Source organism: Reichenbachiella carrageenanivorans (assembly GCF_025639805.1).
Classification (GTDB): Bacteria; Bacteroidota; Bacteroidia; order Cytophagales; family Cyclobacteriaceae; genus Reichenbachiella; species Reichenbachiella carrageenanivorans.
Map to the genome: position 1 here is coordinate 927,672 of NZ_CP106735.1, position 57,671 is coordinate 985,342.

Consider the following 57,671-nt stretch of genomic DNA (forward strand, 5'->3'; position numbering starts at 1 on the left):
TCTGTTTTGCTATCGTGTGGCAATTCGATTTTTCCCAAAAGGTAAAAACCCATGAGTGAGAAGATCACAATCCAAATGGCTAGATATATTTCTCTGTCGAGCAAATTCCAATGATAGGCCTGATCGGCAATGCTTAAAAACTTGAAAGCAAAGGCGAGTTCCAAGAATCCCAAAACTACTTTCACACTATTGAGCCAACCCCCAGACTTTGGCAGATTGTTCATCAAGCTTGGAAACAAGGCAAATACCGTAAAGGGTAAGGCGAATGCCAAAGAGAAAGCAAACATGCCCAAAACAGGCTTTAGAATCAGTCCGCCAGCACTCTCTACCAAAATAGTCCCCACCAATGGCCCCGTACAAGAGAAAGAAACAACTACTAAGGTGAAAGCCATAAAAAACACCCCAACCAATCCTCCTTTGTCGGCCTGCTTGTCAATATTGTTTACAAACTTGCTAGGCAGGGTGATTTCGAACAGACCTAAAAAAGATAAGGCGAAAATCACAAATACGGCAAAAAAGATCACGTTCGGAATCCAGTTGGTAGCCAATTCATTGGCTGTCTCTGGCCCCATAAACGGCGCCAGTATAGATCCGATCAAAGTATATATAATGATGATACACAAGCCATACACCACACCGAGTCCTTTCGAATTCTTACCAGTGAAAAAACTCACTGTCATAGGAATCATAGGAAATACACAGGGAGTAAAAATAGCAGCAATACCTGCCAAAAATGCAGCAAGCATAAACGCCCAAAGACTATAAGGATCACTTACGTCCCGTTGGTTTAGCACGCTCTCTTTTTCTGGGGATTGAGGGATTTCTTCGGTCGTGGATTCTGCAGGTTGTTCTTGTGGAGTAGCTGGTTCGGTGGTCGCGTCTACTGAACGAGTATCTCCTGAGAGCAATGGCTCAAAATCGAACGCATCACCAAACGGGATACATTTGCCATCCACATCTGTACACACCTGATAGTCGTAGGTGCCTTTGATCTCTGGGTTTTCAGTAAGAATTTTTACTTTCTGAATGAACTTGGCCGTATGCCGAAAGTAGGTATACTCACCCTCCCAGAGTTCATCATATTTTCGCTTAGCACCTATCGGAGCTATCGAGTCCACCAACTCATAACTCGCATGCGGGGTAAATTCGAACTCCGTGACCATAGGCCCCAAGTCAGGATCGAAATCTGTAGAATACAAATACCAATCGTCGTCGATCTTGACATTAAAAATCAAATCAACTTCTTCTCCGACTTGTGCTGAGGGGTTGGACACGGCGATCGACCAAGTAGCTGGCTTGAGGATCTGCGCCCAACCTTGAATGCTTGATAGTATAAATAGAATTGCAATTATTTTCTTCATTTCACTTCTGTGTTTTATCAAACCTAATAATCGCAATTTATACTAAAAAAGTTCAGATGATATTACAGTCCGAAAGACTGCTTTACCTGATCTACGTAATCCAATTTTTCCCAAGTGAAAGTTTCCACCTCTAAGCTGATGTCTGCCGCAGCGGGGCTAGAGAAAGTTACGGTTTTCACTTCTGGTGTACGTCCCATGTGACCATAGGCTGCGGTTTCAGAGTAAATCGGGTTCATCAATTTCAATCTTTTGATCAAAGCCGCAGGGCGCATATCGAAAATTTCAGTGATTTTCTTTGCTATTTCTCCATCGTTGAGTCCAACTTTAGCCGTGCCATAGGTGTTCACAAAAATACCCATTGGCTCTGCTACACCGATGGCGTAAGACACCTGTACGAGGATTTCGTCGGCCACACCTGCCGCTACTAAGTTCTTAGCGATATGACGTGTCGCATAAGCCGCCGATCTGTCTACTTTCGAAGGATCTTTGCCTGAGAAAGCCCCTCCTCCGTGAGCACCTTTACCACCATAAGTATCTACGATAATCTTTCTTCCTGTCAGCCCTGTGTCGCCGTGTGGACCACCGATTACAAATTTCCCAGTAGGGTTGATGTGATATTTGATGTCGTCGTTGAACAAAGCCTGAATCTCAGGTTTCAACTTAGCAACCACTCTAGGGATCAAAATTTTCACAATGTCAGATTTGATTTTATCCAACATCGAAGATTCTTCAGCGAAATCGTCGTGCTGAGTAGACACTACGATAGCATCTATCCTTACAGGTTTATTGTCATCGTTGTACTCGATAGTCACCTGAGATTTAGCATCAGGTCTCAAGTATTTGATCGCTATATTTTCTCTTCTCAAGGCTGCCAACTCGATCAGCAGCATATGCGATAGCTGCAATGCCAATGGCATATAGTTTTCGGTCTCATTGGTCGCGTAGCCAAACATCATCCCTTGGTCACCTGCGCCTTGCTCCTCTTCACTGGCTCTTTCTACGCCTTGGTTGATGTCTGGGGACTGCTCATGAATGGCAGAAATCACTCCACATGAGTTGCCATCAAACTGGTATTCTCCTTTGGTGTATCCAATTCTATTGATCACATCTCTGGCTACGGTCTGCACATCGATGTATGATTCTGTTTTTACCTCTCCGCTCAATACAGTAAGACCTGTAGTTACTAGTGTTTCACAAGCTACTTTCGACTGGTTGTCGAAGGCTAAGAAATGATCTAAAAGTGCGTCAGAGATTTGATCGGCTACTTTGTCTGGATGTCCTTCGGATACAGACTCTGAAGTAAATAAATATGGCATAGTATGATATGATTTCTAATTTGAAGTCGGCAAATTTATGATAAATGATTTGTATCTAAAAACCGTTCAGTCCCCTCACGCATAAAGTGAAAAGATGGTTGGGGTTTTATGCAAGTTAATTTTTTCTCGTTTCCATTCTCCAATGGTTTTGGTGGCTATATACTCCTCGTCTCCCGTGATACCCTTGGCCACAGATAGCAGCGTATTAGGATGACAAGCTTTGATTAAATGTTCAAACAATTTTTGATTCCGATAAGGCGTATCCATAAATAGCTGCGTCTGATTCAGACGAATGGCAGCATCTTCCATGTCTTTGAGTTTCTTTTCACGATCCTTGTTATCTATAGGCACGTATCCATGAAACACGAAAGATTGCCCATTGAAGCCGGATCCCATCAATGCCATAAATATGGACGATGGGCCACTAAGCGGCACCACTCTGCGCCCCTGGCGATGAGCCACTGCGGCAGCTACTGCCCCTGGATCTGCAATCCCTGGGCAGCCAGACTCGGACAGGATGCCTATATTTTTTCCTTTCGCATTGGCAAAATAAGCTTCCACCTCCTCTTGGCTCGTCTTTCTATCTAAGATTTCGAATGTGAGCTCCTCTATGGTCAAGCCCAATCTCAGCTTGCTGATGTATCTACGCGCGGTGCGCACATTTTCTACCAAGAAGTAATCCAACGATTGGATAACATGTTTTACCTGATCGCTAATCACCATTTGCTCGGTATCGTCAGCGATCACCATCGGGATCATGTATAGTTTTTGTTCGCTCATGCCAGAAAGTTAGTCACAAGCTCGTAAAATAAGTCAGGGTTTTCTGCATGTAGCCAATGACCTGCGTGGTCAATGGTCTTCAATTCAGCATTCGGGAAAATTTCTTCTATATCGTCCCAGTCCTCGTCTGGTATATAGTCTGAACTACCACCACGTATAAATAGCGTATCCGTATCGATAGGCAAATGATGAATCAAAGGCTTGCCTACTTCTCCTATTTTTTCACAAAGCACAGGCAGGTTCATTTTCCATTCAAAGCCATCTGAAGTTCTTTTGAGGTTTTTCAACAGAAAAACACGGGTGCCTTCATTGTCTACATAGCTAGACAATAGCTCGTCAGCCTCTTGTCGAGACTGTATTTTATCTACAGGGATGGCATTTAATCCAGAGAGGATTTGATCGTGGTGTACGGGGTAGGCTTTGGGGCCAATGTCTGCCACGATCAGTTTGTTTAGTTTTTGTGGATGAAAGGCCGCATACTGCATCACCGTCTTGCCGCCCATGGAGTGCCCCAAAATGATCGGGTCTTCAAGCTGTAGATGATCGATAAGGTGCTCTAAATCCGATACCATCTCATCATAGCCAAAATCATCTGAATGAAAGGACTTGCCGTGGTTACGCTGATCCACCAAGATTACCTCATAGTGCTCTGCAAATCTTTTTCCCAAGGTCAGCCAGTTGTCCAGCGAGCCTAGAAAGCCATGGAGGATCAGGAGTGGTTGGCCTTCGCCAAACCGTTTGTAATTCAATTGCTCCATTTATTTCAGTTCTCTTCTATACATTTCAATCGTATTTTCTAATCCATAATACAGCGCATCACAAACCAATGCATGACCTATAGATACTTCGTCCATAAATGGGATTTGCTCTTGCAAAAAACCTAAATTAATTAAGTCCAAATCGTGTCCTGCGTTCACACCCAGTCCTAGGTCTTTGGCCAATTTTGCTGTATTCGCATAGGCTTTTACGGCAGCCTCTTTGTCCTTGAGGTAGCCCGTAGCATAGGCTTCGGTATACAGTTCGATCCGATCGGATCGCAACTTGGCCGCTCCTTCGATCTGCTCAGCCAATGGATCTACAAAAATAGATACACGCACCCCTGCAGCTTTGATCCGGCCGATCGTTTCTTGTAGAAAAGACGCATGGGTCAGCGTATCCCAGCCCGCATTAGAAGTAATCGCTTCTGGAGGATCAGGTACCAGAGTGGCTTGTGTAGGTTTTACTTCTTCTATCAATTTGAGATAGCGCTCATCGGGGTAGCCTTCTATATTGTATTCGGTAGTTACTACTTCTTTGAGCTGATACACATCCTCAGTAGTAATATGCCTTTGATCTGGCCTAGGATGTATCGTGATGCCTTGTGCGCCGAATTTCTCGCAGTCCTTCACCACTTTTACAAGATCTGGATTGTTGCCACCTCGAGCATTTCTGATGGTAGCAAATTTGTTTACGTTTACACTCAGTTTTGTCATACGTGATATACGGACCTTTTGTATCTTGGGTCACGAATTGGGTTAGAATTCTTTCTGATTAAATTTGCCGCAAAAATAATCAATTCACCGATTAAAGAAACCAGAATTATGAGCTTGAAAGATCAAATAAACGCAGATATAAAAGCAGCCATGCTAGCCAAGGAGAAAGAAAAGTTGACTGCCCTACGAGCAATCAAATCTATGATCCTCTTAGCTGAAACAGAGAAAGGAGTCTCAGAAGAGATATCCGAAGACACCGAATTGAAACTCTTGATGAAAGCAGCTAAGCAGAGAAAAGATTCTGTGGATCTATTCAGAGAACAAGGCAGAGACGACTTGGCAGACAAAGAACAAGGCGAATTAGACATCATCAGCGAGTATTTACCCAAGCAGCTTTCTGAAGATGAATTAAAAGTAGCTCTTCAAAAAGTGATCGAGCAAGCAGGCGCCAATGGCCCTCAAGATATGGGCAAAGTGATGGGACTTGCAACAAAAACACTAGCAGGAAAAGCCGATGGAAAATCGATTTCGGCAATGGTAAAAAACCTACTGACTTAAGGTGAACACCATAGATATTGTCATTCTTATCTTTTTGCTAATCGGCGCCTACACTGGCTTCAGAAGAGGCATGCTAATGGAGATCGTATCTCTAGCTGCTTTTTTTGTAGCCATTCTCGCAGGCATCAAATTGTTGGATTGGGGCATTTCGATCTTAGCTGAGTATATCGAAGGTTATGATTCTCTCCTTCCTATCATTGCCTTTACCATTATTTTTATTGGTATCATCGTGATGCTCAATTTGCTAGGCAAGGTGGTCAAACGGATTTTGGACCTTACACTACTCGGTAGTTTGGACGACATTATTGGCAGTATGATGGGCATCATAAAATGGGCTCTATTCATCAGTATATTTTTTTGGATTTTCGAATCCTTTGGAGGAAAAATTAGCGACACTACAACTGAAGACAGTCTATTATATGGGCCAATCGCTGCATTTGCGCCTAAATTATTCAATCTAATTTCAGATTTATTTCCAACAATTTTGGACTTTTTCGAACACTCTAAGGAATTGGTAAATCAGCAAGAACTTAACGTTTGATTCATCAGAAATTAATATATTATACCTAATATTAGCCAAACTATTAGAGAGAGAATGCTACAAATGTCCAACATAAAAAAGGAAGGCAAATTCAAATACCTTGAAGAAGGTGAAGGAAAAGTCTTGCTGCTGCTTCATGGGCTTTTTGGTGCCTTGAGCAATTGGGAAGCTGTAGTCAATAGGTTTGCAGGAAAATATAAGGTAGTCATTCCCATGTTGCCCATTTATGATCTGCCCGTTCGCGAAACAGGTCTTACTAAACTGACCGAATTCTGTGAGGGTTTTATTGATCATAAAGGCTACGACCAATTCGATATCATGGGAAATTCTCTAGGCGGACACGTCGCACTGATGTATGCACTCAAACACCCAGAAAAAACAGACCGCATGATATTGACTGGAAGCTCTGGATTGTTTGAAAATGCAATGGGTGGCTCTTATCCAAAAAGAGGCAACTACTCCTATATAGAAGAAAAAGTGCGGTACACTTTCTACGACCCTAATACAGCCACCAGAGCCTATATCGACGAAATTTTTGAGACCACCAATGATATCCCAAAGTGCCTGAGAATCATCGCTATGGCCAAATCCGCTCAGCGAAACAATCTGGCAGAAGAGCTGCACAAAATAGAAAATGAAACCCTGCTCATCTGGGGACTCAACGATACCATAACCCCGCCAAGTGTGGGGCATGATTTTAACCGACTAATAAAAAACTCTACCTTACGTTTTATTGATGAATGCTGCCATGCCCCTATGATGGAACAGCCCGAAAAATATAATGAAATACTGGACGAATTTTTGAATCAAACGGTACCCGTATGAGAGCCAAAGACTTAATAAACTATACCATCCCACCACTAAAGCCATCTGACGATATAGAGAAGGCACAATCGTGGATGAGTGAGTTTCATGTACACGAACTACCCATTGTAGAAAAAGGCAAATTCTTAGGGCTTTTCAACGAGAATTTGCTTTTCGACCACTTTACTGGCGCTGAGAAAGTAGAAGACTATCAATTTATGGGCACTAGTCTATTTGTTGATCAAAATGAGCATTACTATGAAGTACTCAAAAAAGCCTATGAAGCTAGTTCCAATCTCGTAGCCGTGGTAGACGAAGAAAAAAACTACCTAGGGGCCGTTACTATACAAGATGTGGTAGAAGCTTTTTCTAAAATGTCTTCGATCAATAGTCCTGGAACTATCATCGTACTATCCATGGCTCAGACAGATTATTCCATGACAGAGTTGAGCCGAATCATAGAATCTGAAGGAGGGAAAATTCTCAGCAGCTTTATTGAAAATAACGACCAACAACCTGGCAAAATACGAGTAACCATTAAGCTCAATGTAGAAAACGGCTCAGCTATAATCTCCTCTTTGGAGAGATTTGGATACACAATAAGTTCTATCTTTGGCAAAGGAGACGAAGAACTCATCGAAAAAGAAAGGCTCGATACGCTCCTGAGATACCTCAAAGTCTAAATTCAATACCAACATGAGAATCGCGCTGCATGGAAGAAAGTTCTCCAAAGAGTCCTTTCCATATGTCAAAACCATCGCAAATAAATTACTCGAAAACGGACATGAAATATTCATAACCGATGTCTGTGCACGAGAAAATAAATCAGAAGCCAAAGCTTACTTAGCGTCCTATCGCCAAGTCAATATTCTAGCTAATCTCGACTCCATCGACTTCTTCTTTAGCTTGGGTGGAGACGGTACGCTCTTAGAAACAGTCTCTATCGTAGGTGCTCATGAAATTCCTATCTTAGGAATCAACCTAGGCACAATGGGATTCTTGGCAACCACTGCAAAGAGCGATATCAGCACAGCACTAGACCTACTTTTTGACGGGCAATACGAACTAGAAAACAGAACACTACTCCACCTCAATAGTAACAGTGAACTTTTTGACGCACAAAATTTTGCATTGAATGAAGTGGCTATACTTAAGCGAGATACTTCTTCTATGATCATAGTAAGGTGCTATATAGACGGCGCCTTTGTTAATACCTATTGGGCAGATGGACTCATGGTCTCCACCCCCACAGGGTCTACTGGATACTCACTGAGCTGTGGAGGGCCTTTGGTCCTCTCGCAGTCAGATAGTTTTATCATTACTCCAGTCAGCCCACATAATTTAAATGTGCGTCCACTAGTCGTCTCAGACAAAAGCGAAATCTCCTTCGAAATAGAAGGAAAAGGCCGTTCTTTCTTAGTCTCGCTCGATTCAAGATCACATACCGTCAATAGCACAGTGAAAATATCTTTAACAAAAGCCAATTTTACCGCCAAATTAGTAAACCTTTCAGGTTCAAATTTCTTTGATACCCTTAGGAATAAGCTAAATTGGGGGCAAGACGTTAGGAATTAGAAGTTAAAAACAATAATTTTATCGTTTAGAATAAATTGCGCCAGTTATATAAAAAGATTTTTGGTCGTTTGATTATTGAAAATGCGTAAAAGTTTAATAACCTCCCTTGTATTACTATTATTAGTCGTGTGCGCTTCTGACTCATTTGCTCAGAAAAGACGCTATGGCTATAACAAGTATAAAAATAAAAAATACTCAAACTATAGCGGTGGACGCACAAGTTATCGAGGAGTTGGTCAAACCAACTACTGGACAATGGGACTTAGCGTAAATGTGCTCAACTACTATGGAGATTTATCCCCTAGCGACAAGCGGCTGAGTACTAATTATGGCGAGTCTAAATTTGGCTTTGGCATCACTGGTTCCAGAATGGTATACCCAGGGATCTTTTTTAGAGCTGGTTACAATTACGGAGTCATTGAAGGGGATGATTCAGCGAATGGAGATCAGGGATCTGGAGACGCTAGTTTGCGTGGAAGATATCTAAGAAACCTACATTTCAAAAACAATATTCACGAACTTTCTGTAGGCTTTGAAGCAGACATGATTCCAAACAATGGGGGCGTACGTGGTAGATTTCCTATCAATCCCTACATATTTTTTGGTGCGGCTGTAATAGCACACTCCCCTAAAGCCATTGCCCCTGAAACCGATCAAGCTGGCAATGCGCTTGAAGAAGCGGGACAGTGGGTGAATCTTCGAGATTTAGGCACTGAAGGCCAGAATATTGACAGTCTAGGAATTGACCCTTACAGCAAATTTGCTTTTGTAATTCCAGTAGGCCTGGGACTCAAAGTGAAATTGCATCACAATTTTGACTTGAATTTTGAAATTGGCTTTAGAAAAACATTCACAGATTACCTCGATGATGTAAGTAATGCTTATGTTGACTTAGATGCTTTTGGTGACGATAATTTGGCAAGAGCGATGTCTGAAAGAGGAGCTGAAACCACCAGTGCCCTGACAGGTGCAGACAGAGGACTAAATCCAACCGTCGGAGGGGGCGATATAGCTATGACGGGGCCTTATACTCATGGATCTGGGTATGCTCCTGGTCAAGAAAACTCAAGAGGAGGATCAGATTATAAAGATTTTTATATCACTACTCAAATTCGCCTCGTTTATATCTTTGACAAGAAAGGAGCCTCTAGAGGCAAGTTTAGATAAACCGTGGATTGAGAATAAATATTAGTCATACCATTATAAAAAAATTGCCGATTCTGTCGGCATTTCTTTTGCTCCAAACTTTCTGTTTGGCTCAACGAACGGAATTTGGCGTTGGGATTGGAGGTGTCAGCTATGCGGGGGATTTATATAGAGGCTATGAAATTGCCAATCAAAGCATAGGCATACAAGGGCTATACAGAATCAACTTTGAGAAGGATGTAAGCTTCAAAATAGCCCTCTTGTATGGTCAAGTATCTGGCGATGACAGCCATCCTTACGATGCCCTAGGAGAAATTCGAAATGCATCCTTCGACAGATCATTTTTCGAGGCCAGCACCACATTAGAATACCACTTTCTTGACTATAAAGACAAAAATTCCACTATTAAATGGTCCCCCTATTTCTTTGCTGGCTTTGGCCTTGCTAAATTCCTAAACCTAGATAGTCAGACCGACAACTTCGGCAGTATCCAACCAGTCCTTCCTTTCGGAGGGGGGGTGAAATATTTAATAGGAAAACAGTTTAGTGCAGCCATCGAATTTGGCGCAAGAAAAACTTTCTTTGACGAATTAGATGGCATCTCCGATGGAGATGTATACAACAAGACCAATACTCAATTTGGCAACCCTAACGACAAAGACTGGTACCATTTCTTCAATGTTTCCATCTCATACTTGATCTTTAAAATTCCATGCACCTATAAGTATCAACCTAACAGGTCCATGCGCAGGTAATTAAATCCATCATAAATTCCTTTTAACTAAAAAAAAGCACAAATTTGCGGTTTGGTTTTGGCCAAAGGCCAACAAAAAGGGCATGAAAGAGACGATTGATCCATCAAAAATTCCAGCACACATAGCCGTCATCATGGATGGCAACGGACGGTGGGCAAAGAAGCGAGGAGCAGCTAGACTGTTTGGTCATCGAAATGCCATTGAGGCGGTTCGGGATACAACTGAAGGATGTGCTGAACTGGGTGTAAAACGCCTTACGCTATATGCCTTCTCTACCGAAAACTGGAACAGACCCAAGCTCGAAGTAGACGGTCTCATGTCTCTGCTCATCTCTACCATTAAAAAAGAAATCCCTACGTTGGTGAAAAACAATATTCGTTTGCAACCAATTGGTGATATCACGCATTTACCTGTAGGTGCTCAAAAGAACTTGGCTCTTGGTATAGAACAAACCAAGGATAATACAGGAATGATTTTGTCATTAGCGCTCAACTATGGCGGTAGGTGGGAAATTAGTCATGCGGTAAAAGATCTCATTGACGACATAAAGGAAAACAAGGCCGAAGTTGATAACATAGATATCAACTTCATTAATCAATATATTGATAAGCATACCGCTCCAGATGTAGAGTTAATGATCAGAACCAGCGGTGAGCATCGAATTAGTAACTTTTTATTGTGGCAGGCTGCATATGCAGAGCTACATTTTACGGAAACGCTTTGGCCAGATTTCAGGAAAAAACACTTGTATGAAGCTATTTTGGATTTTCAAAATAGAGAAAGACGCCTCGGAAAGACAAGTGAACAACTGATTCAAAAATAAATTCAAAGCAACAGATAGGTCAGGAAAAACGATGAGATCCAAAATACTTTTACTCTTTCTTTGCATTTCAACAGCTGCTGTTGGTCAGATTAGATATGGCAGTCAGGGCCGAACAAACCCTAACAAAGTCAACATCAGCTATTCTAACCCTCAGGAGTTCACAATTGCTGATATAGAGGTAATAGGCGCCGAATACCTCGACAAAATCGCTCTGATCTCAATCTCTGGACTAAAAGTAGGAGACAAAATCAAAGTACCAGGAGATGGTATTACGTCAGCCATCAAAAAACTTTGGAAACAAGGACTGATCGGCGACATCCAAATCTATGCCTCCAAAGTAGAGGGAAGCGACATCTACCTCACCATCGAACTAGCCGAAAGACCACGATTAAGTCGGTTTGAGTTTACCGGATTAACCAAAAGCCAAGAATCTGACATCAGAGAAAAAGTAAACCTGATTAGAGGTAGAGTGATGACTGATGCCATCAGAAAAAATGCAGAACTCACCATCAAAAAATACTTCTACGAAAAAGGATACCTCAATACTGAAGTAGATATTCGATACAGGACAGACAGTACAATTCACAACAGTGTATTGCTAGATGTAAACATTGAAAAAAACAGGAAAGTAAAAATCAGAGATGTGAACTTCGTGGGCAATGAGCACTTTACGGACTCCAAGCTCAAAAGCAAAATGAAAAACTCTGGCGAACGTGCACGTTTTAAATTGATCAGTGCTCTTTTGGCCTCTAGCTTTGATATGTTTAAGCCCAAAGAAGAAAGGTTTCAGTTTGTAGATGATAGTATAAAACATAACGTGTCTAATACCTTGCTCGAAGTCATTCACGAAAACGTAAAATTAAACGTTTTTAAATCTTCGAAATTTGTAAAAGAAAAATACGAAGAAGACAAAGCGGCACTTATCAGTTTTTACAACTCAAAAGGGCATCGTGATGCAGAGATCATTGAAGACACTATTGTATTTGCAGACCGCAAGTCTGTGGACATCAATATCAAAGTAAGCCCTGGGCCAAGATACTTCTTCAGAGATATCAATTGGGTAGGCAACTTCATACACGACGATCGTACGCTCGATCAAATCCTAGGAATAGAAAAAGGCGACATTTATAACCTCGAGCTCGTCGACAAAAAACTAAACTATAATCCTAGCGGGCCAGATATTAGTTCGCTCTACATGGACAATGGTTATTTGTTCTTTAGTGTGACCCCTGTAGAAGTAAAAATAGAAGGTGACTCTGTAGATTTAGAAATGAGAATCTATGAAGGAGCACAAGCCACCATCCGAAAAGTATTTGTGACAGGCAATGACCGTACAAACGATCACGTAATCATGCGTGAACTCCGAACACTACCTGGTCAGAAGTTTAGTCGAGCAGAGTTGATCAGGACTCAGCGAGAGCTTTCTCAGCTTGGCTATTTCGACCCTGAACAAGTAAACCCAAAACCTATTCCTAACCCAGTAAACGAAACAGTAGATATCGAATGGGAACTCGTAGAAAGACCAAGTGATCAGATCGAACTCTCTGGAGGATGGGGTGGTACTTTTGGATTTGTAGGCACTTTAGGACTTACATTCAACAACTTCTCTTTGAGGAATATTCCGCACTTTGATAAGTGGAGGCCATTGCCTGTAGGAGACGGTCAAAAACTTTCGTTGAGACTACAAGCCAACGGCAAGAGATACCAGAGTTACTCTGTTAGCTTCTCCGAACCATGGTTAGGTGGCAAAAAACCACATTCATTTGGAGTCAGCTTCAACTACTCTATTCAGAGAAATATTGACTACTTCACAGACAAAACTACTGGCTCGTTGCAAGTATTTGGTACAACTGTAAGTTTAGGCAGAAGAGTGAAATGGCCTGATGATTACTTCACCTTAAGTAACTCGCTCTCTTATTTGAGATACAATCTGTTCAACTATGGGTATTCGCTAGGTTTTAGCACAGGTGTGGCCAACAACTTTACCTTCAATACCACACTCGCACGAAACAGTATTGACAACCCGATGTATCCAAGATCAGGTTCGTCTATTTCGTTGAGTTTAGCTTTGACTCCTCCATGGTCACTATGGAATGACACCGATTATGCTACAGCAGAAAATAGTGAAAAATACAGGCTAGTAGAATACCACAAATGGATGTTTGATGCGAAATATTATATGCAATTGGCAGGAGATCTCGTGCTAGAAGCTCGTGCACATATGGGATTCATGGGCTACTACCAAAAGGAAGTAGGAGTAGGCCCATTTGAGAGATTCCAGCTAGGAGGAGACGGCCTCACAGGCACCAACTTCTTACTAGGAAACGACGTGATAGGATTGAGAGGATATGACAACAATTCAATCACACCTTATGACCCTGTGACTGGGATCACTGGTGGAAATATCTACAACAAATTTGTCATGGAATTAAGATACCCTGTATCTCTCAACCCATCAGCAACCATTTATCTCTTGGCCTTCTCAGAAGCAGGAAACAACTGGGATGGTTTTGAAAACTTTAACCCAAACAAATTGTATAAATCATCTGGGTTTGGAGTTAGAATATTCATGCCAGCCTTTGGTTTGTTGGGTATCGACTGGGGTTATGGATTTGACACATTACCTGACCAACAATCTAATTCTGGGGGTCAAATTCACTTCTCTATTGGCCAACAATTGAGATAATAAAGAATATTGCATGAGATTATTCGATAATATAAACACCAAAGGCTAATTTTATCGGTATGAATATTGTAGCCCGACATACATCTCTAATTCTTGTGCTTTTAGTTTTCATTTTAAATGATACATTTGCACAGAAATTTGGCTACGTGGATACAGATTATATTCTAAGCCAAATGCCTGAATATAACGAAGCTAAAGCCGAGATAGGAAAAGTATCAAAAGCTTGGGAACAGGAAATTCAGGAGATGTATAAAGGAATAGAGGAAATGGAAACTTCCCTAAAAGCAGAAGAAGTGCTCTTGACCAAGGAAATGAAAGATGATCGATTAAAAGAAATTGATCTAAAGTGGGATGAGGTGAAAGAATACCAAAAAAAGATATTTGGGTTTGAAGGCCTATTTTTCCTAAAGAAAAAAGAATTAATAAAACCTGTACAGGATCAAGTATTTGATGCTGTAGAGAAAGTAGCCAAAAACCATCGCTTGCAAATTGTATTTGATAAGTCTGGAGATTTGGTGATGATCTATACCGATCCGGTTCATGACTATACGGACTACGTGCTGGAGGAACTTGGACTCGGTGATAAAAACGATGTAATAAGTAACAACTAATTAGAACTGAATTATGAAAGTTAAATCGATAATTTTTGCAGTTGTATTGTCTGCATTTAGCCTGACTGCAAGTGCGCAGGGTGTAGTAATGAAAATAGGCTATACTAATGTGGAGTACATTCTGAGCCAAATGCCAGAAGCAAAGCAAGTAGATTCTGAATTCAAAGCTTACGAAGCCCAGCTTCAAAATCAATTGCAATCTAAAGGCACAGAGCTACAGACCAAATTGCAAGAATATCAGCAAGGTGCTGCTACCATGACTGACTTGGTAAGAGCCGACAAAGAAGCTGAATTGCAGTCTTTGAACCAAAGATTCGAAGCCTTCCAAAGAGAAGCACAAACTTCTTTGCAGAAGAAACAAGGAGAGCTCTACGCTCCTCTTTTTGAAAAAATTGGCAATGCTGTGAAAGCTGTAAGAACTGAAAACGGATACGACATGATTTTCAGCACTGGCGTACCAGGTGTAGATATCCTTTTGGATGCTGATGAGAAATATGACGTTTCTGACTTAGTATTCAAAAAAATGGGAATCACTCCTCCTGCTAAGTTGAACTAAGGATCAATCCAAAAAATTAAAAAGTCTCGATTACTAAATAGTCGAGACTTTTTTTATGAATTCAGCTTAGCCCAAATATCTTTTCTTATTTTCCCATATATCATACAGAGCCAATCACACTTCCACTGATGAAATAGGCTTCCTCTAATCGTATAATATTTCTCACAATTTTGATAGAGCCAGTTTTTGTCAAACCCAGACCAGACACCCACAGGAGAAAGCAAGTTGGAATACAATAAAGGAAATACTTCATAGCGGTCGATAGACTCAGCGTCTTGCAAAGAGAAACCTGCCTGTAGTACCTGAACTTTAATGAAATTATAGTCTTGATCTGACAACTCAGTATCTAGATATAATTCCGACAAAGCAAGCCAAAGCACTTGTCGTTTTTCTAAATCCTCTCGGCTCATAAAATAATGCCAAGTAAGAGCCCCCCTATTATCAAATATGGGGTAGGGACTTTCTTCGTCATCATTAGAGCAAATGTACCAATCATTATAAAATAGTTGAGGTAATCACCCATTAGGGGCTGAAACAGCAATACTGCCGCCGCAAGTATCATTCCTGAACTGGCAGCATTTACACCATCAAGCGATGCTTTTACAATTCTAAATTTTTTCAGCTCTTCCCAAAAACGAATCACAAAGAATATCAAAAAAGTGCCTGGCAAAAAAATACCAAGTGCCGCCATAAAGCCACCCATCAGCTGACCAAACATCCCGTATTCCTTCATAGAAATAGAGCCTACATACGAGGCAAATGAAAATACTGGCCCTGGCACAGCCTGCGCCAAAGCAAAACCTGATAAAAACTCTTCTGAGGTTAGGTATTCTTTAAACTCCACAAATTCTGTATACATAAAAGGCACCAGTACTTGGCCTCCACCAAAAATCAAACTGCCAATCCGGTAGAAATTTTCAAAAATTCGAATACCTAACCAATTTATCGATGCTCCCAATAAAGCCGCACCAATCAACACCCCTGCCCACAAAATAAAATTGGACCATTGGATCCTAATCCCTTCTTTTTCTTCCTTTTCGTGCCGCTTATAATCAAATGCCGTAATACATCCGCCAATCAATAAGATAATCGGAAATACAAATGGTGTCCGTACCAGATAGCTTGCCATCGCAGCCAGTATCATCAACACCACGGCAATTTTAGTAGTTACTACTTTTTTGATAATAATGTATCCAGAATAAGCCACTATCCCGACAGCCATGGGCTTGATAAAGCGAGCAAACTCCATCGAAATATTATACTCCTCTAGCGTAGAAATAAAAATACCCGCAAAGGTCATGATCAAAAAAGCTGGAGTAATCCAGATCAGCAGTGTAAGATAGGCCAGATTGGGACCACCCACCTTAAAACCTATCGCTGTCAAGGTCTGAGTGGAAGTAGGACCTGGTAAAAATTGGCATAAAGCCGTCAGTTCTATAAGGTCTTTCTCTTCGAGATAACCTCTTTTCTTTACCAACACGTCTAACATCATGGCAAAATGAGCCTGAGGGCCACCAAAGGCCGCAAGCGTAAGGAGCAATACATCTTTGAGAAAAATGTAGTATCGAACCTTCTTAATCATTACTTTTTCAACCCTATTTCTGCCAAACGTTGTTGTAAAAATTCACCTGCTGTAATGTCTTCGAATTGTTTGGGGTGATCCATATCTATGCAGTTGTCCAGACAGCTCAAATCCATATCAGAACGAGGATGCATAAAAAATGGAATTGAAAACCGAGAAGTTTTCATCAATTCCTTGGGAGGATTTACCACTCTGTGTATCGTAGATTTCAATTTGTCGTTGGTATGCCGGGCTAGCATATCACCCACATTTACCACGATTTGCTCAGGCAAGGCAGTAATCGGAATCCACTCACCATCTCTACGCAGCACTTGCAGTCCATCCGCACTGGCACCCATGAGCAAGGTGATCAAATTGATATCGCCATGCTCTGCCGCTCTCACAGCATCTGCAGGCACTGCCTCTGGATTTTCTATTGGAAAATAATGAATTGGACGCAAAATACTGTTGCCATTGTGGACACGACTCTCAAAATAGTCTTCATCCAGTTCTAGGTAGATCGCAATCGCTCTCAGCATTTGTCTACCTGCTTTTTCAAGTGTGCGATAAGCCTCTAGTGCGATCTTATCAAAATTGACAACTTCTTCTGGCCAAATGTTATCAGGGTACTGAGATTTGATGGGGTCTCCATCTGTCACCTCTTGTCCTACATGATAAAATTCTTTGAGGTCTCCTGTCGCTCTACCTTTGGCGTGCTCTTTACCCTTACCGATATACCCTCGTTGTCCGAAAAGCTCTGGTACTTCATATTTTTGTTTCACCTCATCGGGCAACGCAAAAAAGTCTTGCACCGCTTGATACAATTGTGTACAAAGCTCATCGGACAACCCGTGGTTTTTTACTGCTACGAATCCTATGCTGTGATAGGCTGCACCCAAATCAGCTACAAATTTATTCTTCCTTGATTCGTCACCAGAATTGAAATCTGCCAAATCCAACGATGGAACTTCGTTATACAGTTTTTCACTCATGAGTACATGCTTAGGGTTGATGGGTTATTTTATTCTACAGTAACTGTGATAGACGTAGCCATCTTCTCCCCATATGAAGCATGTACGCCATTGGCAAACTGAAGTGACAGTGTATATTCTCCGGGCTCCAGCTCTAATGTGGTATCCGTCTGTCCTTTTCCGTAGTGAATCGTAGAATCAGACATTGGGATCACTTCGCCTTCTGGCCAGCTCGCTTGATTAATCAAAATATGGTGGTGACCAAAGCCTTCTTTTACTTGACCAGCAGGCTCTATTTGCATACCAGACACTCCCATTTCCACAAAAACAGGGCTAGCTACAGTGGCTCCATCCGCTGGGCTTTTGAAAAACACATAAGCAGAATCTGCCTCTACTTTTTCTGCGATTTCTGTCTGATCCGCTACAGGCTCAGCCGTCTGTTCGGTTGATTTGTTAGGAGATGAACAACTAAATATGATTAAACTAAATAATACGATGGATAGATATTTCATAATTAATAAGTGTTGAATTAGTGTAAGATAAATTTATAGATTCTTTTGTGAACGAGTGAGTGCCTATCGAAATATTTGAGCCAAAACGTCCAAAGACTTGAGTTCTTTAAAGCCTATGACATGCAATTTGTAATATTCTATAAGGTAATTCAGAACATCTCTCCTCAATAGATTGTTCATTTCAACGACATCCGAAAGATGGTTGGCATTCATAGTTAAAACTGCCTCATATATTTCTTCATAACTGGTCGATACTTCATGCAATAGCCCATCGTTTTGGAGTTCTTTTTTATGATGAACCCCAAAGCCTATATAATGAGTAAGCTGTACCATCAAGTAAAGGTGTAGACTTTCATATCCGTCCCTTTTTTGATCTAGCATCAAGATAAATTGAAACAGAAATTCAAAGACTTGCCCTCGGTCATCTTCTTCTTTTAACACCTTGGTTAATAGCTCGGTTACAAACAAGGCCATAGCTGATTTCTTTACATCAAACGGAATAGAAGTGAAACTATGTGCAGGCTTGTATTCCGAAATTCTCTGCAAGCCATCTGATTTTTGATTTTTGAAATAAACCACCATATCCAATACCGTAAGTGGCTGCAAAAGAGCCAAACCTTTTTTGGAACGTTGACTCCGCACACTGTTGATAATGTAAGATTGAATGCCAAAACTTTCGGTGTATATTCTGGCAATAATCGAGGTCTCTCGATATTTGATATAATTCAAGACGATACCTCTGGTCTTGTGTAGCATCAGTCAATGACAGCTATTTTTCCTACGAATGTCTCACTGCCATCTTTACTTGCGCTAAACACCAAGTATACACCCGTACTGACTCGACGACCCGAAAAGTCCCTAACATCCCATGAAGCCCCACCTCCAGCCGCATTGACCTCGCGTACCAACTGACCCGAGATGGTCGTGATTTTCAATCTCGCATTGGTGACCAACCCAGAAAAACCTACCCATCCCTCAAAATTGGGCAATACTGGATTAGGATATATTTTAACCTGCTGATGTGTAGAAGATCCCGACGTAGCATTAGCCCGATAAGAAACTACTCCCTGATCTGTAGCAATAAATAATTCTCCCGTCTCTGCATCCAAAGCCAAATCAATCACCTGATTGGAAGGCAAAGGACTATTTTCTACGGTGAAATGTGCAACCAAACTGCCAGCATTTTCTTCAAATAGCCACAACCCATCCTGCGTACCCATCCAAATACGGTTACCCCCATCTATTGCCAAAGCATACACTTGTTTGTCCTCAAACAAAATACCGCCTTCATAAACTGGCAAAGAAACGTCGATCGTTTGGTCTTCGACAATGCCATAAGCAAATGGAAAGTAAGCCACTCCCTTGTCCGTAGCCAACCAAACTTCCCCACCTTGCCCAAAAGCAAGATCATTCACATCATTGGAAGGCAAACTAGTAGCAGTAGCAGTCACATAACGATGAGTCGCCGATTCGATATCGTAAGCCAATACGCCTCTTCCATCCTGCAAACCTAGTCTCATCCATACTTGACCCAATGAATGGATCGCCAAAGACACGGGCTCCTCAGAAGACACCGTGCCAAAATCATACGCTTCCCAAACAGAAGCTCCGTCCCATTGGATCAAGGAATTCGCACTAAAATTAGCCACCCATATATTTTGTGAACGATCGAGAGCCATAGCTGAAACTAAGGTGTTTCCCGTTCCATTTTCGTTTTCTTCCAATGCGCTATTGGTATAATCTGTCTTTTCACCTTTCGGTAAATTCAGAATACCTTGACCAAATGATGTTGTATAAGTCTGGTCATCTACTATAAGTACGTCCGATATGTTGGTAAAGCCTAAAAGATCGACAGGCATCACCGTCTGCCATTCTCCCTCCTCAAAAAACGAATATCCCAGTTGGTTGGAAACAGGCTGTGTATAATCTATAGCCAAAACAGGGAATGCATATACCTTACCCCCTGTTATTTTTAGTTTTGAAATATCATTTAGTGGCCCATCTAAGATGATGTGATCCACCGAACTACCCGACAACCTTGAAAGTCCCTCAGCACCATCTGCATACCAAAAAGTAGCTGTGTCGTCTTGCATCATATCATTGGCAATAGCCTCAGAAGGCAAGTTGATCGAGGAAAAAACATCCGTATCACTCACCATCCATGCGTGCTGATTTGTCAGCACAAGCAAACCATCTACTCCTGATCTCAGTTTTATAATCTGCTCCCCCGCTTGCAATGTAGTTGGCACTTCCGTCCAAGTATTTGCTTCAAGTTTATAGAGTGCGTCAGCTGCAGCCGAATAGATACGATCATTAGCGACAGCGACTGACACCATGTCCAACCCATAGACTGCGCTTGTTTTGTACCGCTCCCAGTTATTAAAATCTTGTAGATTGTTGCTCGTATTCAATCCGCCAGCTATAGTACCAGTTTCGGTTGCGAGATACATTACCTCATTCCATATCGCCGAACTACGTACGGCTATGACTTCTCCGTTTTCACCAAGGTTTTGATACGCTTCTACCACTTGGTTGTCCGCAGTAAGTACCAGCACACCAAAATCGGTCGACAAATTCATATTGGCATTATAAAACGAAATGTGATTGATCGTTTTATTTTCAGTCAAATCGCTATTCAGTAAAATAGGAAGGTTTTGAATTCCTTCAGAGGTGATCATGTCTACATTCCCATTTTGATAGCCTATAGCCAAATAAGCTTGATCTGCATAGTACGCCAATGCTGTAATTCCCACATCACTCAAGCCATCTACTTTAGATAATTTATTAATGCTCTGATCTTCTGTATCGAAATACATGAGTCCATGTGAAGTGGCGGCAAACACGTTCGCCTCCGTCTTTTCTACCAAGGAGGTTTGTTCATAGTTGAAGTGTGACCGCCAAGTATCCATAGGAATCAACTCCTGCCCATGGAGGCTTGTACCAATAAAAAGCAATATGATGAATGAGACTTTAGCCTGCATGATCTCCTTTAAAATCTTCATAAAAACAATGACGACACCGAGCTTCGTAGGCCTCCTGCTCTCCTAAGAGTACTTTTTTGTCTGATGTGGTCAATCGATAAGAGTAAGAAGCCACCCCGCCACATTTCATACAGATCGCATGCACCTTAGTCACAAACTCTGCAATGCCCATCAAACCTGGCATGGGGCCGAATGGCTCCCCTTGAAAATCCATGTCTAAGCCTGCCAGAATCACTCGCTTGCCTTTATTGGCTAGGATACGGGCTACTTTTACGAGCTCCTTATCAAAAAACTGTGCTTCATCTATGCCCACCACATCACTATCTCCTGAGAGGAGCAAAATATCGTTAGCAAACTGGACTGGAGTAGAGCGAATCGAAGTCTCATTATGTGATACTACATCTGTATCGTGATAGCGCGTATCTATGGCGGGTTTGAATATTTCTACTTTTTGTTTGGCAATCAGTGCTCGATTGAGCCTACGAATGAGCTCTTCTGTTTTGCCTGAAAACATAGAGCCACAGACCACCTCGATCCATCCTGCACTTCTGCGATCTGCTCTAAAACTATCAATTCGTGGCTCTACAAACATTCGATTCAGTCAGAATATTGGATATGATTAAACTTATTTTCTGGAGCCACTCTCACCACTACATCTCCTGAGACTTGACATTGGCAAGATAGTCTTTCGTTGCTTTGCAATCGGTTCATCCCACGGAATTTCAATTCTGCTGGAGATACTTCCGAGAAATTTTCCATCCCTTCTAGCACTTGGACTTTACAGGTAGTACATCTACCTTTTCCTCCACAAGCATGCATCCAATCGATATAATTTTCGTGTATTATATCTAAAAGATTTTTATTTTCGTTTTTGATGAAAATCTCCTTGTTGTGAAGGTTTTGTATAACGATTTTCGGCATATTCTTTAACTTAGCAAAAGAAGCAAATATTATGCACGGTAGCAAATTAAATCAAGAAGCCACAATCACCTACAGCCAGTCTTATTCAGCCAAAATTATCTCAGCATTTTTTAGCCAAAACGACGGAATTACAGGTCAGCAAATTATCTCTCTCTCCCCTGTAAAGCAGGTCAACTTCTTTGTATTGAAAGAATTGTTTGATGAGTGGCAGGGCGAAATACAGAAGTTCAAAAGTCCCTATTTTGATTATGAAAATGACGATGTAAATCAAGCGCTCAAAACCTTGATCAACACCTTGTCCAAAAATATTCTGATTACTAAAGAAGACTTTCAACCTTTGCTAGAAAAAGCCGTGACCAATACCTTGCAATTGCTTTATGACCCAGCAGGGTATTACACTCAAGTATTAATGGACTCTGATGCATTGGACAAAGCACAGGAGCTCAAATCCAACAGCAAATATATCAAACTCCACAAGGCCTTGTTTGACGATTTGCTGATCAAACTTGGAAAAAACACAGGCACCAAACAAACCATCGAGGCAGCCGCATCGGACTACACGGGATACGAAACGGAGCTTGCCGAAAACGTGGCACTATTCGAGCGAACACTTGCTCTAGAGATATTAGAGAAACAAGTAGCTGTAGATGAGCTGCCCATGCCAGAACCTCTCGATGAACTCGAAGAAGTACTTAGCATGGACGAACCAAAAGTTGCTACTCCTCCCGCAGATACTTCCTCCTCAAAAGAAATCAACGATGAGTTCGAACCCATCGCAGACTTACAAGAAGAAGAGGTCGATGAGGAAGAAGATGGCCTGTCGACAAACGTAAATGAACAGTACAAGGAAGACATCCGAACGCTAAACCAGAGATACGAAGAAAAAGAAAAGGAGAAAACGGTAGCCGCAGTACTAGAAACCCAATCGCTCTCTAATCTCAAAAACAACATCAACATTAATCAACGATATATGTTTGTAAATGATCTTTTTGATGGTGATGATCAGGACTATGAAATAGCTATGGATGAGGTGGAACACTGTGATTCTTTCGATTCTTCGGTAGAACTTCTCGTGCAAAACTATGCCAAAAAACACGATTGGGATATGAATTCCGACGAAGTAAAGGAGCTTCTCAAAGTAATTTTCAAACGATTCCGATAGTCTGAAATTTTCCAAAAAAATACGGCTGCTACTATCGCATAAGTATCTGCATGCGGTGAGAGTCCAATTTGATCAGGATGAACAGTAAAATTGTGAAAGACCACAAAGATGATCCTCCATAGCTAAAAAATGGTAGTGGTATTCCTATCACAGGAAAGAAACCAATCGTCATCGCGATATTCACTGCAAAGTGAAAAAAGAATACACTCAAAACACCATAGGCATAAATTCGTGCAAACTTAGATTTTTGCCTTTCGGCAATAATTGAGATTCTAATCAAAAGTGTCACAAATAATGCAATCAACACCAAACTGCCAAACCAGCCCTGCTCCTCTCCAATCGTACAAAAGATAAAATCCGTGCTCTGCTCAGGCACAAAATCAAACTTGGTCTGCGTGCCTTGCAAAAAACCTTTGCCAAAGAAACCTCCCGAACCAATTGCGATCTTAGACTGCGTTACATTCCATCCAGCACCGAGCGGATCAGCATCAGGGTTTACCAATGAGATCAATCTACTGCGCTGGTGAGGCTTAAGCACACTGGTCATCAAAAAGTCCACACTGACCACCGTAGCAAACACCATGGCACCGAGTACCACTGTAGCCAATATTCGCTTGGGCTGCTTAAAAGATACGCCAATCATAATTACACAAATCACAGTAGTAGCGATAAATAAGACCGTTTTGCTGACAAGCAGCGTCAGTATAAACAAGAGCACAAACGCGAACCCAAGTATGAAATAAATAGGGGACATACCCTCTCTAAACAATACAATGAGAAATGATCCAAATACCATAGCCGACCCTGCGTCTCCCTGTAAAAGAATAAGTAACATAGGCCCTCCTAATATCGCCAAGGCGATTAGCTGCGTTTTAGGGTTTTCAAATTTCACATGTACATCGCCCAAGTATTTGGCTAATGCCAATGCTGTGGCAAATTTGGCAAACTCTGCAGGCTGTAATCTGAAACTACCAATCTGAAACCATGATTTTGACCCCGCCACCACAGTACCCGTAGTAAGCACGGCTATGAGCAAAAGGATCACTGCTCCATAAATGAAATAGGCCGAATAGTCGTAGAATTTGAAATCTAAACTCATCACCCCAATGATCATGACCATGGCTGTTCCTATCCAAACCAATTGTTTGCCTGGATTGTAAGCCAATGAAAAAAGGCTGGCAGCATTTTCTTCATCGAAAATAGCGGCATATATACTAGACCAGCCCAGCAAAACCATCGCCAGGTATAAACTAATCGTGACCCAATCCACTCGATCTAATATACTCTCTCCTCTCATTCTTATTCGGTTTCCGTTTCGAGTATCTGATTATCCGTACCCACTGAATCGACCAAAGCAGGTGCAGGGACGTCTACTGCTTTCCTCTTATGATCACGAAAGTCTCCTGCCAAAACATAGTCTTCCAGCCATTGTCGAGTTTGTTTTCCTTTTAAGTAAGTTTCGATAAGCAAACTAGCTGTAGAAGCTGCTGCTCTACCTCCCCACCCTGCATTTTCTACAAATACTGAGATGGCAATTTTAGGATCATCCTTCGGCGCAAATGCCATAAAAACAGAATGATCTTCTCCATGAGGGTTCTCTACTGTACCTGTTTTTCCACAAATTTCTATATCAGAAATAATCGCTCTGGATGCCGTGCCTCCTAGTGCGTCTGCCATCCCTTGAATGATCACAGGAAAATGCTCCGCACTGATGCCCGTCTCGATTCTCTCCCTGTACTCTGGCAGAAGGTAATTAGATTCTCCAATAGCCTTGACCATATGTGGTCGATAATAGTACCCTCGATTGGCCATGATAGCTGCTAGATTAGTCATCTGAATGGGGTTCATCAAAATCTCTCCCTGTCCAATACTCAACGAAGCCAAATTAGACACTTTCCAGCGGCCCGTGCCATAGGCACGATTGTAATAACCAGGGTCAGGCATAAAACCAGACTTCTCGTTAGGGATGTCTACACCCAAGGTCTGACCTAAGCCAAAACGACCCACCTGTTCTCTCCAATTAGCCAAGCCTAAAGGAGCCTGCTCAAATTGGCTCAACTCTGGGTACTGATTGATTATCATTCTAAATATTTTAACGAAATAATTGTTGGAAGATAGCATAATGCCCCTTCGCATATCATAAAATCCTGGGGGCGCATGATCTCCAATCAACGAACCATCACAATACACTTGATCATAGGCTCCTACCACTCCTTCCTCTAAAGCAATCAGTCCTTGTACAATTTTGAATATCGAGCCTGGAGGATACATCGCCATAAGTGGACGATTGAATAGTGGCTTTAAACTATCAGTAGATAGTTTTTTAAAGTTTTCACTGAATTTTCGCCCAGCAAGGTCAGCAGGATTGTAGGTAGGCGCAGACACAAAGGCCAATATCTCTCCTGTAGAAGGCTCTATAGCCACCACACTACCTATCTTTCCTTTCATTAATTTTTCGGCATAGGTCTGTAGGTCTATATCTATACTCAAGGTCAGGTTTTCTCCTGGCACAGCTAGTGTATCTAGCTCCCCGTCCTTAAATGAGCCCTTTTCCACACGACGCACATTTACCATCTTGTATTTGACGCCACGCTTACCTCTAAGAAACCTTTCGTAAGAAGACTCCAGCCCATTGATCCCCATATAGTCACCACTTTTGTAATAATTGGTCGTGTCGCGGTCTAGCTGGTGCTTGCTCACTTCACCTATATAGCCAAAAGCATTGGCTAGGCTTGGGTACTGATATCCGCGGATGGTTCTGGCTTTGGGGTAGATACCGTCGTACTCAACCAACTGATCTTGCACCTGTGCAAAAACCTGATTGGGCAGCTGCTTCACTATCGTAGTAGGCTGAATTGAAGAATATCTTCTAGCTTTATTCAGGTTAGTGACCAGTTCTTCATACGTCACGCCGAGCATGTTGCTTAGCACCATGGTATCCTTGATGTACAATTCTTTGGGTACAGCATCTAGATCATAAATCGGCTCATTATATACGAGCAGCTTCCCATTTCTATCAAAGATCAATCCCCGATAGGGATACTCTGTTACTGTTTGAATAATGTTGCTTTCGGCGGCAGCTTTGTAGTTGTCGTCCAATACCTGAATTGAAAATAGTTTAATCAAGAAGATGACCGCCACCAAAACGATCGCTATCCTGATTATATATTTTCTGTCTTCATTCATTTATTAAAAAATATTCCTGTCTGTAGGAGTTGGCTATTCTCCCTATGTTCAAAACACATCAACCATTGGCATGAGCCTATTTCATCTTCTTATAAAATAAATACTGAATAATCAACACAACAATAAGTGTGAAAATAGAGCTATAGAAAGCTTTGGTCAGGGTTTGCCAAAAAAGGTTGAATCCTGCAGCTTCTACAAAAAATAAAAGCAAGGCATGTATTAGAATCAATGGGTATGCATAAGTCAGAAACCACACCAATCCCTGTGTTCTTACGTTGATTTTCGGGCCTGAGTCATATCCTCCACTAGGTGTCATGACCTGTGACCAATAGATTCTCACATAGACTAGCAGCACACTGGCTGCTGCATGTATTCCAAGCGTATTGTAAAATGAATCCACTATCATACCCACAGCAAAACCTACTAAGAGCTGTACGACCCCATTGGTATCCATAGGAATCATAAGCAGTACCAATATATAAGCAAAACAGAATGCACTATCGAATAGCACTAGGTTTTTAAACAAAATCACTTGTGTCAAAATGAGCAAAATAGCTCTAATCAATCCTCCGAAAACGTTGAATCTATTCATACTGCTGATCGATTTTCACGTTTAAAGAATCTATCTCTTCCTGTCCCACCAAGTCTAGCATATACACATGATCGATAGTGTAAAAATTGGTTGAAAGCTTAATTTTGGCGCGATAAAAAGTAGCGTCGTCATCTAAATGAACTTCACTCACTATGCCTATCATTTGGTCTTCAGGATAAGTAGAATTATACCCTGATGTACTGACCGAATCCCCCACCATGATAGGAATGTGTCTTGGCAAATATTCTAAATCTGCATACAATGGGTTTTCTCCTTTCCACACGACAGAACACAGCGTACGTGTGGGTCGGTGATGAGCAGAGATCATGGATTTGCCATGCAAAACAGAAATCACCGTTGCATAATTTTTTGATGTATGCATGACCTGACCCACTACCCCATCCGATCCTACTACTCCCATGCCCTTTCTTACCCCTTGTTCAGCTCCTTTGTTGATCGTGAGGTAGTTGTTTCTTAAGAAAAGGGAATTGTCGATGACTTTGGCTTCGATACCCAAGTGACTAGAATCTAACAAAAACTTGGTCATATACATCGAATCCGAGAGCAACAATAAGCGCTGCCTGAGCCGGGCATTTTCTTCTGCTAATTGCTTGTTTTGGTCAGGTAAATGGATAAAATCTCCTACCTGATCTGAGGCTGCATTGATACTCGCAACAAATTGATTGGAAGTTGTATAATATTTGGCCCCTTGATAGCTATTAGATTGGACTATGATCCAAAAACAGATTCCTTCCAGCACGACTAACAGAATGAAAGTCCTATACTTATATAGAAACTGGAAGAGTCTTTCCATTTTAACTTACTGCATTAATACGGCACGGTAACGCTCCAATTCCTTCAATGCTTTTCCTGTACCTCGAACTACCGCCTTCAATGGATCTTCGGCAATGTGAATTGGCAATTTGGTTTTCATCCCCAATCTTTTGTCGAGGCCTCTGAGCAAGGCCCCTCCACCAGTCAAATAAATGCCATTGTCATAAATATCTGCGGACAATTCTGGTGGTGCTATCTCTAGTGCTTTGAGTACCGCTTCTTCAATTTTAGAAACTGATTTATCAATCGCAAAAGCTACTTCTGAATAAGATAATTTGATCACCTTAGGAATACCCGTCATTAAATCTCTACCTCGGATATCGAAATCCTCTGGGCCATCGTCTAGCTCGGTGAGTGCTGAGCCTACTTGAATCTTCACTTTCTCTGCCGTACGCTCTCCGATCAACAAATTGTGCTGTCTTCTCATATAGTCGAGAATATCTTTGTTGAAAGCATCTCCTGCTACTCGAATAGACTGATCACACACGATTCCCGACAAAGCAATGACTGCGATCTCTGTGGTACCACCTCCTATATCGACAATCATGCTACCATCTGGTCGCTCGATATCGATACCGATACCAATCGCTGCTGCGATAGGCTCGTGAATCATAAATACTTCTTTGGCTCCAGCATGCTCTGCTGAATCTCGAACGGCTCTTTTTTCTACTTCTGTGATTCCCGAAGGGATACAAATGATCATTCGATGAGAAGCTGGGAATAGCCTTCTCTTGTCTTTGTCGATCATTTTGATCATGCCTCGAATCATAGATTCGGCAGCTTGAAAATCGGCAATAACACCATCTTTGAGTGGGCGAATAGTTTTGATGCTCTCGTGGGTTTTTTCATGCATTTGCATGGCTTCAGCCCCAATCGCCAACACTTTATTTTTCGCCTTATCTATGGCAATAATAGAAGGTTCGTCTACGACGACCTCACCCTTACTGATGATCAGGGTATTTGCCGTACCCAAATCGATCGCAATATCACTCGAGAAAAAATCAAATATTCCCATAACTCCGTTTACTCAAATATTTTTGGTGATCAAAAGATCACAAATTACTCACAAATAATCAGGTAATCAACTCTAATATCGATTGATATTTCCGAATTGAAAACTTAGTGTTTGAAATGACGAGTCCCTGTCATAACCATTGCCATATCCACCTCATCACAATAATCAATAGACAATTGATCTTTGATTGATCCGCCTGGTTGAATCACTGCAGCAATACCTGCTTTATGAGCAATCTCTACACAATCAGGGAATGGAAAAAAAGCATCTGATGCCATTACTGCACCCTTTAAGTCCATTCCGAAACTGGCTGCTTTTTCGATCGCTTGGTTGAGCGCATCTACTCGGCTGGTTTGTCCCGTGCCACTCGAAAGCATCATGTCATTGTTGCTAAATACGATGGTATTAGACTTGGTATGTTTACATATTTTTGAAGCCAATAGCATCGCTTCGATTTGCGCTGCTGTAGGGGCTTTCTTTGTGACTGTAGTCAGGTCTTCTTTTACATCTGTTTTCAAATCTGCATCTTGCACAATCACACCATTGAGCAAAGATTTGAACTGTACAGGGTTAGGAGCCAAGTCTTTTATTTTCAAGATCACTCGATTCTTTTTAGACTGCAAAAGCTTGAGTGCTTCATCGTCATAACTAGGCGCAATCAGCACCTCGCAAAACAACTTGTTGATCTCTTCGGCTGCTGCCAAATCCACTGGGCTATTCGTAATCAATACACCTCCAAATGCGGATACATTGTCGGAAGACAAGGCTTTCAAATAAGCCTCTTTTACATCTGTACCTTTGGCTACCCCACAGGCATTGGTGTGCTTGATAATGGCAAATGCTATCTCTCCTTCAAACTCTCTAATTAGGGAAACAGCTGCGTCTACGTCTACCAAATTGTTGTAAGACAACTCCTTGCCATTGAGCTGCTCAAATAATTCATTCAAATCGCCATAAAAGCTACCGTTTTGATGAGGGTTTTCACCATATCTGAGTGACTGTGCCTGTCTTACACTTTGTTTGAATGACGGCTCATCCTGCTCTCTATTGAAATAATTAAAAATAGCAGAATCATAATGTGATGAAATGTCAAAAGCCTTGCAGGCAAATGACTTACGTTGCTCTAGTGAGGTCTCACAATCTTGTGAATCTAGCATACCGAGTACTTCTTCGTATTGCTCCATAGAAGATACGATCAGTACGTCATTAAAATTTTTAGCAGCTCCTCTAATGAGTGAAATACCTCCAATGTCTATCTTTTCAATAATGTCTGCTTCGCTCGCACCAGAAGCTACAGTAGCCTCGAATGGGTACAAGTCTACAATCACCAAATCGATATCGGGAATATCGTGAGCCGCCTTTTCTTCTTGGTCGCTCGTATTGTCTCTTCGGTTGAGGATACCACCGAATATTTTTGGATGTAGGGTTTTGACTCGGCCAGAGAAGATCGAAGGATAGGCGGTCAGATCCTCTACAGGCGTGACAGCGATGTCTAAATCTTCAATAAATTTTTGTGTTCCGCCAGTAGAATAGATCGTTACATCGTTGGCGGCTAATACTTTTACAATATTGTCTAAATTGTCTTTATGAAAGACAGAAATAAGTGCTGACTTAATTTTTTTTGATCCCATTTTCCCCTTTTAAAAAATAAGGGGCAAAACTACTTATTTATTTAGCACAAGATGAAAAATACGCTAAAGTTTTGTGCTTATGACTCAAATTTTAGCTAAGTATTCTTCTATAGTGAGGGGGAAATATTCATATTCCAATCGATGTATCTTTTGAGCCACTTGTTCGGCCGTGTCGGCAGAAGACACCTCACATTTTTCTTGACGAAGAATAGTGCCATTATCATAGATCTCATCTACCAAATGAATCGTGATTCCTGATTCGGTTTCTTTATTGGCCACCACTGCTTTGTGCACATTGGAGCCATACATGCCTTTGCCCCCATACTTGGGCAGCAAGGCTGGGTGAATGTTGATGATCCTATCTGGAAAAGCGGAAATCAAAGCCTGAGGTACCAGCCAAAGAAAGCCTGCTAATACAACCAAATCAATTTTTCGGTCTTGCAGCAATGCTATTACATCATTAGAATGATAAAAAGTATCTCTATTGAAAACTTGGGACTCTACCCCTAGTTTTTTGGCGCGGGCTAAAACATAGGCATCTGGCTTGTTTGTCATGATCAGCTCCACACAGACATCCAACCCTTGGTTATGAAAATGATTGGTAATCTGTTCGGCATTGGAGCCACTACCTGAGGCAAATATTGCTAGTCTTTTCATGATGCGCTACAGTTTTAAAATCGCCATACTAAAGATACCTGCAATGATAAGCCATTTGCAATACCTACTGAGGTAGCTAAAATGTTTTTTAGTATCCGCATAGGCGAACCGGTAAAGAAAATGCAGAAAAGGCACAGCTAGTAAACCGAAATAATAAAGAAGGTATTGGTTCTGCACCCTCAGTAAAAAGACCACCAGACTGGAGACAAATGGTATGATAAGAATAAATAAAATCCATTTTGTTCTTCGGATACCTAGCCATACCGGAAGCGTAAGCCCCCCATAGCTAGCATCTCCCTCCACATCCTCTATGTCTTTAATGATTTCCCTAATGAGGGTGATGCCAAAAGCGAATAAGGCATAAACCATAGTAAGTAAATCCACCGAATGGTAATAAACCAATAAGACCAGAAGTGTAGTTGCTGTAAGTGCCGCCACTACAAAATTGCCCACAAAAGGCAATCTCTTGAGTTGATTAGAATACCACCACAATAAAAAAGCACAAACCAAATGGACAAATCCAATCCACAGCGATACCATCGAACCTAATAGAATGCCGATCGCATTGAGCGTGGTGTGTGCAATCATAACTGGTCGCCGCTTAATGGTATGTCCCACAATGACTTTGCTAGGCTTATTGATCAAGTCTATTTTGATGTCGTAATAATCATTGATGTAATAACCAGCAGCCGCTATAATAACAGTGCTCAATACCAATACAAAAAAACGGAAATCGCCCAGCACATACCAAGCTGGCTCATTATGATTTAAAAGAAATATAGACCCTGCATATTGGGTAATGAAAATAATAATAAGATTGTTGAACCGGCTCAGCCTTAGTGCATCTACTAACAACTGAATATGGGACCTACTTTGCATACTTACAAAGTTACAAATCCTGCCACTTTTCTCTAAGGGTTGACGCCGTGAATGGTTGCTCATCCAATGCTGTCACATCCGTTCCAATCTCTACTGAATGTGCCTTCCAGGCATCATGGTACTTGGACAAGGTAATGCTTTGAAGTTTGATCCCACTTGCTATTAAATCATAGGCAATCACCATAAGATCTTCTCTGCTTACCGAATCTCCATAAAAAATGGCATTCGAAGCATATCCATCATAATCAGCTTCCACATGTCGCTCATGTATATAAAAGCCCAAGTTTCTCAACTTGTATACACGATCACCATCTTTATTTTTTTTGTAATATCTAATCACCACATCAGTACGAGCTTGGGTATCTCCCGTTCTTTGCTTTTCATACTGCTGGATTAGTTGCTGGAAGTATGCGGCATCACTTTCTTCTGTAGACTTCTCAGGTGTAAGTTTTATTGCCGCTACGGTATCAACACTGGCTTCACTGACACGAACCAAAGTATCGGGCTTTTCCATTTTAGCTGCTTCTTGTAAAGATTTGGCCTTTTTGACCTTCTGTCTTAATTTTTTATTACTGGCCTCGTCGTATTTTCTGATTTCTTCCTCATGATGCTGCTGCTGGATTTTTTCCGCAACGTGAATAATGAATATGCAAAAAAGTATGGCCAGAACGTAGATTACTGGTTTGTAAGAAGAAATATTCCTCTGTGTCATTTCAATAGGATTTACTCAAATTAACTTTAAAATTAAATTACACATAATTCCCTTCTTTGCTTATATATGTCTTTTGACATGATATTTGTTAAATTTAACACAATGTTTAAGATTTGCAAAATGAGGTCAACTCATAGAATTTTAATACTTTTGGTGCAAATAGCTAATTATTATACTATTTTGAATGTTTAATAGTGAACCCTCGATTAAACCTTAATAAATCGAACATGAAATTAATCTTTACTTTACTTACCATTTTTTCATTTTCATTCTGCGCTGTAGCCCAAGAAATGGGGTCTATGACTGATTCTCGAGATGGAAACGTTTACAAAACCGCTTTGCTTAAAATTGAGCTAGAAGGTGGCATTTTTATCGAAAGAGAATGGATGGCTGAAAATTTGAACTTCGCATCTGAAGGATCTGTTTGTTATAAAAACTATCCTGCTTACTGTGGAAAATTCGGGCGGCTCTACAATTGGGTAGATGCCAAAACCGCTTGTCCAGAAGGATGGCACTTATCTACTGAACTCGAATGGCAAGAGCTGATGCTCAACTATGGTGGCTATAAGACCGCTGCAAAAGAGTTGAAAGAAGGCGGAATCAGCAATTTGAATATATTGATGGGAGGCTTTTCAAATGTGGAAGGACAATTCAGTGATATAGGAAAAACCGCTCACCTATGGGATGCCGAGCTTGGCGATAAAAAAACCGCTGGCCTTATCTCTCTCTATGCTGACTACGACGAAGTAGCACATGATGTGATCAGCGCTCGAAACATGAACAGCTGTCGCTGTGTAAAGGATTACTAATAGTACTCTGGTGCTAAATAATTAGGATATATTTTCATATGGTGATTTTTGACTTTCTCAAAAATCACCTTTCTAAATTCTGCTGCATTGGTTTTTTCAACGGCAGATATAAATATATTCGTCTTATTCTTCGCAGTAGTGTCGATACCAGCCACAAAATCAAACTCTTCGCCTTCATCTGGTGAGGTCAGTTGGTCTATTTTATTATAGACCACAATCATTTCCTTATCCGCAGCACCTAATTCTTCCAAAGTATCGTTAACGACCTGCATTTGTTCCTCAAAAGAGGCGTGGGAGATGTCTACTACATGTAGCAAGACATCCGCTTCACGAACTTCGTCCAGCGTAGATTTGAATGATTCAATCAAATTGTGAGGCAGTTTCCTGATAAAACCAACAGTATCAGAAAGCAAAAACGGGACGGTATTAATGACGACCTTACGAACAGTAGAGTCTACCGTAGCAAATAGTTCGTCTTTGGCATAGATATCGCCCTTAGATAGCAAATTCATAATGGTAGACTTACCTACATTGGTATAACCGACCAGAGCCACTCGCACCACATTGGCCCGAGCTTTCCTTCTAGTTTCCCCTTGTCTATCAATTTTTTCTAATTTCTTTTTCAACACAGAGATTTGATCTCGAATCATTCGTCTGTCCGTTTCGATTTCTTTCTCTCCTGCTCCTCCACGAGTTCCTGTTCCTCCACGTTGCCGCTCAAGGTGAGTCCACATTCTGGTTAGCCTTGGCATCAGGTATTGATACCTAGCAAGTTCCACTTGAGTTTTGGCTTGAGAGGTCTGTGCTCGCTTTAGAAAAATATCAAGTATCAGCAAACTCCTGTCGTAGATTTTGACTTCTAAATCTCGCTCTAAGTTTCGCAACTGAGAAGGTGTAAGGTCATCATCAAAGATGACGACATCAATCTCTTGATCTTTCACATAAGTGATGATCTCCTCCAGTTTGCCCTTTCCCACAAAACTTCTGATATCGGGTTTGTCGAGTTTTTGCACAAAAGACTTTTTGGTTTCAATACCCAAAGTTTCGGCTAGAAATTCCAGCTCATCCAGATACTCTTCGGTCTTCTCGTCCGATTGTCTTTTTGGAGAAACCGCAACGAGTACGGCTTTCTCTATTTCCTTCTTGGTTTCGTAATAATCTCCCATTCCATCAGATTTTTGCAAAATTGTTCAATTATTAGGATATCCATCCAGTAAATCCAAATATTCGTCGATCTAGCATCAAGTATGAACTGAGAGGTAAATATATTTGACCTCTTAAAAAAAACATGACCGAGCAGCTCCGCACTAAATGAAAGTCGCTATTACCCTCAATACTTCTTGGAATATTTACAATTTTCGGCTGGGTTTGATTCGAGCATTACTCGATGCTGGTCACGAGGTAGTCGCTATAGCACCCAAAGACGATTTTTCGGATAAATTAGAGGAAAATGGCTGCACATTCGTGCCTATTCAGATGGAAAATACAGGATCGAATCCATGGCACGATTATCAACTTTATCGACAGTTAAAAAAAGTATATCGTATACATCGCCCTACTATCATATTTCATTTCACTATCAAACCCAATATCTATGGCACGCTTGCCGCACATGTACTTGGCATACCCGTAATCAACAATGTCAGTGGGCTTGGTACCGTTTTCCTTTCTAACGGACTGGCCTCTACCGTAGCCAAAAAACTCTACCGTTGGGCTTTTTCACACGCTCATCTCGTTTTTTTTCAAAACGCAGACGACCGAGAAACTTTTCTTACGGAAATCTCTTTACCACAATTACCCACCGAACTGGTTCCTGGCTCGGGCATCAACCTATCCTCCTTCCAGCCCTATCCTCTACCGGAAGTTTCAGCACCCGTATTTCTCATGGTGGCAAGGCTCATTATCGACAAAGGCGTCAATGAATATATTGAAGCTGCTAAAATGACACTAAAAAAACACCCGCTGGCCAAGTTTCAACTATTAGGCAAGCTAGACCCAGACCATGCCAGAGGCATACCTGCCACGACTATCGAAGAGGCCGTACAAGCTGGTGTCATTGAATACCTAGGAGAAACCGAAGATGTGAAGCTTTTCTTAGAAAAAGCTACTTGTGTTGTACTGCCTTCGTATAGAGAAGGTACGCCACGGACCATGCTAGAAGCCGCCGCGTGTGGCCGCCCTGTAATCACTACAGATGTCCCTGGCTGTAGAGAGGTAGTAATCAATGGACAAACTGGCCTATTATGTGAAGTAAAAAGCGCAGAAGATTTACACAAAAAAATGGAAAAAATTGGAGCAATGAGTCATCATGAACTCGAAATTTGGGGACGCAATGGTCGGCAACTAATAGAGGATAAATTCGATGAACAAATAGTAGTTTGCCAATATTTAAAGCATGCTTCCAATATTATAAATCAATTATCATCTGAATAAATCCGTTCTGTTTTATATTACCGTTTGAATGGAATTGTCCCAAAACAAGTCGTAGTGAAAAGGTTTTACTCTCTTATTTTTCCTGTTATAATTATCGTCTTACTATCTAGCTGCAAGGCTTACAAGCAAGACGTCATGTTCAAATTGAATAATGACTTCACCGAGCAAGATTTGTCTTCTGCGATCAACCATGCCGAAAGAAACTATGTGATCCAAGTGAACGACTTGCTTTCCCTCGATGTTTTCACCAATGATGGCGAAAGAATTGTAGATCCTAACAACGAATTGCAAGAAGGAATGCAAAGAATGCAAGGCAAACCTACCTTTCAATATTTAGTAAAAACCGACGGTACAGTAAAATTTCCCATCGTAGGTCAGGTCAAAATAGACAGCCTCACGCTCGACCAAGCGGAGTCTATACTTCAGAAGAAGTATGATGATTTTTACAAACAGTCCTTTGTAAAATTACAATTTGCCAACAAGCGCGTGGTCGTCCTAGGTGCCACTGTAGCTGGCGGACAAATCATTCCTCTGACAAATGAAAATGTGTCGTTAGTAGAAGTACTCGCTATGGCTGGTGGTTTAGATATAAACTCCAAAGCCCAAAACATCAAAGTAATCCGAGGCAACTTATCTGACCCAGAAGTGTATCAGATCAATCTATCCACTGTCTCAGGCATGAAACAATCCATGCTAGACATAGAGCCAGGAGACATCATATATATAGAACCCTGGAAACGACCATTCTTTGATGCGACCAAAGACATTACTCCTATCCTAAGTTTACTTAGCAGCACACTTGCGCTAGTTTTAGTACTGCAAAATTTATAATCCTTGAATCCAAGAAACGTACACATACCTCAAGATTCTCAAGGTCATCAAATGAATGACTCAGACAGTGCATTTGAAAGTTTAGATTTTGAAAAAATCAGACAAGTATTTGTCTCTAGCTGGCCATGGGTATTGGCGATCATGCTTATCGTCATGTCATTGGTGTTTTTGTATCTCCGCTATACCAAACCAATATATAGTGCTGAGTCTACACTCAAGCTTGACATTAAAAATGACGCTAATCTACTGGGGCTACAAAATCCACTTGAACAAGACATCAAAGGCCTTGCAGGTGAAATAGAAATACTAAGGTCTCGATTATTTTTCAGTCAGGTAGCTGATGTCATCAATATGGACATTTCATACTTTCACCCTGGAAGAAGCCACTTAGTAGACGAACGCTATGGAAACTCCCCTTTTGAAGTGACTTATGAACTCCAAAACCAAAGCCTGCTAGACAAAGCTTTTAATATTGAGATTCTAAATGACAATGAGTTTTATCTCTCCTGTACTTATTTGGGTGGTCGTATTGGAGGAAAGCACCAATTTGGCACATCTATCACAAGTACTGGATTTACTTTCATCATCAATAAAACCAGCTACTTCGATGATCAAAAAGACTTGATAGATTTCTACTTTGTGATCAACAGCAAGTCCGCGGTGATCGACTTCCTAGAATCCCACGTCACAGTAGAGCCAGTAAATTTTAATGCCAATACCATTAAAATATCCCTCTCAGACTTCAATCAGGTGAAAGCTCGAAATTTGCTCCAAGCTATAGATACCATTTATTTGGCTTTTAGTAAAAATGCTAAAAATCAAGCCGTAGAACAGAAAATCAAATTTCTGGAAACTCAGATGGCGAAAACCTCAAAAGAACTCGTAGAATACGAAGATTATTTTGAAAAATTCACCATTAAAAACAGAACCACAGACCTATCTAGCGACCTCACAAAAACAATAGCGCTTCTGAATGCACTAGATTCTCAACGTTACAAAATGAGAGATCACCTAGTAGAAGTAGACTTGGTCAACGAAAATTTTAGAAATGACGATCCAGTCAGTGTTTTTAAAATGCCAGAATCAATCGCTTCTATGGTCAATGATTATAATCTACTAGTGAACGAACGTGACCTCAAGCTCAATTCATACAATGAAAACACACAAGTCATTAAAAGACTGGATCAACAAATTGAAATCGCCAAGCGCTCAGCAAGCTCAAGGCTGCTCTCCTACAAAACCAACTTGATTCAAGATCTCGAAGAGGTCAATAAAAAAAGAGCACTCCTAGAAGAAAATTTTATTGAACTGCCATCTATGGGCACCTCCTACAATAAAAACAGACGACTCTATACACTACAAGAAGAATTTTACTTCTCTCTGATCCAAAGCAAAATAGAACTTGAAATCGCACGAGCTGGAACGGTGACCAACTTTGTGATTTTATCTCCAGCTGCAGTAGCTAGCACACCCATTCACCCAAAAAAATTAATGATCTATGCCTTAGGGCTAGTAGTAGGGCTCTTGCTGAGCGCCTTCTTTTTGGCCATTCAATTCCTTCTCCACGACAAAATAACAAGTCAGAAAGAACTTGAGAAAATTCTACACGCACCAATTCTCGGGCTCATCCCTAACTACAAACAAGAAAAGCTAGACCACTCGAAACTGATCGTAACGAACAACCCAAAATCAGCAATCAGCGAATCCCTACGCTCTATCCGAACCAACATGGAATTTATGGCCACCAATGGTCAAAATCAACTGATCTCCGTAACGTCTACAGTGAGTGGTGAAGGCAAGACATTCATTGCGGTAAACCTCGGCGGGGTGTTTGCCTATGCTGGCCAAAAAGTCGTAATTGTAGATTTAGATATGAGAAAACCCAAGGTGCATCTTGCTTTCGAGTCTAATGATTTGCAAAAAGGAATGAGTACCATACTCATTGGAAAAAATAAAATTGAAGAGTGTATTAAAGAATCAGAACTCGAAAATCTTCACTTTATTTCGGCTGGCCCTATGCCACCAAACCCGTCTGAACTTTTGCTAAGCCCGAAGTTTGATGAGTTTTTGGAAAATCTGAAAAAAACATATGATGTGATCTTCTTAGACTCACCGCCTGTGGGGCTAGTCACTGATGGTATACTGGTAATGAAAAAAGCAGACTTGCCTATCTATGTGGTTCGTGCGGATTATTCCAAACGATCTTATTTGAAATCCGTTCATAATTTGATTTCAAACAACAAGTTTGATCACCTATCTGTCATACTAAATGGTGTAAACACCAGCAAAGGCTCTTACGGCTACGGGTATGGATATGGCTACTATGAAGAATAATACACCCCTCATCTAAAAATTTACTGTTTTGTTTCATTGGCTAAAACCGAAATCTAATTTTCTGGACGTCGACCTTCACTCTCACCTGATACCTGGAATAGACGATGGTGTGAAAAGTTGGGACGAGGCGCTGAACATACTAACTACCCTACACCAAATAGGGTATAAAAAAATAATTACAACACCTCACATCATACACGATTATTACCCCAATACACCTGAAATCATTCGCGAAGGTGTAACCAAACTCAACAAACTCGTCTCAGAAAAAGGCCTCGATCTCACAGTTGAACCAGGGGCGGAATACTTCATAGATGAGCACTTTATCGAAGCCATTGACAAAGGGAAAGAACTACTAACCTTCGGAGGTGGTCATATTCTGATCGAGACGCCATTTATGAACAAACCCGTATTTATCGACGATGTGGTTTTCAAACTGAAGGCTAAAGGGCTAAAGCCTATATTGGCTCACCCTGAGCGATACACATACTTACAGCAAGACCACAACCTCGCCAAAGTATGGGCTGACAGCGGACTGTTGATGCAAATCAACATAAGTGCACTATCGGGCTATTACTCCAAAGAAGCACAGAAGCTAGCCAAAGTACTGATCGAAGCAGGTCAAGTTCATTTTTTGGCATCCGACATACACAACCTCAAGCACTTGGCACAGCTACAAAAAACCATTAAAACCAAATTATTCCAAAGGTGCAGGCAACTGCCACTACTCAATTCCTCATTATAAGTCAGGTGGTCAAAGCGAAGCGTAGATAATTGAAGCTCAACGGCTTTAATTTGAAAATTAATCTATCTTTGCCAGTCCAAAATTTAGAATGCTAATGCTGCTCGACAGATACATGATGAAGAAAATTATTTTTGCCCTTTTTGCTTGTCTACTCCTGACCGCTGGTCACTTTGCAAAAGCACAATTAACGGAAGAAGTAAAGAAAAAAACGCCTGAATTGCCTGGTCAAATCATGGTAGATTTTGGATTCAATTCTTCGTCTAACAATCCCTCTAGCATGCCCTACCATTGGTGGAGGTCTAAATCACTAGGGCTGTACTTTGTCAAGTCATTCGAATTCTCTAAAAAATTAGAATTGCGCCCAGGAATAGGGGTCAGCCTGGAAAAATTCGGTCATGCCGAAAACATGGACGTATTCTCTTACGGCGAAGATTCTAATGGCGCTGACACACTAGGGTTTTCTACTGTATTGGGTGGAGGATTAAAGAAAAATCAACTGGCTGTCAATTATATTGAAATGCCTATTGAAGTTCGGTTCAACCTCAACGGAAACGAGAAAAAAGACGGTATATTTTTAGCCATAGGAGGCTCGGCAGCTTATAGATTCGAATCCCATACCAAAATCAAATACACGGACGAGTTTGGCAACAAAATGAAAGACAAGCAGAAAAACAACTTTGGATTGAATAATATCAGACTCGGTGCTTATGGCCGACTAGGCTACAGAAGCTTTAGTGTTTTTTATAAAACATATTTCACGAATGTTTTTTCAAGCGACGGCCCTATTGGATCTGAAAACATGCTCTATTCCACTATTGGCATCTCACTAACGGGCCTCTAAGCAAACCCGTACAACGTACCAAAACAAATCGTCAAGCCGATCAGCATACCGACTAATACTTCTTTAGGCGTATGCGCATTGAGTTTTAGTCTGGCGCTCATGACCAAACCTGCTACAACTAGCAGCACAAGCAATGGGTACAGTACCGCACTATCGGGAAACCGCATACCAAAGGCGAGAAAAAAACCCACCACTCCACTAATGCCAGCCGAATGAATGCTCACCTTATACCACACGGTAATGAGCGTAAGTACAGACACAAGTAACGTCGTAGCGATCAGCAATAGCGCAAAGACTTCGTTGACCTGAATTTTGAAAACAAATAGATAGGTTGTCAGCCCATAAAAAACCGTGACAAACGAAAATGGCATCACGCGCTCTTCTTGCTTGTCCAGCTTAAAATTGGTGACAGAACCTGAAAATTTGAGCATCGCCACACTCAGAATAGGGATGATAAAAGTGGTAATAAAAAGAAAAGGTAATGTCACTAAAGTAAGCGGCTTGATCAACTCAGGTAGCTGCCAGTAAATAATCAAAAAAGTCATCGACGGCATCAGCAGCGGATGAAAAAGGTAGGAAATAATAGAACTCGTCTTTTCTCTCACTACAACTCTTTTCTCAATCGGGCCACAGGCAGATTGAGCTGCTCTCTGTATTTAGCCACGGTTCTGCGGGCGATGTTGTAGCCATCAGCCTTCAATAGTTTCTCTAGCTTGTCGTCCGACAACGGTTTGGACTTGTCCTCCGCTTCGATATGATTTTTCAGCTTTTGCTTTACCTCTCGGCTACTCACATCCTCTCCAGAATCTGTCGCAATCCCTTCAGAAAAGAAATATTTCAATGGATATATACCAAATTCCGTCTGGATCGATTTGCTATTGGCCACACGCGAAACGGTGGAAATATCCATACTGATAATTTCAGCAATGTCTTTCAATATCATCGGCCTGAGCTTGCTTTCATCTCCATCCAAAAAGAAATCATACTGATACTTGATGATGGCATTCATGGTATTGAGTAGTGTATTCTGTCGCTGACGAATAGCATCGATAAACCACTTAGCCGAGTCCAGTTTTTGTTTCACAAAGGAAACTGTCTCCTTCAATTTCTTGTCTTTCTTGTCGCTTTTGTGATAGCTCTGAAACATATCCGCATAAGATCGACTGATCCTCAACTCAGGTGCATTTCTAGCATTCAGAGTCAAGTCCAACTTGCCATCTGTATTCGTCAAAATAAAATCAGGCATCAGGTACTGGGTTTTCACCAGTCCATCGGTGACTCCTCCTGGCTTGGGGTTGAGTTTGGTAATCAGCTGTACCGCACATTTGAGCTGGTCATCATCGACTCCTAGTTTTTTCAGAATCTTATCGTAATGTTTTTTAGTAAATTCTTCGAAACAGCTCGACACTATTTTTTGTGCCAACACACTCTCTTCCGAATGATCGTCTCGTTTTTCGAGTTGAATGAGTAAGCATTCTTTTAGATTTCTAGCAGCTATGCCTGGAGGGTCAAAAGTCTGAATTCTATACAAGATCTCTTCGAGCTCCTCTTCTGTAGTTTCTACATTTTGAGAAAATGCCAAATCATTCATGATGGCTTCCAAATCTCTACGGATATAACCATCTGCTTCTATACTTCCGATCAGTTGTATCCCGATCTGTGTTTGTCTTTCGTCTAGCTTTTCAAATCCCAATTGCATGATCAATTGCTCCTGAAGAGAAGATCCTGATGAGATAGGCATCTCCCGTTCTTCTTCTTGCCCATTGCCATCGCCTTGCATTTTATACCCAGCATAATCGTCTTCGTTGAGATAATCGTCTATGTCGAGCTCTTCACTGGCTTCTTCTACCTCTTCGGTCTGTTCATCGACCTGCTCTTCCTTGCCCTCTTCCAGCGCAGGATTGATCTCCATTTCCTCCTTGATCCTGGCTTCCAGCTCTACCGTGGGCACCTGAAGCAGCTTAATAAACTGAATCTGCTGTGGAGACAGCTTCTGGCCTAATGTCTGGATTAAACTAAGATTTTGCATTGGCTATGATTTTACACTAGATGTATACGTTCAAATTTATTCTTTTTACCAAAAAGAAACGCTTTCTTATTATTAATTTGATCAACGGAATTTTCTCATTCTATGGTTTGTTCAGCCTATATCATCTAAATTATTCCTATGAAAAATCTCATTGTTGCACTGATAGCCTTCAGCCCCCTACTCTTGCAGGCTCAGCCTACGCATAAGGACTTTGACTCCTTGCTCAAAAAATATGTAGACGCACAGGGCGGAGTGAACTACAAAGCCTTCAAAGCCGACGAAGTAGCGCTCAACGACTATTTGGTATCCATGATGATAGAACCACCAACCAGCGACTGGAACAATGACGAAAAACTGACATATTGGATCAATGTGTATAATGCACTGACTATACAACTGATTTTAAAATATTATCCCATCAAAAGTATCAAGGATATTGGTTCGGCCATTCAAATCCCTTATATAAATACTCCTTGGGACATCGAATGTTTTGAAATAGAAGATGGGAAAGAGCTGTCGCTTAATGATATAGAACATGGCATCATCCGAAAACATTTTGAAGAGCCTAGAATTCACTTTGCTCTGGTTTGCGCCGCTAAATCTTGTCCCAAATTACTAAATGAAGCTTATGACGCCACTAAACTAGATGCGCAACTCACAGCTCAAACCAAAGCCTTTTTAGCCAATCTCAATAAAAATAAAATAAGTAATGATCGTCTAGAACTCTCCAAGCTATTTAGCTGGTATGGAGGCGACTTTCGCAAAAACGGCACATTGGTAGATTTCCTCAATCAATATTCTTCAACTAAGATCAACCAAAAGACCAAAACTTCTTTCATGGATTATGACTGGGGGTTGAATGAACAAAAGTAAGAAATAGGCAAACCATGGTTTGGTTTGTCTTGATCATCTCCATTTCTTACCCATTAAAGTATTGTTTCCCTAGATTTAGATGACATTTCAATATTCTCAATGATAAAATTTCGCCTACTTTTTGTTTTCATCCTTATAGCGTCCCGCCTTATTTGCCTTGGGCAAGACAAGCACTTTATGGACAGCCTGAAGGCCATACTGGTAGAAGAACCTGAAAACCTTGTAGCACTAAACGACCTAGCATTTGCATATACCTACACCAACTTGGATAGTGCCAGAGCCTTGCTACTACAAGCTATAGAGATCAATGAAAATGATAGTCTACAGCTAGGAATATCGAAAGAGACATTAGCCATTGTAGATGAAATCCAAGGCAATATAAGTTCGGCCCTTACCTTGCATTTTGAAAGTATCAAGATCTTTGAACAAATCAGCTCTTCCAAACACTTGGCATGGGCCTACAATGGCATGGGAGCGCTCCACTATCAGCAATATGATTACGACCAGGCATTGTTCTATTTCCTCAAGAGTATGGATATCAGAACGCAACTCAATAACCCCACAGAGGTAGCCAAATCCATGGTCAACATTGCCCTGATATTTAACAAGACTGAACAATACGACTCCTCACTCTTCTACTTACATAGTTCGTTAGCGCCTTTCGTAGATAATACTGATCAACTGATGGAAAGCATTGTTTATCTCAACCTAGGGAGTACTTTCTCCTACATGGAACAGTTTGATAGCGCAGAATATTACTTTAACAAGTCCGAGACCATCCAAAAAAAAATCGGAGATCATGAAGGTTTAGGCGTACTGTATCGAAAACTAGGAGAGCTATATAGTGAGAAAAAAGACCTCCTCAAAGCATTGGACTACTACACTTTAAGTCTAGAATATGTACAAAAACTCGGAGACATTGGTCGCTTCATAGAGACCAAACAGGCACAATACTTAGTTTATGAAGCAATGGGAGATTTTCAAAATGCTTACCAGATTCAGTCTGAGTATTTAATATTACGTGATTCGTTGATCAATATAAAAAACAAGGAAATCATCAATGAATACAATATCAAATATGAAACCGAACAAAAAGAACGTACCATAACTGAGTTAGAACTAGAGCAAAAAAATGCGGCCCTGGCATTCGCCAATTCTCAGAATCAGAGAAACATATTCATATTTGGGTTTGCCATTTTGATCATTTTCATTAGGTTTTTATACCATCGCTATACTACCAAAAAGAAAACCTCTGAGCTGCTCTCAGAAAAGAATGTGGAGATTACCAAGGCCTTAGAAGATCGTGAAATACTGCTCAAAGAAATTCATCATCGAGTCAAAAACAACTTACAGGTCATTTCCAGCTTACTCAACCTCCAGGCGGGTTCATTGGACGATGATGTTGCCAAAGATGCCGTAAGAGAAGGACAGTCCAGAGTAAAATCCATGGCACTTATTCATCAAAAACTATACTCAGCGGATGATGTACGTGGAGTAGATGTACAAGATTATCTTGAAAACTTATCCGCAGAGTTATTCCGTGCTTTCGGAGTAGATGAAGAAAAAGTGAATTGGGCCATAGATGCAGCAGGTTTGAAAATGGATATCGATACCGTAATTCCATTAGGTTTGATAATAAACGAGCTCATTACGAACTCCATCAAATATGCTTTTCAAGACGTTGAGCATGGATTACTAAACATTTCTCTTGAAGAAACCGGTGAAACTATGCATGTGATGGTGAAGGACAATGGAATTGGAATGGATGAAGATGCATTGAAATCCTCCAATTCCTTCGGGTGGAAAATGATCAAATCGCTTTCGCGTAAATTGAAGGCAGAGATTAATGTGAAAAATGAGCAAGGTACGACCGTGTATTTAACCCTATCTAGATATAAATTAGTTGTATGAGCAAACCCTCCGTCCTGGTAGTAGAAGATGAGCCACTAATAGCTGACGACATAGCCAGCATTCTTGAAAAAAATGGATACGACGTAGTAGATATAGTAGATGAAGTTGTAGACGCATTCGCATCCATTAAAAAATATAATCCAGATATTGCACTGCTCGATATCAATATTGAAGGCGACGAAGATGGCATAGATCTCGCAGAAAGACTTAATGTACCCTTTGTATTTCTCACATCTTACTACGATCAAAACACGCTTGATCGAGCCAAAAAGACTAATCCATCCGGATACATTGTGAAACCTTTCAACGAAAAGGACCTTATTGCTAATGTGGAAATAGCTCTATCCAGAACTCGAAAAAACAAGGCGAAAGTAGATTCACCAGAAAAACTTTTCTTAAGAAATGGTCAAGAGATTGTGTCAGTAATGTCTTCTGATATTGTCTATGTAGAGGCGTTCGACAATTACGCCAATGTTTTCACCGCAACAGAAAAGTTCATCATCAGTCACACACTCAAAAGCATAGAGGAAAAACTATTGCCATTTGGTTTCATACGTGTACACAGATCGTATCTCATCAATTTCGCCCATGTAGATTCTCTATCGGAAGGATACGTTTTTCTCAAAGGACACAAAGTCCAAATTGGAAAGTCCTATCGCAAAGAATTCATTGATGGCCTTAGTATGCTATAATGATTACTCAATAAAAATGTCCCTTCACTCAAAACATTTATCCCTTCGCTAAAAACCCTTTTCATTAGCCAAAGGCTAGGGGCAATTTGATGTGCTAAATCAAAAATTGCCTTATGAAAAACATACTCACTATCGTTTTCCTACTATCCTTGACCTGTACGGGTTTCGGACAATATAGTCTCATCAAAGACAAATGGGACGCCAGCTACTCTATTCAAGGAGGACTTGATGTGGCAAATGTGGCCTTCAGTTCTACGGGAGAAGTTTACGTTTTTGGAACCAATTTTACAGGCGGGGATCATAATGCCATCTTGGTCAAATATGATGCCAACGGCAACTACCAATGGGACGCATCCTATTCATCGTCATATGGTAACTCTGAGGATTTTGCCGTGAAGGTGGCGCTGGACGAAGATGATAATATTTTCACTGTGACCAACATTAACCCTGACGATGACCAGAATACCAGCGTTGCAAACGGTTTTATAATTCATAAGTACAATGACGCTGGAACACTGCTTTCAGAGTATGAAAATGTAAATGATTATACCGTAAAGTATGGACCAAAAGCATATGATTTCAATCTACAACATATCATAGGTAATGAACCAAACTATCTGTACCTCGCTACGACCAGATTAGAATCTGGTGGCATGGGTCTTGCTGCACGGCTGTGGCGATTTGATAATTCGCTAAATGTAGACGCCAGTTCATCATACGATAGTGAACTGGATGATATTCCATTAAGCTTGAGCGGGGTCTCCATATATTTTAAAAACAATTCCACTATACGATACGCAACTTGGAATCATTATTTTGAAAGTGGTGAGGACCCTGAAAGTACTCCGAGTGGTTATGATGTGGGATCGTCCATAGATAAACTAATAAAATTTGATAGATGGTATTTACTAAAGCTTGCCAATGGACAGTATCATATTCGGAGGAATAGTACAAATAGTGTGACGTATGATATTTCATACACTTTTACGGATATATATGATACGGGTAGTGAAATGCTCCTCACAGGATCCAAAACGGTTTCTGGACATGAAGAGATGGTGTTATTGGTTCTTAATAGAGATACAGGCGCATTGATAGAAGAAAAGGTGCTGGATGCCGATCATGGCACAGCTAGTTCTGTTGGTGTAAGTGTTTTTATTGGGTTTGGGAATAAAATAACTGTATTAGGCAATGTGGTAGAGGACGGGGTTCAATACCCTGGCTTAGTCACTTTCGACGAAGATACTTATGAGCAAATCGAGATTTCTAAATACACGTCTTCAGCATCTTCTCCCATAACACATGCTTATGAAGGAATAAACCAAGCCAATATATTGATCGGAAGCTCTGGGAGTTCGACTAAGATATATGCACTATGTATGGCATCATTTGCCATCACTTTAGGGAGTGATAAAACAGCCACAATTGGTGAGACTGTTGTGCTAAAAGAAGGTGTCACCAATAGGCCAAATGTGACCTATTTATGGTCAACAGGCGCAACGACCCAGACGATTAGCGTAACCGAAGGAGGTACGTATAGCCTCACAGTTTATAGTGAATACGGCTGTCCTGTATCAGACGAAATCAATGTGACATTCGTAGCAGCTCCGCCGGGCGGGCCTAAGCTCTTGGAGCCTGTGATTTCGTCTGTCGACCCAATCAGTCCGGTCATTCAATTTAGTTGGAAGAATGACGATCCTGATGCAGTCGATCATGTACTCGCATACGACCCAAACTGGAATCCCAATCCAGGCACTTACATTATAGCCTATAATGGCCCCAATACTTCGTATGATTTCGAAATATCAGCGCTCGCTGATTCTGAATATGATTTGGCCTTTTGGTCAGAAAATAGCGATAACGTAGGGTCTTCTCTTCAAAAAATGACATTGAATGCGTGCTCAGATTATGACATGAGTACGTTAGGGACTTACCTAAGTGAGTCTTCCTTGAACGGTCCTTCGGAGGTAACTGATGAGGGAGGAACGTTCACTTATTATCTCGGCGGATCTCATGGTCCAGATCTTGCAGGCTCCTTTTTTGATTGGGATTTACCAGAAGGATGGGAGCTTGATAGTTACAATGAAACACAAATCACAGTTGCTGTGCCCGCCGATGCTAATAGCGGACAGGTAGGTGTTCGCATTGTAAACCCATGCTCAGGCGAAGCTACATCTTACCTCACCAGAGAAGTATACATCATCAAAGATCAAACGATTGATTTTCCTGAGCCTGATGCTAGGCAAGTAGGAGCTGCACCATTTGATTTGGGAGCTACTGCTTCTTCTGGCTTAGCGGTGACTTATGACGCCAGTCCCACCGATATTTTGGAGATCAGCAATGGAATAGCTACTGCGCTAAAGGCCGGAACGGTAACCGTAACGGCCAGTCAGGCAGGTAATTCAGAATGGAACGCTGCACCGCAGGTGCAACAAACCTTGACAGTATCTAAAGGGGATGACGTCATTACATTCAATGAGTTGGACAATGTGGTCTGGAATGCTGATAATTTTGACCTGGATGACCTGGCCTCATCCAAAAGTGGAAGACAAATCACATGGGCAGGAACTGACGATCAAATTGCTATGATTTTGTCACTCGGGAGTGTGGATCCGAAGAAACCCGGCGCAATCACCATCACAGCTAGTCTGGCAGGTAATGACGACTGGAACGCCGCACCAAGTGTACAACAAACACTAACAGTAGAAAAAGCGAATCAAACGATTACTTTCTTGCCGTTTCCAGGGACTACAACTGATGATGAAGAGCTTTACTTCAGCGAGTACATTAGCATTACTTCTGGCTTGGTGACAACAAAACACAGTTCGAACACTTCCGTAGCAACCGTCGATGGAGGTGCTCTAACTATTCAAGGAGCAGGAACTACAATCATTACTGCATCTCAAGCAGGAAATGAATTTTACAATGCGGCGGAAAATCAGCAACAAACTTTAACGGTGACTCAGGTTTCTAATATAGCCTTTACTGAAGGCTCACCGACCATTTCGCATTACCATTCAGGCATTTACAGATTGGCTCTAGAGACCACAGATGATGGGTATGTTTATTACATCGTGGAGCCGAGTGGAGGAACTGCTCCAACCGCAGCACAGATCCAATCCGGACGAAATGCTGATGGCGATGTGGTGTTCAGGTCGGATGCGGATGAGATTTTCGCAGGATCGGAAACAACACTAGACATTTACGGATTGGAAGAAAGTACAGCTTATGACGTGTATTTGGTTTTGGAATCAGCGGACAATGAATTGCAACCTTCGGTCACCAAGCTCAGCCTTACCACTGAGACCCTTTCCAGTCTGGCTTGGAGTGCGGGCTATCCTCAGTTCGAGTATTTCTGCTGCGATACATACAGACTTCTTTTGCAGCTTACAGAAAATGGGAATGTATACTATGTGGTAGAACCAGAGGGTAGCGATGAACCCACAGCGGAGCAGATACAAAATGGAAACAATGCCAGTGGTTCGAGTGCCTTCAAAAGTGGGTCTGCCTATTCTCTAGTGGCTGGAGAAGAATATAGTCAAGCGCAAATCAGTGGTTTGTCAGAATCTACAGCTTATGACATCTACCTAGTAGTGGCGGATGAGGAATACAATGTTTCTCCGAACGTGACCAAAATGGAGGTGATGACAGGAGACTACAGTGCACCAGAGTGGAGCGAGGGATACCCTCAAATGGGTACTATCTCTTCTTTGGAGGCGAATGTAGCTATCGACTTAGAGGAAGAAACTGGTATGGTTTATTATGCGGTTTTTAGGAGTAGCAGCACAACTCACTTTCCAGCGAATTTGAAAAACGGAAGCAATTATCAAGCCCTTGACGAAGGTTCTGTTTCCGCAAGTGCACCAAACTTTACACTGAGCAACCTGAGTGAAGGGACAGACTATGACGTATGGCTAGTGGCTGAGGATGCAAGTGAAAACCTACAATCAACTGCTACCAAAATAGATTTCACAACTATAGATGATATCCATCCCGTTTTTGACGAGGGGTACCCTGAGCTATCATCGATCAATGAAACAGCAATAGAAATTCAGGCACGGCTCGATGAGCAAGTAACAATCTATGCTGTGGCACAAATCAGCGGAAACCCAACGCCAACGGCCGCACAGGTAGTAGCAGGCGAGGACTATCAAGGACAACCAGCAGCAGGAGCAGTCAACTCAGAAGGTGATGCGCTAGGCACCCATGTATTCGTGGAAATCACGGAACTTACGAGCCAAGTGGCCTATGATATTTTTGTAGTGGCAAAAGACCCTCATAGCAATACCACAGACCCTGTGAAACTCACTGCCACCACTTCCGATCAAACTGCTCCCATCGTTACACCAACATATCTGACCCAAATAGAAGTAACGGAAACTACCGCCACCTTCTCTTTTTCTCTAAACGAAGCTGGCACCTTCTACTACGTTCTAGATCCAAACGATGGCTCTACTCCTAGCCCAACACAAGTGATGAATGGGCAAATTGGTTCGGGAGAATCTGCACCTAGCTCGGAAAATATTGTGGTTCTGGCAGATCAAACTTACGAATTCGAATTGACAGGATTGACTGCAGCAAGTGAATATGAAGTGTACTTCGTTGCGAAAGATGAAAATGACAATGTCAGCGAGTATACTTACTCCTCGTACTTTGAAACATCGGACAGCACACCCCCTGTTTTTACAAGTACACCTGAAATCACTGCTGTTTCTAAAATGGAGATCTCACTCACGGCAAATATTAATGAATACGGATCGGTTCATGCAGCCATTATAACCGAAGAAGCACCCATTCCATCCGTTGCGGATCTGGCCAATCAAAACATAGATGGCGCCATATATCAAGGATCGTCTTCTCCAGAATATATTTCCATTTTCGCAACACTAGAATTAGGTATCACTTATCAACTCGTACTAGTAGCAGAGGATGAAAGCGGAAATTTACAAGAAACCGTAACCGTGTTGGACTTCACAGTGCCAGACGATAGAATTGATCAAGTCATTACGTTTGAATTGGCAAGTGAGGCCACTGTTGGAGATCCAAACCTTCCACTAAATGCTAGCAATAACTCTGGAATGGACATCTACTTCAAAAGCTCAGACGAAGATATCGCAATCATAGTCACGACTCAAGAAGGTATGCAAATACAAATAATCGGAGGAGGTACAGTAGAAATCACTGCTTATAATGAAGGTGACTTGACTCACAAACCAGGAGAGGCTTCGAAACTCTTAACCGTAGCTAAGCTAGAGCAAACCATAAATTTCACAACAATAGGCGATAAAGCCCTCGAAGACTCACCCATTGCCTTACAAGCATCTGCAAGCTCTAACCTCACGGTAGAATTTGTACTGCTCGAAGGTAATGGTGTGATCTCGGGAAATGAGCTAACCATAAATGAAACTGGCCTATTCAAAGTAGAAGCCATACAAACAGGAAACAATCAATACGATGCCGCACTATCTGTCATCCAAATTTTTGAAGTAGCTGCTCCTCCTGTCACAGCGGTAGCTCACGAGCTACTCAACCATGTACGCATCTATCCTGTTCCTTTTACCTCGTCATTTAGCATAGCACTTCCTGATCAGATCGAAGGACAATATAAATTGACGATCAACAGTCTAAATGGTACAAGAGTCTATCAAGCAGAATTAAATAGCAACGAACTCAGACATGAGGTCACCGAATTGAGTCAAATCCCAAGTGGGATATACTTAGTCCAGCTCTCACAAAACAATCAAGTGAAAACTTACAAACTGATAAAAAGCAATGAGTAGGATAAACCGCTCTTGAGTTAAGCCATAAAACCCTTAATTAGCCCGAATCAAATTCGGGCTTTTTTTATTACTCAAAAAAATAAGGATCTCTCCATCATGAGTGATAGGTCATCCTACGGTCTTCACCTGCTCATCCAAAATTCGGATGCCTTCTTCGAAACTGTGTGGTTGATAGCCCAAGGTTTTTTTTGCTTTGTCGAGCACAAAGCCCGTTTTGGGTGGCCGCTTGGCAGGCTGAGAAAAAGTACTTGCATCGACTTTGGTAATAACTGAGGCATCGAGCTGAAAATAGTCTGCCGTTTTCATGGCCATGTCATAAGGCGTAAGCATCTCTTCGCCAGAGATATTGAATATTCCAGTTGCCTTTTGCTTGGCTACCAAGTAACAGCCCATGGCCAAGTCTTCGGCCAGAGTGGGTGTACGCCACTGGTCGTCTACAATATTGAGTGGCTTGCCTTTTTCCAAATTTTCTTTTACCCAAAGAATGATATTGGAACGACTCATACCTGGTGTGATACCATAGACCAGTACCGTACGCAAGATAGCCCAGTCGCACTGGGCTGCTTGTACCAACTGCTCTGCCTCTCTTTTACTCTCTCCATAGTAGCTGATCGGATTTGCCTCATCGTCTTCTTTGTATGGCCCTGCTTCGCCGTCGAAAATAAAGTCTGTAGACAGGTGTATCAAAAAAGCTTGGTGGGCTTCACAAGCTTTCACTAAATACCCTACTGCGGCGACATTCAGTTCATGACAAGCCTCCTGCTCATGCTCGCACTGATCCACATTGGTCATTGCTGCCGTGTGGATTACCACGTCGGGCCGATACTTGTGCATGACCTCCTCCACCTGTGCAGCATCCGTGATGTCAAGTTCACAATATTCAAAAGGCGTCGCTAAATAATCGATCCGATTGTCCCCACGAGAGGTCGCCACGATGTCCACCCCTTCGTCCAACAGGAGCTTGACCAGTTTTTGTCCGAGCAAGCCATTCGAACCAGTGATTAACGTTTTTTTCATAGCTGAGCGAGTATTTTGAGGAAGTGATTCATTTGCATGCAAACATAAAAAATTAAATGTTTTTATATTCGCTAATAAACATCAAGACAAGCCCATCATATTTTTGAAAAGTTAACTCACCCTCATGGATACCGAAGAATACCGGAAGTCCCCTGGATTTCAAAACTTACTACTTATACTTTCTATATATGTAGTAGTAGAGCTCTATCTAGACACTATTCTAGATTATCCAGAAAACGTCAAAGAAGCATTGTCGTGGATCGACTTTGGCATTTGCATGCTTTTTCTTTTCGATTTTTTTAATGGTTTTTTCCGATCCAAAAACAAATGGAGATATTTTAAAAACAACTGGATAGACCTAATATCCTCGATCCCAACCATAGAGGCACTCCGCATGGGACGCATCGTACGTGTGATCAGGATATTGCGTGTATTGCGCTCCGCCAAGTATATTTTTAACGCCTTTAGTAAAAAGAATTCATTCAATACTTTCAGAAATCTGATGCTCATCAGTGGCATGATTATTTTATTTTTCACCTTGAGCTTTTATCATCTGGAGCGAAATGCCAACCCTCACATCACATCTATGTCGGACAGTCTATGGTGGACCACCGTGACGACAATCACCGTGGGTTTTTTGCAAGACATCCCTCCTGTGACCGTAGAAGGCAAGTTTTTGAGCGTGGCATTGATCCTGCTGGGGATGATTATGTTTTCGACACTTACAGGTACGATCACAGATTATTTCATCGAGGATGAAGACATTCAGGTCAACATTAACGAACTCAAAGCGAAGGTAGAGTCCTTGGAAGGTAAGATAGATCAGATGACCAATAAGATTGATCAGTTGAATAAGTCCTGATTTCAGACTAACATACTAAAGCCTTGGCCATATCAAACCCCATACAAAACACACCAAAGTTGCCTTCATTTGATGTGGATCATTATCTCTTACGGATCAATTGCCCAAAAGAGCATACACCATCTTTCAAATACCTGAAGCAACTACACAAGGCGCATTTACTTCACATTCCATTTGAAAACTTGGACATCCATATGCACAATGAGATCATACTGGACATTCATAAAATGTATCGCAAAATCATTCTCAGAAATAGAGGCGGCTTTTGCTACGAACTCAACGGTCTTTTTTATCATTTACTCAAGCAATTGGGTTTTGAGTGTCATCTTATATCTGCAAAGGTTTATAAGGGCAATGATCTAGGGCCAGCATTTGATCATGCAGCTATTTTAGTCTATTTCGCAGATCAAGTCTACCTCGCAGATGTCGGATTTGGACATTCCTTTCTTGAACCCAAGCAACTCACTCCAGGTCTTGTGCAAATGGACTACAACAGCTACTACAAAATAGACCGTACGATAGATGATGAATATATCCTCCTTGGCTCAGACAATTCATTTGACTACGAAGCCAAATACCTGTTTACGAAAGAAACACGGCAATTCGTCGAATTTATTGATATGTGCCAGTATCATCAAACCAACAAAAACTCTCATTTCACAAAGAAAAAGCTCATCACACAAGCCACTCCGCAAGGTAGAGTCACGCTTACGGACGACAAATTGATCACCATCATTGCGGGTAAAAAAGAGGAGCGACCCATCCTAAACCAGGATGAATTTTTGGTAAAACTCGACCAGCATTTTGGTATAAAATTAGTCCGAAAGCGTTAAACCAAAGCGTCCCAAAGCACCTCTACAGGGTGTTTGGCAATCTTGCCTGTACCGTCTTTGATCTGATGACGACAGCTGGTACCAGGTGCTGCAATGACCGTATCAGGTCTGGACTTGCGCACAGTCGGAAACAGCACCAATTCCCCTACTTTCATAGACACATCATAGTGTTCCTTTTCGTAGCCAAATGACCCCGCCATCCCACAGCAGCCCGACTGGATCATCTCCACTTTATAGTTTTCAGGAATGGACAGCGTATCCTTGAGCGTCAGCACAGAAGACAATGCCTTCTGATGACAATGTCCGTGAACTTTGATGTCTTTGTGCTCTCGTGAGAATTTTTCCTTTTTAATATTTCCTCTTCGGAATTCCCTAGTCAAAAATTCTTCGATCGTCAACGAAGCTTCCGCCAATGCTTTTGCTTTTTCTCTCCATCGGTCATTGACCAAGTCTGGATATTCATCCCGGATCGTCAAAATCGTAGAAGGCTCGATACCCACTAGCGGAATTTCGTTAGAGACTATATCAGCTAGAAGTTCTACATTTTTGTCAGCAATGATTTTGGCCTTCTTCACCATTCCTTTCGAAATAAGCGCACGGCCAGACTCCTTGTGCTCAGGAATAATCACCTTATAGCCCAACTTATCCAATAGCTTCACCGCTTTGATACCAATCTCTCCATCCAGATAATTAGTAAATTCATCACAGAAAAAATATACCTTCTTCTCTGCATTTCTACTCAGCAACTTACTCTTCTTCTGCTCATACCAGCTGCTCAATGTACGAGTAGAGACAGGAGGCATCGAGCGGTCTGAATGCACGCCCATAATGGCCTTGCCAATATTGCCAGTAAATTTATTGCCAAATATAAAATTGTATAGCGCAGGCACCTTGGAGGCTATTTTCATGCTGGATGCAAACTCGCCCATCATACGGCTTTTCAGCGGCATACCGTTAGCATCATAGTAGTTCTGCTGAAATTCAGCCTTGAGACGAGCCATGTCTACGTTAGACGGGCACTCAGACTTACAGCCCTTGCACGATAGGCATAAGTCTAGTACTTCCTTGATTTCTTCACTATCAAATTTATTGGCCTTGTCGGAATGCGTGAGAATATCGCGTAAGATATTGGCTCGAGCACGTGTGGTGTCCTTCTCATTTCTGGTGGCCATAAAACTCGGGCACATCGTCCCCCCACTACCGGCAGATTTTCTACAATCTCCAGAGCCATTGCACAACTCTGCAGAACGTAGCACCCCCTTATTCTTGTCCCAATTGAAATAAGTCTTGATTTCGTCATCTGGCTGATCAGCAGTATATCGCAAGGCCGTATCCATCGGTGGCGCGTCGGTGATCTTGCCTGGGTTAAAGATTCCTTTAGGGTCCCAAGCCTTTTTCAAGTCCTTGAGCAATTGGTAATTATTTTCCCCTATTTGCTCTTTGATAAACTCCCCACGAAGGCGACCGTCGCCGTGCTCACCACTTAGTGATCCTTTGTATTTTTTGACCAGCTTAGATATCTCCTCGGCCACTACTCTAAACATTTTGTGGCCTTCTTCGGTCTTCAGATTAAGAATAGGACGAAGATGCAATTCGCCAGAGCCTGCATGTGCATAGTGCACACAGCTCATATCATATTTTTTTAACGTCTCATTAAACTCACGAATGTAGGCTGGCAGGTCGTTTACGTCCACTGCCGTATCTTCTATTACTGGTTGGGCTTTAGCATCGCCTGGTATATTGGCCAACAGCCCCAAACCTGCTTTTCGCAAGGTCCATACTTTGCCCACATCACCTCCTTTGAGTACGGGGTAGTGATAGCCCAGTTTTTCTTTCTTGAGTTCAGCTATCAAATCTAGCACTTGATTGTCGAGCGCTTCTTCGTTGGCCGCGGCGAGCTCTACCACTAGGATTGCCCCTGGGTCTCCTTGTACAAAAAATCTATTTTTCTGCTGCTCGATGTTTTCTTTGGTACATTCCAAGATGTAGTGATCGATCAGCTCACAAGCATGTGGCTCATATTTAAGTGCTACCAAATTGGCGATCAAAGACTCGTTTACATCTTCGCAATGGATACAAACAAGGGCCTTGTCTTTAGGTGGTACAGGAATCGTAGCCACTTTGATCTCTGTGATAAACATGAGTGTACCCTCAGATCCAGCAATCAGTTTACAAAAATTAAATAGTTCTCCACTTTCGTTAAATGGCTGATTAATTGCCAATAAATCTACCGCATAGCCGGTATTTCTTCTTGCTATCGATGGTTTGGGAAACTCTCTTTCGATCTCCGCTCGGGTTTCTTCGGCAGAAAGTAAATCTTTTACATTTCGATACACCTCACCTTCGAGCGTATCTAACTTTAGCTTTGCTTCGAATTCATTAGCCGTAAGACTACCAAATGTGACCTCACTCCCGTCTGATAGATAACCTGTGACTTCGAGCAAGTGATCGCGGGTACTGCCATAGACTACAGAGTTGGACCCACATGAATTGTTGCCCACCATACCACCGATCATGGCTCGGTTAGCCGTAGAGGTCTCTGGCCCAAAAAACAGTCCATACGGTTTAAGGTGCCTATTGAGGTCGTCGCGGATGACTCCAGGCTGTACACTTACCCAGTTTTCTTTTTGATTAACTTCTAAAACTTTAGAAAAGTTTTTGGATACATCCACCACGATACCACTACCGACCACCTGACCCGCAAGGGAGGTTCCCGCAGTCCTTGGGATAAGGGAGGTATCATTGGCATTAGCAAACTCGATGAGTGTCAGCAAATCCTGCTTGGACTTAGGCATGGCTACTGCCAATGGCATTTCCTGATATGCAGAGGCATCCGTAGCGTAGAGCTTTCGCAATGTTTCATCCAAAAATAGCTCTCCTTCGAGCTTCTTCGCCAATCCTTTAAGTGCACGTTCCATGGCGGCAAAATTATGGATTTAACAATATAATTAGACTACCCTGACAATCACTTTTAATAAGCGACTTGTTATTTTGAATTATTATAAATTTCAGCGCACTTAATTGAAAATATTCTACCCTCTATTTTTCATTCAGCAATTAATTAGTGTACTTAGTAGAAACGC

51 protein-coding genes (1 of these 51 only partly in view) are annotated in these 57,671 nt (G+C 41.5%); 24 read left to right on the forward strand and 27 right to left on the reverse strand.

What is annotated here, in order from left to right; translation table 11 throughout:
- The 5 genes from N7E81_RS03615 to N7E81_RS03635 form a co-directional block, all read right to left on the reverse strand.
- Positions 1-1,361: the 5' portion of a protein-disulfide reductase DsbD family protein gene (locus N7E81_RS03615; RefSeq protein WP_263051917.1), read on the reverse strand. 655 nt of this gene lie to the left of the window's left edge; only the first 1,361 of its 2,016 coding nucleotides appear in the window; it begins with the start codon at positions 1,359-1,361; the stop codon falls past the left edge of the window.
- Positions 1,362-1,423: 62 nt separating this feature from the next.
- Positions 1,424-2,677 carry a methionine adenosyltransferase gene (metK, locus tag N7E81_RS03620; protein ID WP_263051918.1) on the reverse strand — a complete coding sequence of 418 codons (1,254 nt, stop codon included), beginning with the start codon at positions 2,675-2,677 and terminating at the stop codon, positions 1,424-1,426.
- Positions 2,678-2,752: 75 nt separating this feature from the next.
- A complete protein-coding gene (locus tag N7E81_RS03625) occupies positions 2,753-3,457 on the reverse strand; it encodes an SAM-dependent methyltransferase (RefSeq protein ID WP_263051919.1) in 705 nt (234 codons plus the stop codon).
- Complete coding sequence (locus tag N7E81_RS03630) at positions 3,454-4,215, reverse strand: alpha/beta fold hydrolase (protein ID WP_263051920.1); 762 nt, start codon at positions 4,213-4,215, stop codon at positions 3,454-3,456. Before N7E81_RS03630 ends, N7E81_RS03625 begins: the two co-directional genes overlap by 4 nt.
- Positions 4,216-4,929, reverse strand: coding sequence for a pyridoxine 5'-phosphate synthase (locus tag N7E81_RS03635; RefSeq protein WP_263051921.1), 714 nt, complete (start codon positions 4,927-4,929; stop codon positions 4,216-4,218). It abuts the gene before it with no gap.
- A gap of 108 nt (positions 4,930-5,037) precedes the next feature.
- Here N7E81_RS03635 and N7E81_RS03640 point away from each other — a divergent pair, with 108 nt between their 5' ends.
- From N7E81_RS03640 to N7E81_RS03690, 11 genes are all read left to right on the forward strand, one after another.
- On the forward strand, positions 5,038-5,487 hold the full coding sequence (locus N7E81_RS03640; protein ID WP_263051922.1) for a GatB/YqeY domain-containing protein: 450 nt from the start codon (positions 5,038-5,040) through the stop codon (positions 5,485-5,487).
- A gap of 1 nt (position 5,488) precedes the next feature.
- Positions 5,489-6,028 (forward strand): CvpA family protein, encoded by a 540-nt coding sequence (locus N7E81_RS03645; protein ID WP_263051923.1) that lies wholly within the window; start codon positions 5,489-5,491, stop codon positions 6,026-6,028.
- Between the two features lie 63 nt (positions 6,029-6,091).
- Positions 6,092-6,853, forward strand: a complete 762-nt coding sequence (locus N7E81_RS03650; RefSeq protein ID WP_263051924.1) for an alpha/beta fold hydrolase — start codon at positions 6,092-6,094, stop codon at positions 6,851-6,853.
- Positions 6,850-7,515: a CBS domain-containing protein gene (locus N7E81_RS03655; protein ID WP_263051925.1), complete on the forward strand. Its 666-nt coding sequence runs from the start codon at positions 6,850-6,852 to the stop codon at positions 7,513-7,515. Before N7E81_RS03650 ends, N7E81_RS03655 begins: the two co-directional genes overlap by 4 nt.
- Positions 7,516-7,528: 13 nt before the next feature.
- A complete protein-coding gene (locus N7E81_RS03660) occupies positions 7,529-8,407 on the forward strand; it encodes an NAD kinase (RefSeq protein ID WP_263051926.1) in 879 nt (292 codons plus the stop codon).
- Between the two features lie 81 nt (positions 8,408-8,488).
- Complete coding sequence (locus N7E81_RS03665) at positions 8,489-9,574, forward strand: DUF6089 family protein (protein ID WP_263051927.1); 1,086 nt, start codon at positions 8,489-8,491, stop codon at positions 9,572-9,574.
- Between the two features lie 68 nt (positions 9,575-9,642).
- The gene (porG, locus tag N7E81_RS03670; protein ID WP_263053058.1) at positions 9,643-10,308 is read left to right on the forward strand and encodes a type IX secretion system protein PorG; all 666 of its coding nucleotides are present in this window, start codon (positions 9,643-9,645) and stop codon (positions 10,306-10,308) included.
- A gap of 82 nt (positions 10,309-10,390) precedes the next feature.
- Positions 10,391-11,131, forward strand: coding sequence for an isoprenyl transferase (locus tag N7E81_RS03675; protein ID WP_407692707.1), 741 nt, complete (start codon positions 10,391-10,393; stop codon positions 11,129-11,131).
- Between the two features lie 31 nt (positions 11,132-11,162).
- On the forward strand, positions 11,163-13,817 hold the full coding sequence (locus N7E81_RS03680; protein WP_263051928.1) for a BamA/OMP85 family outer membrane protein: 2,655 nt from the start codon (positions 11,163-11,165) through the stop codon (positions 13,815-13,817).
- 59 nt (positions 13,818-13,876) lie between these two features.
- Positions 13,877-14,428, forward strand: a complete 552-nt coding sequence (locus N7E81_RS03685; protein ID WP_263051929.1) for an OmpH family outer membrane protein — start codon at positions 13,877-13,879, stop codon at positions 14,426-14,428.
- Between the two features lie 13 nt (positions 14,429-14,441).
- A complete protein-coding gene (locus N7E81_RS03690) occupies positions 14,442-14,984 on the forward strand; it encodes an OmpH family outer membrane protein (protein ID WP_263051930.1) in 543 nt (180 codons plus the stop codon).
- Positions 14,985-15,037: 53 nt separating this feature from the next.
- Here the strand turns inward: N7E81_RS03690 and N7E81_RS03695 are convergent, their stop codons facing one another.
- The 8 genes from N7E81_RS03695 to N7E81_RS03730 form a co-directional block, all read right to left on the reverse strand.
- On the reverse strand, positions 15,038-15,394 hold the full coding sequence (locus N7E81_RS03695) for a DUF7079 family protein (protein ID WP_263051931.1): 357 nt from the start codon (positions 15,392-15,394) through the stop codon (positions 15,038-15,040).
- Positions 15,391-16,566, reverse strand: a complete 1,176-nt coding sequence (chrA, locus tag N7E81_RS03700; RefSeq protein WP_263051932.1) for a chromate efflux transporter — start codon at positions 16,564-16,566, stop codon at positions 15,391-15,393. The genes N7E81_RS03695 and chrA overlap by 4 nt, the downstream gene beginning before the upstream one ends.
- The gene (locus tag N7E81_RS03705) at positions 16,566-17,537 is read right to left on the reverse strand and encodes an isopenicillin N synthase family dioxygenase (RefSeq protein ID WP_263051933.1); all 972 of its coding nucleotides are present in this window, start codon (positions 17,535-17,537) and stop codon (positions 16,566-16,568) included. Before N7E81_RS03705 ends, chrA begins: the two co-directional genes overlap by 1 nt.
- Positions 17,538-17,566: 29 nt before the next feature.
- Positions 17,567-18,028, reverse strand: coding sequence for a DUF4399 domain-containing protein (locus tag N7E81_RS03710; RefSeq protein WP_263051934.1), 462 nt, complete (start codon positions 18,026-18,028; stop codon positions 17,567-17,569).
- A gap of 63 nt (positions 18,029-18,091) precedes the next feature.
- Complete coding sequence (gene recO, locus N7E81_RS03715) at positions 18,092-18,784, reverse strand: DNA repair protein RecO (protein WP_263051935.1); 693 nt, start codon at positions 18,782-18,784, stop codon at positions 18,092-18,094.
- The gene (gene porZ / locus N7E81_RS03720; RefSeq protein ID WP_263051936.1) at positions 18,784-21,030 is read right to left on the reverse strand and encodes a type IX secretion system anionic LPS delivery protein PorZ; all 2,247 of its coding nucleotides are present in this window, start codon (positions 21,028-21,030) and stop codon (positions 18,784-18,786) included. The genes recO and porZ overlap by 1 nt, the downstream gene beginning before the upstream one ends.
- A complete protein-coding gene (locus N7E81_RS03725) occupies positions 20,999-21,601 on the reverse strand; it encodes a thymidine kinase (protein ID WP_263051937.1) in 603 nt (200 codons plus the stop codon). The genes porZ and N7E81_RS03725 overlap by 32 nt, the downstream gene beginning before the upstream one ends.
- Before the next feature lie 5 nt (positions 21,602-21,606).
- Entirely contained in the window at positions 21,607-21,930 is a 324-nt protein-coding gene (locus tag N7E81_RS03730) for a (2Fe-2S)-binding protein (RefSeq protein WP_263051938.1), read from the reverse strand.
- 31 nt (positions 21,931-21,961) lie between these two features.
- Here N7E81_RS03730 and N7E81_RS03735 point away from each other — a divergent pair, with 31 nt between their 5' ends.
- Positions 21,962-23,092: a hypothetical protein gene (locus N7E81_RS03735; protein WP_263051939.1), complete on the forward strand. Its 1,131-nt coding sequence runs from the start codon at positions 21,962-21,964 to the stop codon at positions 23,090-23,092.
- A 31-nt stretch (positions 23,093-23,123) separates the two neighbouring features.
- On the opposite strand, the gene rodA is transcribed toward N7E81_RS03735, so the two are convergent.
- From rodA to N7E81_RS03780, 9 genes are all read right to left on the reverse strand, one after another.
- On the reverse strand, positions 23,124-24,389 hold the full coding sequence (rodA, locus tag N7E81_RS03740; RefSeq protein WP_263051940.1) for a rod shape-determining protein RodA: 1,266 nt from the start codon (positions 24,387-24,389) through the stop codon (positions 23,124-23,126).
- Positions 24,390-24,391: 2 nt separating this feature from the next.
- A complete protein-coding gene (locus tag N7E81_RS03745) occupies positions 24,392-26,278 on the reverse strand; it encodes a peptidoglycan D,D-transpeptidase FtsI family protein (protein ID WP_263051941.1) in 1,887 nt (628 codons plus the stop codon).
- Positions 26,279-26,354: 76 nt separating this feature from the next.
- A complete protein-coding gene (locus tag N7E81_RS03750) occupies positions 26,355-26,870 on the reverse strand; it encodes a Rod shape-determining protein MreD (RefSeq protein WP_263051942.1) in 516 nt (171 codons plus the stop codon).
- A complete protein-coding gene (mreC, locus tag N7E81_RS03755; protein WP_263051943.1) occupies positions 26,863-27,684 on the reverse strand; it encodes a rod shape-determining protein MreC in 822 nt (273 codons plus the stop codon). Before mreC ends, N7E81_RS03750 begins: the two co-directional genes overlap by 8 nt.
- 6 nt (positions 27,685-27,690) lie before the next feature.
- A complete protein-coding gene (locus N7E81_RS03760; RefSeq protein WP_263051944.1) occupies positions 27,691-28,719 on the reverse strand; it encodes a rod shape-determining protein in 1,029 nt (342 codons plus the stop codon).
- A gap of 104 nt (positions 28,720-28,823) precedes the next feature.
- A complete protein-coding gene (gene purH / locus N7E81_RS03765; protein WP_263051945.1) occupies positions 28,824-30,350 on the reverse strand; it encodes a bifunctional phosphoribosylaminoimidazolecarboxamide formyltransferase/IMP cyclohydrolase in 1,527 nt (508 codons plus the stop codon).
- Positions 30,351-30,434: 84 nt separating this feature from the next.
- Entirely contained in the window at positions 30,435-31,007 is a 573-nt protein-coding gene (gene purN, locus N7E81_RS03770) for a phosphoribosylglycinamide formyltransferase (RefSeq protein ID WP_263051946.1), read from the reverse strand.
- Positions 31,008-31,013: 6 nt separating this feature from the next.
- Positions 31,014-31,886: a geranylgeranylglycerol-phosphate geranylgeranyltransferase gene (locus N7E81_RS03775; protein WP_263051947.1), complete on the reverse strand. Its 873-nt coding sequence runs from the start codon at positions 31,884-31,886 to the stop codon at positions 31,014-31,016.
- 10 nt (positions 31,887-31,896) lie between these two features.
- Positions 31,897-32,598 (reverse strand): hypothetical protein, encoded by a 702-nt coding sequence (locus N7E81_RS03780; protein ID WP_263051948.1) that lies wholly within the window; start codon positions 32,596-32,598, stop codon positions 31,897-31,899.
- Between the two features lie 227 nt (positions 32,599-32,825).
- On the opposite strand from N7E81_RS03780, the gene N7E81_RS03785 reads away from it, so the two are divergent.
- Positions 32,826-33,407, forward strand: coding sequence for an FISUMP domain-containing protein (locus N7E81_RS03785; RefSeq protein WP_263051949.1), 582 nt, complete (start codon positions 32,826-32,828; stop codon positions 33,405-33,407).
- Here N7E81_RS03785 and hflX read toward each other — a convergent pair.
- On the reverse strand, positions 33,404-34,573 hold the full coding sequence (gene hflX, locus N7E81_RS03790) for a GTPase HflX (RefSeq protein WP_263051950.1): 1,170 nt from the start codon (positions 34,571-34,573) through the stop codon (positions 33,404-33,406). The genes N7E81_RS03785 and hflX overlap by 4 nt on opposite strands.
- 145 nt (positions 34,574-34,718) lie before the next feature.
- On the opposite strand from hflX, the gene N7E81_RS03795 reads away from it, so the two are divergent.
- From N7E81_RS03795 to N7E81_RS03815, 5 genes are all read left to right on the forward strand, one after another.
- Positions 34,719-35,840: a glycosyltransferase family 4 protein gene (locus N7E81_RS03795; protein ID WP_263051951.1), complete on the forward strand. Its 1,122-nt coding sequence runs from the start codon at positions 34,719-34,721 to the stop codon at positions 35,838-35,840.
- A gap of 135 nt (positions 35,841-35,975) precedes the next feature.
- Positions 35,976-36,671 carry a polysaccharide biosynthesis/export family protein gene (locus N7E81_RS03800; RefSeq protein ID WP_263051952.1) on the forward strand — a complete coding sequence of 232 codons (696 nt, stop codon included), beginning with the start codon at positions 35,976-35,978 and terminating at the stop codon, positions 36,669-36,671.
- Between the two features lie 3 nt (positions 36,672-36,674).
- Positions 36,675-39,005: a polysaccharide biosynthesis tyrosine autokinase gene (locus N7E81_RS03805; RefSeq protein ID WP_263051953.1), complete on the forward strand. Its 2,331-nt coding sequence runs from the start codon at positions 36,675-36,677 to the stop codon at positions 39,003-39,005.
- Between the two features lie 28 nt (positions 39,006-39,033).
- Positions 39,034-39,750 carry a tyrosine-protein phosphatase gene (locus tag N7E81_RS03810; protein WP_263051954.1) on the forward strand — a complete coding sequence of 239 codons (717 nt, stop codon included), beginning with the start codon at positions 39,034-39,036 and terminating at the stop codon, positions 39,748-39,750.
- A gap of 112 nt (positions 39,751-39,862) precedes the next feature.
- Positions 39,863-40,591 carry a PorT family protein gene (locus tag N7E81_RS03815; protein ID WP_263051955.1) on the forward strand — a complete coding sequence of 243 codons (729 nt, stop codon included), beginning with the start codon at positions 39,863-39,865 and terminating at the stop codon, positions 40,589-40,591.
- Here the strand turns inward: N7E81_RS03815 and N7E81_RS03820 are convergent.
- Both N7E81_RS03820 and rpoN read right to left on the reverse strand, forming a co-directional pair.
- On the reverse strand, positions 40,588-41,196 hold the full coding sequence (locus tag N7E81_RS03820; RefSeq protein ID WP_263051956.1) for a phosphatase PAP2 family protein: 609 nt from the start codon (positions 41,194-41,196) through the stop codon (positions 40,588-40,590). The two genes, N7E81_RS03815 and N7E81_RS03820, sit on opposite strands and share 4 nt — an antisense overlap.
- Complete coding sequence (gene rpoN, locus N7E81_RS03825; RefSeq protein ID WP_263051957.1) at positions 41,196-42,620, reverse strand: RNA polymerase factor sigma-54; 1,425 nt, start codon at positions 42,618-42,620, stop codon at positions 41,196-41,198. Before rpoN ends, N7E81_RS03820 begins: the two co-directional genes overlap by 1 nt.
- A gap of 138 nt (positions 42,621-42,758) precedes the next feature.
- Between rpoN and N7E81_RS03830 the strand changes: the two genes are divergently transcribed.
- The 4 genes from N7E81_RS03830 to N7E81_RS03845 all read left to right on the forward strand — a co-directional run bounded on the left by N7E81_RS03830 (position 42,759) and on the right by N7E81_RS03845 (position 51,876).
- Positions 42,759-43,493, forward strand: a complete 735-nt coding sequence (locus N7E81_RS03830; protein WP_263051958.1) for a DUF547 domain-containing protein — start codon at positions 42,759-42,761, stop codon at positions 43,491-43,493.
- Between the two features lie 177 nt (positions 43,494-43,670).
- Entirely contained in the window at positions 43,671-45,404 is a 1,734-nt protein-coding gene (locus tag N7E81_RS03835; protein WP_263051959.1) for a tetratricopeptide repeat-containing sensor histidine kinase, read from the forward strand.
- Complete coding sequence (locus N7E81_RS03840; RefSeq protein WP_263051960.1) at positions 45,401-46,096, forward strand: LytR/AlgR family response regulator transcription factor; 696 nt, start codon at positions 45,401-45,403, stop codon at positions 46,094-46,096. The genes N7E81_RS03835 and N7E81_RS03840 overlap by 4 nt, the downstream gene beginning before the upstream one ends.
- 113 nt (positions 46,097-46,209) lie before the next feature.
- Positions 46,210-51,876, forward strand: a complete 5,667-nt coding sequence (locus N7E81_RS03845; RefSeq protein ID WP_263051961.1) for a T9SS type A sorting domain-containing protein — start codon at positions 46,210-46,212, stop codon at positions 51,874-51,876.
- A 108-nt stretch (positions 51,877-51,984) separates the two neighbouring features.
- Here N7E81_RS03845 and rfbD read toward each other — a convergent pair whose 3' ends face one another.
- Positions 51,985-52,893 (reverse strand): dTDP-4-dehydrorhamnose reductase, encoded by a 909-nt coding sequence (gene rfbD, locus N7E81_RS03850; protein ID WP_263051962.1) that lies wholly within the window; start codon positions 52,891-52,893, stop codon positions 51,985-51,987.
- 124 nt (positions 52,894-53,017) lie between these two features.
- On the opposite strand from rfbD, the gene N7E81_RS03855 reads away from it, so the two are divergent.
- Together N7E81_RS03855 and N7E81_RS03860 are read left to right on the forward strand one after the other, a co-directional pair.
- On the forward strand, positions 53,018-53,755 hold the full coding sequence (locus tag N7E81_RS03855; protein ID WP_263051963.1) for an ion transporter: 738 nt from the start codon (positions 53,018-53,020) through the stop codon (positions 53,753-53,755).
- Positions 53,756-53,778: 23 nt separating this feature from the next.
- A complete protein-coding gene (locus N7E81_RS03860) occupies positions 53,779-54,588 on the forward strand; it encodes an arylamine N-acetyltransferase family protein (protein WP_263051964.1) in 810 nt (269 codons plus the stop codon).
- Here the strand turns inward: N7E81_RS03860 and N7E81_RS03865 are convergent.
- Positions 54,585-57,506 carry an FAD-binding and (Fe-S)-binding domain-containing protein gene (locus tag N7E81_RS03865; RefSeq protein WP_263051965.1) on the reverse strand — a complete coding sequence of 974 codons (2,922 nt, stop codon included), beginning with the start codon at positions 57,504-57,506 and terminating at the stop codon, positions 54,585-54,587. The two genes, N7E81_RS03860 and N7E81_RS03865, sit on opposite strands and share 4 nt — an antisense overlap.
- Positions 57,507-57,671 lie beyond the last annotated feature (165 nt).

Bases quoted from the DNA above. Each gene is read 5' to 3' on its own strand.
- metK (WP_263051918.1), bottom strand. From the start codon at position 2,677: ATGCCATATTTATTTACTTCAGAGTCTGTATCCGAAGGACATCCAGAC.
- N7E81_RS03625 (WP_263051919.1), bottom strand. From the start codon at position 3,457: ATGAGCGAACAAAAACTATACATGATCCCGATGGTGATCGCTGACGAT.
- N7E81_RS03630 (WP_263051920.1), bottom strand. From the start codon at position 4,215: ATGGAGCAATTGAATTACAAACGGTTTGGCGAAGGCCAACCACTCCTG.
- N7E81_RS03635 (WP_263051921.1), bottom strand. From the start codon at position 4,929: ATGACAAAACTGAGTGTAAACGTAAACAAATTTGCTACCATCAGAAAT.
- N7E81_RS03640 (WP_263051922.1), top strand. From the start codon at position 5,038: ATGAGCTTGAAAGATCAAATAAACGCAGATATAAAAGCAGCCATGCTA.
- N7E81_RS03650 (WP_263051924.1), top strand. From the start codon at position 6,092: ATGTCCAACATAAAAAAGGAAGGCAAATTCAAATACCTTGAAGAAGGT.
- N7E81_RS03655 (WP_263051925.1), top strand. From the start codon at position 6,850: ATGAGAGCCAAAGACTTAATAAACTATACCATCCCACCACTAAAGCCA.
- N7E81_RS03660 (WP_263051926.1), top strand. From the start codon at position 7,529: ATGAGAATCGCGCTGCATGGAAGAAAGTTCTCCAAAGAGTCCTTTCCA.
- N7E81_RS03665 (WP_263051927.1), top strand. From the start codon at position 8,489: ATGCGTAAAAGTTTAATAACCTCCCTTGTATTACTATTATTAGTCGTG.
- N7E81_RS03675 (WP_407692707.1), top strand. From the start codon at position 10,391: ATGAAAGAGACGATTGATCCATCAAAAATTCCAGCACACATAGCCGTC.
- N7E81_RS03680 (WP_263051928.1), top strand. From the start codon at position 11,163: ATGAGATCCAAAATACTTTTACTCTTTCTTTGCATTTCAACAGCTGCT.
- N7E81_RS03685 (WP_263051929.1), top strand. From the start codon at position 13,877: ATGAATATTGTAGCCCGACATACATCTCTAATTCTTGTGCTTTTAGTT.
- N7E81_RS03690 (WP_263051930.1), top strand. From the start codon at position 14,442: ATGAAAGTTAAATCGATAATTTTTGCAGTTGTATTGTCTGCATTTAGC.
- N7E81_RS03695 (WP_263051931.1), bottom strand. From the start codon at position 15,394: ATGAGCCGAGAGGATTTAGAAAAACGACAAGTGCTTTGGCTTGCTTTG.
- chrA (WP_263051932.1), bottom strand. From the start codon at position 16,566: ATGATTAAGAAGGTTCGATACTACATTTTTCTCAAAGATGTATTGCTC.
- N7E81_RS03705 (WP_263051933.1), bottom strand. From the start codon at position 17,537: ATGAGTGAAAAACTGTATAACGAAGTTCCATCGTTGGATTTGGCAGAT.
- N7E81_RS03710 (WP_263051934.1), bottom strand. From the start codon at position 18,028: ATGAAATATCTATCCATCGTATTATTTAGTTTAATCATATTTAGTTGT.
- recO (WP_263051935.1), bottom strand. From the start codon at position 18,784: ATGCTACACAAGACCAGAGGTATCGTCTTGAATTATATCAAATATCGA.
- porZ (WP_263051936.1), bottom strand. From the start codon at position 21,030: ATGAAGATTTTAAAGGAGATCATGCAGGCTAAAGTCTCATTCATCATA.
- N7E81_RS03725 (WP_263051937.1), bottom strand. From the start codon at position 21,601: ATGTTTGTAGAGCCACGAATTGATAGTTTTAGAGCAGATCGCAGAAGT.
- N7E81_RS03730 (WP_263051938.1), bottom strand. From the start codon at position 21,930: ATGCCGAAAATCGTTATACAAAACCTTCACAACAAGGAGATTTTCATC.
- N7E81_RS03735 (WP_263051939.1), top strand. From the start codon at position 21,962: ATGCACGGTAGCAAATTAAATCAAGAAGCCACAATCACCTACAGCCAG.
- rodA (WP_263051940.1), bottom strand. From the start codon at position 24,389: ATGAGAGGAGAGAGTATATTAGATCGAGTGGATTGGGTCACGATTAGT.
- N7E81_RS03745 (WP_263051941.1), bottom strand. From the start codon at position 26,278: ATGAATGAAGACAGAAAATATATAATCAGGATAGCGATCGTTTTGGTG.
- N7E81_RS03750 (WP_263051942.1), bottom strand. From the start codon at position 26,870: ATGAATAGATTCAACGTTTTCGGAGGATTGATTAGAGCTATTTTGCTC.
- mreC (WP_263051943.1), bottom strand. From the start codon at position 27,684: ATGGAAAGACTCTTCCAGTTTCTATATAAGTATAGGACTTTCATTCTG.
- N7E81_RS03760 (WP_263051944.1), bottom strand. From the start codon at position 28,719: ATGGGAATATTTGATTTTTTCTCGAGTGATATTGCGATCGATTTGGGT.
- purH (WP_263051945.1), bottom strand. From the start codon at position 30,350: ATGGGATCAAAAAAAATTAAGTCAGCACTTATTTCTGTCTTTCATAAA.
- purN (WP_263051946.1), bottom strand. From the start codon at position 31,007: ATGAAAAGACTAGCAATATTTGCCTCAGGTAGTGGCTCCAATGCCGAA.
- N7E81_RS03775 (WP_263051947.1), bottom strand. From the start codon at position 31,886: ATGCAAAGTAGGTCCCATATTCAGTTGTTAGTAGATGCACTAAGGCTG.
- N7E81_RS03780 (WP_263051948.1), bottom strand. From the start codon at position 32,598: ATGACACAGAGGAATATTTCTTCTTACAAACCAGTAATCTACGTTCTG.
- N7E81_RS03785 (WP_263051949.1), top strand. From the start codon at position 32,826: ATGAAATTAATCTTTACTTTACTTACCATTTTTTCATTTTCATTCTGC.
- hflX (WP_263051950.1), bottom strand. From the start codon at position 34,573: ATGGGAGATTATTACGAAACCAAGAAGGAAATAGAGAAAGCCGTACTC.
- N7E81_RS03795 (WP_263051951.1), top strand. From the start codon at position 34,719: ATGAAAGTCGCTATTACCCTCAATACTTCTTGGAATATTTACAATTTT.
- N7E81_RS03800 (WP_263051952.1), top strand. From the start codon at position 35,976: ATGTTCAAATTGAATAATGACTTCACCGAGCAAGATTTGTCTTCTGCG.
- N7E81_RS03815 (WP_263051955.1), top strand. From the start codon at position 39,863: ATGATGAAGAAAATTATTTTTGCCCTTTTTGCTTGTCTACTCCTGACC.
- rpoN (WP_263051957.1), bottom strand. From the start codon at position 42,620: ATGCAAAATCTTAGTTTAATCCAGACATTAGGCCAGAAGCTGTCTCCA.
- N7E81_RS03830 (WP_263051958.1), top strand. From the start codon at position 42,759: ATGAAAAATCTCATTGTTGCACTGATAGCCTTCAGCCCCCTACTCTTG.
- N7E81_RS03835 (WP_263051959.1), top strand. From the start codon at position 43,671: ATGGACAGCCTGAAGGCCATACTGGTAGAAGAACCTGAAAACCTTGTA.
- N7E81_RS03840 (WP_263051960.1), top strand. From the start codon at position 45,401: ATGAGCAAACCCTCCGTCCTGGTAGTAGAAGATGAGCCACTAATAGCT.
- N7E81_RS03845 (WP_263051961.1), top strand. From the start codon at position 46,210: ATGAAAAACATACTCACTATCGTTTTCCTACTATCCTTGACCTGTACG.
- rfbD (WP_263051962.1), bottom strand. From the start codon at position 52,893: ATGAAAAAAACGTTAATCACTGGTTCGAATGGCTTGCTCGGACAAAAA.
- N7E81_RS03855 (WP_263051963.1), top strand. From the start codon at position 53,018: ATGGATACCGAAGAATACCGGAAGTCCCCTGGATTTCAAAACTTACTA.
- N7E81_RS03865 (WP_263051965.1), bottom strand. From the start codon at position 57,506: ATGGAACGTGCACTTAAAGGATTGGCGAAGAAGCTCGAAGGAGAGCTA.